The sequence below is a fragment of the Botrimarina colliarenosi genome, from assembly GCF_007859955.1.
Lineage (GTDB): Bacteria > Planctomycetota > Planctomycetia > Pirellulales > Lacipirellulaceae > Botrimarina > Botrimarina colliarenosi.
Window position 1 is genome coordinate 1 of the sequence record NZ_SJPR01000002.1, and the last position, 48,252, is coordinate 48,252.

Sequence of the window (48,252 nt, forward strand, 5' to 3'; positions counted from 1 at the left end):
GTCTCCCTCGGCAACACGACCGGCCATGACGACGCTCCGCGGTGGGGGGACGGAATCACCCCACTCTACCGACGCCCCCTTCTTCGCGCAAGCTGCTTGGGAACGAATTTCTAACTCAGGACACTAGCCGCGGGCTTTTTCTTTTCGCCTGGCGATTGGGGGTGGCGTCCATCGGAGAAGCCTGACCGACCCGATCTGCGTTCCGTGAAGGCGTCGCGGTGGGGGCGACCCGTTCCCTTCCTTCTAAACGCCGTCCCCTTCTAAACTCCATGGAGAGAAGGGATGGCGGAGCGCCCGCAGAGCTGAACCCGTCACTGGCACTCAAGATCACTGGCGCTCAAGCCGAGGCGTCGCCGGTCCGCGTCTTCAGAAGAGTCCGACCGCTGCCCAGCAGCGCGACGACGAAGATCGCGAAGGTGCTTGGCTCTGGAACGCTTGCCAGGGGCGCGGTGGCCGAGACGAATTGCGACTCCCAGACGCTGAGGTCGTGGCGGTTGACGCTGCCGTTGCCGTTGGCGTCGCCGTTGCTCGGGGTCGCGGCGTCGACCAGGCCGTAGCCCTTCTGCCACGACAAGAAGTCGGCGCCGTCGACGTCGCCATCGGAATCGAAGTCCGCCGAGAGCGAGAGGGCGGGCGCCGCATCGACATACGTGTAGAAGGGTTGATAGTCGACGCCACCGATCGCGTCCCCGTAGTGCTGTTCGATGCTAGTCGCCATGGCGTCGAACGCCGCGAAATCCGCGAACGTCTTCCCGGGGCCGATCTCCGCCGCGTTCAGTCCAACCCGGACCTCGATTGGCAGATTCTGAATCTCCCAATCGACCCCCGAGACGATGCTCGAGAGCGTCTTCCGTTCGAACGCCATCATCGAGATTCCCTCGAGCGACTCGGCGATGCCGGCGAACCAGCTGTCGCGCTCGGCGGCGTCGTCCCAGCCGATCGAGGTCGAGCTGTCGTACCAGACCGGCAGGTCGGCAAAGATCGGAATGTCCGACGCGTTCTGCGAGTCGAGGTGCTGTCTCACCACGGCGTAGGTGTCGCTGAGCAGGTAGAGCATCTCCTTCCGGTCGGCCGGTGTCCCGGCGCTCCAAGCGCTCAGCCCATGGGGCTCGATGTCCAGATGCACGCCATGGATCCGCTCACGGGGGTCTTCGCGCGTCAGGTTGAAGTTGACCAGTCGGCTTTGGACGATCGCCAGCAGAGCCGTCCGGTTCTGGGGATAGATCCAAGTGTTTTCGCCGAGCAGCAGCTGCGTAGTGACGCCGTCGTTGGCGAGCGACTTGTTCCAGTTGGCGACGGCCTCCGCATTGGAGAGCGGAAGCGTGCCGTAGCTAACGTACGCGCGGTCGAAGCCCCAGGCGTCGATCCGCGCCAGCACGTCTTCCTCGCGCTGCGGGTCGCCGATGATGTTCGCCGACCCGTAGTTGTTCGCGGGCTGACTCCACATCCAGCCCGAGCGCGACCCCGCCGCATGGCACGGCGACGCCGTCACGCCGATCGACGTAACGAGCAGTCCCAGGTTGCAGGCGGCGTGGCGCCAACGCTTCTTGTGCATCGGATTTACCTGTTCGGCCCCTTAGAAACCATTTCGAGTTGGATCTCGTTCGACTGATCGGCTTTGACATCGAACGTAAATCCCGACGTAGCGCTGTTGGCGTAGCGGTCGGGGACCAGCGATTTTATCGGCTTGGAGGGGGGCCGCTCGAAGTGCTCGCTGGGGTCGTCCTCGGTCATCGAGACGACGGCGATCTGATGCTCGCCCACGATGGCCCCGTCCCCCGGTTCGTAGGTCTTGAGCGTAAACCGTCCCTCGCTGTCGAGTTCGCCGTGGGCGGGCCATCCTTGCTCGGGCGTAAAGATAACCGCGCCGTGTGTGACGGGCTTGCCGTCCAGTGTAACCACGCCACTTACGGGCGCCGTCTCGAACCGCCCGTCGCCGCAGCCTGCCGCACCGGCGGCGGTCAGCAGCGCGACGCCAACGAGGGCGGCGCTGGCTCTCGGCCGTGACCTCACCCGCGACGCTGCGGACTTCACCAGGGCCTGCTTCGATCGGCACATCGCTCGCTCCGATTGCATAACGCTCGCCATCAGGGTGACATTCAAAAAAGGGGCAAGGCCAACGTGACCGCGACGGGACTCGTCTAGTGAGCGGCTTGGACGACGTCCGCGGCGTCAGGATGAGGAGGCGTCGGCCGCGAACCCGCTCACGGGCTGGCGACCGTCTCCCCGGCGCCACGGCTGGCGGTCGCCTTGTAGACATCCTTATCGACCGACTCGGACACAAAACGTCCCGAGCCATCGGCGAAAGCGAAATGGCAGCCGCCCGGGTGGAAGCTGTTGAAGCTCAGGTCGTTCTCACGAATCCGCAGGGCGGGCTCGGCCTTGGCCCGGTCGCGCGTCGCGTAGTTGATGGGCCAGTCGACGTTCTTGCCGGAGTAGATCCAACCACTGCCGTCGGTCGGGTCGGCGACGCCCGCCATCCAGGTGCGGGCGTGCCCGAGGTCGCCGGCCAACTCGCCGACTAGGAAGGTCTTACTCGTTCCGTCGGTAATGTTTCGATAGCTTGTTTCGCTCTTGATGTAGATGATTCCGCCGGTCGCCGAGCCTCCTGTCGAGCAGCCGAGCACCGGATCGACCGGGCAGATCTCATCGTTGGCGGACGAACCCGAGCAACCGTTCACGTGCTTACAACCCAGAACGGCGCCGTAGTGGCCACGGAGGGCGGTCTCCTGGATATCTTGGGCGCCAGAAGTCCCCATGTTGGTCGGTTCCGACTCCGGGTTGGACGGGCATTTGAACGCCGGAATTGGCGTCAGATACGCGGCGCGGATGTTGGCGTCATTCGCGTTATCCCAGGGAGCCTTGACCGCCCCGCTCAGATCGGGGTCGAAGTCAAGCAGCCCACTCAGGGCCAGCTCCTCGTGGTAGGGGAGGATCTGGGCGAGGTGGCTGTAGCCGAACTCGTCCGCTGCGGAGGGGAAGTGACCCTTCGTGTCGGCAAACAGCTGGCACGCGAATCCGACTTGGCGGATTTGGCTCAGGCACTGGGTCCGCCGCGCCGCCTCCCGCGCGGCCTGCACCGCCGGCAGCAGCAGGGCGACGAGGATCCCAATAATCGCGATCACCACCAACAGCTCAACAAGCGTGAACCCCGTCCGCGAGCCTGCTTCTGATCGATACGACACGGCCGTTTCTCCTGTGACCTTCGTTGCGAATCCAGTCGGCCAGCCTCGCAGAGGCCCCACAACGTTCAGAGCGTAAACCGGCTCTGTCCGGGCGAGCCCCGTGAGGCAACCGACGCGACCCCCGCAGGCGCAGCGGTCGATTCGACCGACGGCCCAAAGTGGATGCAGATTTTATAGTGCGTGCGAACAGCCGGGTCAATGATCCGGCGCCCGATTTAGATATGCCGCCGCAACCGACAAGGGCTCACGGTCGACCTGACGCTACCGGCCGCCGGAAGCCCGGGCTCCAGGCAGCCTGGCGGTCTTTGGGCGGGGGGGGCCCGGTGGCCCCGAAGCGAAAAATTGGGTCATTTTTCTCAAGGATGGCGACAGTTTCCAGCGCCGGCTCAAGTGCCGCCGCCGAACCGTCGGGGGGTCCTCAACCTCCCAATCCCGATTCTTGCCGCCCAGAAACCCGCCTTGAGGAGCGACCCGCGACAATCTTGCTCGACGACTCAGAGGACGTGCATTAGAGTGGAATGAGTACGGCGTCCATGATGGATCCAGGGCGTTCCTTCCTCTCACGCAGACGTCCGTCGGCTCGGCGTCAGGATCGTTTTCGACTATGGCAGTGGCTGCCGCGAGTATTCCCGAGGCGTTCCGCCCGCAGCGTTACCCTGCGGTGCGAGCGATTTTTTCTGAGGACGGCGACGCGAATCTCTCGCTCGCGGACAAGGCCGGCGACCTGATTCTGAAGCTGATCATCTCGGGAGAGATCTCGGCGGGGACGCGGCTCAAGTCGACCGAGCTGAGCGAGTTGCTCGGCATGAGTCGGACGCCCGTCACCAAGGCGATGGCGAAACTCTCCTCGGAGGGGATCCTCAGCCAGCCGAACAATCTGCAGGCGATCGTCACCCCCGAGGCGTGCGATTGGCTCGTCCAGACGCACGAGCTTCGGCAGCTGCTCGAGCCAGAGGCCGCCGCCCGGGCGGCCGGCAAGGTTCCCGCCGACGTCATCGACGATCTCCGCGTGCTGTCTCGGGATGTCAAGACAAACCGTGGCCGACTCTGGGACGAGGCCGCCAAGTACTTCGACTTTGCGTTGCATCTGACGCTCGCCGAGTACTGCGGCAATGTCCCGATGAATGTCTCGATCCGTCGCTGCTGGAAGTACAAGGCGTTGTCCTACGACCTCTCGGACGGGTGTCGCTCGATGCTTAAGTCGGAATACGAGCAGCACCTTGAGATCTTGTCGGCTGTCGCAGAAGGGGACGCGGATCGCGCTCGGGCGGAGATGGCGTCGCATCTTCAGACAGCCTCGGTCTCTCGCTTCTCGCCGCAGGTCGTTTGACCTCGCGTCTTAGGAAGTCCCCCCTGGCGGAGCCCGCCGCATCGGCGCCCTTGAAGGCGTCCTAGGCGACCCGGACCTATCGATATTCGCGCACCGCAGAAGCTTGGCATGATTGTCGGGCGGTCAGGATCATTGGGCGGGGAAGGCGAATTCGCCAGCCAGCGCGAAGAAGGCGCCCAGTAGGCCCCCACCGGGCAAGCGACGTCGGGGCGCCCAGTTGACACAAGTGAGTGCCGTTTTTATTCTGCACGCACTACGCTGCGGCCCCCCCATTGGTTGGATCGAGCCAGTGGTCGGAACGAAGAGGTCGTTCGGCCCGGCTGAACCATCGCGGTTCGCCGGCTGCACTACCGGCCACAGCGTGGCGCCTGAATTCCGTAGTGCGTTGAAGAACGTGCGAGGCGGTTGCCGTGTACTCCGACGCTAAGGTCTTTGGTCGCGCCGATGACAAGTCTGGACTACGCCGTTGTCGGCATCTATTTCGCACTGGTGACGGCCCTGGGGCTGTCGGTGTCGAGCCGCGTGCGCTCGCCCGACGACTACTTCCTCGGCGGTCGCGGCTTCGGCAAGTTGCTGCAGACGTTCGCGGCGTTCGGCGCCGGCACAGGTTCGGGCGATCCCGTGAACGCGGCGCGGACGGTCTACACGGGCGGCGCGAGCGGCATGTGGAGCGTCATGTACTGGCTCTTCATGACGCCGTTCTATTGGATCACCGCCGTGTGGTACCGGCGGATGCGGCATGTCACGCTCGGCGACTGGTTCGTTGAGCGCTACGAATCGCCGCGCCTCGGCGCCGCCTACGCGACCTTCGGGGTCATCTACTTCGTCGTCTACGCGTCGATGCTGCTCTCGGCGATCGGCAAGGTGGCGGCGCCGCTGATTGGCGCCACGCTGTTCGAGATCGGCGGCCTCAGCATTCCGATTGAGTACCTGCTCGTCCCGGCGATTGGCGCCGTGGTGCTGGTGTACGGTTTGGCCGGCGGACTGCACGCCGCCTACCTGACGGACCTCGCGCAGGGGATTTGCATTATCTTGCTGTCGGTCTTGCTCGTGCCGTTTGGGCTGATGGAAATGGTGCGCGTCTTCGGCGGGCCCGAGAGCCAATCCTCGCTGCTCGACGGCTTTACGCTGATGCACGAGCAACTTGACCCCAGCGATTTCCAGCTGTTCGGCGGGGCGGACTCTCAATTCACGGTGGCCTACCTCACGGTGGTCGTCCTCCTCAACCTGGCGGGGGTGGTCATTCAACCCCACTTCATCGCCACCGGCGGTGGTTCGGCGAAGTCGGAGTACGACGCCCGGGTCGGGCTCGTCGTGGGCAACCTCCTGAAGCGGCTGTGCACCATCGGTTGGGTGCTCGTCGGACTCATCGCGCTTTCGCTGTTCGGCGACGACCCGCTCTTGATCGACGATCCCGACAAGACCTGGGGGATCGCCTCGGCGCGGCTGCTCGGGCCGGGGCTGACGGGGCTCATGCTGTCCTGCTTGCTCGCCGCGCTGATGAGCTCGGTTGACGCGTACATGATTACCGGGTCCGCCCTGATAGTTCGGAACCTGTACACCACGTTCATAGACCCGGACGCGTCGGAGCGACGCTGCCTGCTGGTCGCGAAAATCACCGGCGCCGCGATCGTGCTTGGCGCGGTCGCGGTCTCGCTGACGACGATGGACGTGTTCGCGCAGTTGCAGCTGACGTGGGTGATCCCGGTGCTCTTCGCCGCGCCGTTCTGGGTGGGGATGTACTGGCGCGGCGCGACAACGGCCGGCGTCTGGGCGACGATTGCATTCGGCGCGATCGCCTTCTTTATCCTGCCCGCCTTAGGGCAAGAGGTCTCGCTCGTCGGCTTGGTCGGAGTCGACCTTTCCGGGTGGACCGCCAACTCCCAGGAGACTGTCCAATTGGCGGAGACGGTGGTGGCGCCATTCGTTGTGATGATCGTCGCCAGCTTGCTCACTCCGAAGAACAGCCCGACGACCCTCGATCGCTACTACACCAAGATGCGGACGCCGGTCGATCCTGACCCGCAGACCGACAAGGCGAAGCTCGAGGCGACGATCGCCGGTGAGCAGGTGTGCGATATTCAGAAGCTGTTCCCCAACACACCGCTCGAGTTCAATCGGCCGACGCGCACCGACGCCGTCGGTTTTGTCGTCCTCTGCGTTACGTGCGGGCTGGTTATCGGACTGGCGAAGCTTGTCTTTAGTCTCGGTAGCTAACCATGACCGGTTCGTTCTCAGCACATCACCAAGCGACTCGTCCTATGAACGCCGGCCTACCGAACGCGTCGAAACCCGTCTCAGCGCTATGGTCGGTGTCTTACCGGCTTGCTGGAGTACTCCTGCTGGCGTGGATCGCAGCCCCTGCCGTATCGGCCGAGACCTCCGCCGTGTCGGCCGAGGCCAAGCCGCTTCCGATTCGGGCGGTCCACATCGACAACCGGATCCAGGTGCTGCCCGTCGCCGAGCTCAAGCGGCTCGCCACCGATCTGAGCGAGCGGGACATCAACACCCTGATCATGGAGTGGGAGGCGAGCTTCCCGTTCGATAAGCACCACATCATCTCCAATCGATACGCGTACACGCGGGAAGAGATCGCGGAGTTTATCGAGCACTGCAAGTCGGTCGGGATCGACGTCGTCCCGCTCCAGCAGTGCATCGGCCATCTGGAGTACGTCTTGCGGTACGAACGCTACGCCGAGCTCCGCGAAGACGATAAAGACATCTCGCAGGTATGCCCGAGCAAGAAAGAGCTCACCGTCGATCTCTACGACGATCTGCTGACCGAGCTCGTGGCGTCGCACCCCTCGAAGTATGTCCATATCGGGGCCGACGAGACCGCGCTGCTTGGGCACTGCGAAACCTGTCGCCGCGTAGTCGAGCGAGACGGAAAGTCGGCGCTCTTCATGGACCACATCGCCTCGATCGCCGAGTGCGTCCAACGCCACGGCAAAACGCCTGTGCTGTGGGCCGACATCGTGATGCGATACCCCGAGGCGATCGACAAGCTGCCACGCGGATGTGTGCTGGTGAACTGGAACTACGGCTGGGACGTCGACTACTTCGGCGACCACGACACGTTGACGGAGAGCGGCCTTGAGCTGTGGGGAGCGCCGGCGATGCGGAGCCACCCGGACAACTTTTACCGGTTCGCGTGGGACACCCATTTCAAGAACTTCGAGGACTTCATCCCGTTCATGCGTGAGCAGGGTTACCGGGGCGTCGTGCTCACCTCCTGGTCGACATCGGGGGTCTACACGGCCTCGCGGGAGCCAAAGACCCACGTGATCGGCATGACGCCGAGCCGTCGCGTCTATCCGATGCGTGGTTTCCCGCTGCTGATCGACGCCTTTGCCGAGGCCATCGCGCGAGACCGCTTCAACGCCCACGACTATGTGGTCGCCTACTGCCGCGACAACTACGGACTGAGTGAGAGCAACGCGGAGGCATTCTGGGGCCACCTCAACGAGTCTTCCAATTTGCCGACCGGCGACGCCTCGACGCGGGGCGAGGTCTTGTCAGCGCGGGACCGAGCCGAAGCGTTCAGCGACTTTCTCTCGGCGGTGACCTTTCGATCGGAGCAAGAGCACCTCGAGCACTATCGACTGATGAACGACATCCGGCGGTTCTTTATCGACGTTCAGCTCGCGCGCCTGGACGCCGAGTACAGCACCTCGGACCCGGCCGCTATCGACGCCCTGACCGAACGCTTCGATAGGTTGCGAGGCGTCGCCGACGAGATTGGGGTTCGCTTCGCCGAACTGCATCAAGAGAATCTCTACCCGGCAGCCATCGAGGCGGAGGCGAAGGCGCGGACGCAGGAACTCGAGACGCTGTCGAGCCGGATTGGCAAACGGCGTCGGCTTCGGCGGTGAGTGGGCGCCGTTGCGCCGCACGGCGCATTGCGCTCCCAGCGAGCATGACTGAGCAGGTGACCCGCGGCGCGATCGCGTCTTGGCTCAAAAAAGGGCACTGAAACCGCGAAGCATCGGCAGGACAGAAGGGGGGCGGCGAATAGACTAAGGGCTCCGGTTGCCGACTCGTGCGGCAATCGACCTCGTTCCCTTGTCAATCGCTTCCCCTTCTCGTCACCGAGATGTCGGCAACGGCATCGTCGATCCCCCGTATGCCCCGTCGCTCGACGTCTCTTGTCCGAAACAGTCTGAAGAAACGCAAGGGCGGCCGCCGCCTGCGATGCGAAGCGCTCGAAGGGCGCCTCGTGATGGCGGTCGTCATCAGCGAGTTCTTGGCGGAGAATGACTCGGGGATCGAAGACGCCGCCGGGCGCCGGCACGATTGGATCGAGCTGACAAACACCGGAGCAAGCGTCGCGGACGTGTCGGGTTGGAGCCTGACGGACGACGCCGGGAACCTCGCCAAGTGGCAGATTCCCGTGACGGCCGAGACCACCAGCCTAGCGCCGGGCGAGAAGTTGCTGGTGTTCGCCTCGGGTTCGAGCGGCGAGGTGGGCGTTGTTGGGACTGAGTTGCACGCCAACTTCCAGCTCTCCCAGGAGCCGGGGTACTTGGGGCTTGTGAGGCCGGACGGCGTCACGGTCGAGAGCGAGTTCAATCTCTACCCTCAGCAGACGCCCGACATCTCCTTCGGGCTGGGGGTGGGGGTCAATTCTTCTTCAACGGTGACCTTCTTGAGCGCCGGCACGTCGGCGGCCGGCGATGGTTCCCCCGCCCAGTTCAGGCCCTACACGGGCATTGACGCCGATGTCGACGACCATTGGAGGGAGATCGGTTACGTGGCGGGCGCCGGCGATGGCTGGGTCAATGCGACCAACGGCCTCGGCTTTGGCTACGGCAGCCCCTGGCAAGACAGCACGGTCAACCTCAACAACGAACTCGCCGGGTACACCCGGATGCCCTTCGTTGTGACTGACGCGGCGCAGCTCCTGTCGCTGAGCCTCGAACTACGGGTCGACAACGGGTACATCGTCTACCTCAACGGTCGAGAGGTGCAGCGTGAGCGGATCGCAACAACGTTCCAAATCGGCCATGACTGGACCGACAACAAACAGAACGGCGGGCTCAACGCTCGGCAGAATCTCGACAACGGGACGATTATGGGTTCCCCAGCCGTGATCGATCTCACGCCGTGGCTCGACACGATTGAGGAAGGCGACAACGTGCTCGCCATCTATGCCGCCAATCACACGAGCGACACGGGCGACTACCTCGTTCACGCGAATCTGACCGCCGAGCGGGCGGCCGGCCCGGTCGCCGAGACCTTCATGGTCACTCCAACGCCAGGTGAAGAGAACGGGGCAGGTTACTTAGGAATCCTTGAGGACACCGTTTTCTCCCATGATCGCGGGTTCTATGACGCCCCGTTCGATTTGACCATCGCCGCGGTGGGACCTGGCGCGGTCCCTGAGCCAGGAACGACCATCCGCTATACGACCGACGGGACCCGGCCAACGCTGACCAATGGCCTCACCTACACGGGACCGATCACCGTTTCCACGGATGGCGTGGCGAGTCTGAGCTACGCCGACGCCGGCGTGGTGACGGTGCGCGCCGCCGCGTTCAAGCCGGGTTACTTCTCCACGAACGTCGACACCCAGTCCTATGTCTTCTTGGACGACGTGCTGACCCAGGACGGCGTCGGCCTGCCCACCTACAGCTCGTGGGGCAACTCGGGACCCGATTGGGACGTTGATCCCGCGATCGTCAGCTCGGTTGGCGCCACGAACCTGAAAGAGGACCTCAAGTCGATCCCGACGATTTCACTGGTGATGGACTGGGAAGAGTTGTTCGGTGACGGCACGACCGGCGACGGTCACGGGATCTACACGCAGATCGACGACTGGCGTGAGAAGAGCGACGAGCGCTACGCGTCGCTCGAGTATTTCACCGACGGGCTCACCGAAGAGTTTCAGATCGACGCGGTCGTCGAGATCCAGGGCCACTCCAGCACGATCCGCCAGGACGGCAACTGGCGGAGCGACAAGATGTCGTTCGATATCAAGTTCAAGCAGCCGTACGACACCAAGCTGGAGTCGGACACCCTGTTTGGCAACGCCGTGAATGCGTCCCAGAACGTGGCCAACCGCTTCGATTCGATTGTTCTCGACGCGCAGTACAACTACACGTTCGCGGTCAACAACACGACGGTTCAAGGCCCGTACGCGACTTACGTTCACGACCAAGTGGTCGCCGACCTCGCCAACATGGCGGGCGTCGAGTCACCCAACGGCCGGTGGGTGCATCTCTATATCAATGGCCTCTACTGGGGGATCTACAACGCGCACGAGCGCCCCTCCGACGCGTTTGCCGAGGAGTACTTCGGCGGCGACAAGGACGATTACTTCGTCGTGAAAGGGTTTGAGGGCCAGAATCTGTTGCACGGCGGCACGCAGGGCAAGTACCAGCAGGCCGACGGCGGGATCGCTTCGCAGGAGGCCTATCAAAACCTGATTGATACGGTGCGCGGCAACCTAGCGAACCTCGCGGGGTATCAGGACGTGGCCGACCTCCTCGATATCGACGCGTTCATCGACTACGTGGTCGTGCTCATCTATGCGGGCAACTACGACTGGGGCGAGTTGAACTGGTTCGCCTCGTTCAACAGCGTCGATCCCGACGGCAAATGGCGGTTCCACTCTTGGGATCAGGAGCACGCGTTCCCTAATGACCAGAACGACGCGGCAGGCGGCGGAACCAATTTCAATCAGGCGTACGATCACTTTTCGCAGCTCGTCATCAATGACTTCGGCGAGCACGAGTATGGCCCCACCGGCATCCACCTCATGCTGATGGAGAGCGACGAGTACCGGCTCCGGTTCTCCGACCGCGTGGAGAAGCTTTTGCGTCACGATGGCGTGCTCACGCCCGCCAACGCCCAGGCCGTTTGGCAGGCCCGCGTCGACGAGATCGCCGACGCCATCAATGGCGAGGCGGCCCGGTGGGGCGACAACCGCAGTCCCGACAAGACGGGCGGCGACTGGGCGACTAACGCCCAGTACACGTCGGACCATTTTTTCTTCGCCAACGGGCCGTACCAGAGCCGCACCGACACCGTCATCGACATTTTCAATAGCACGAGCTCTTCGGGAGTCGGCAAGGGCGATTGGCTTGTGAATCTCGACGCGCCCACGTTCAGCCAGTACGGAGGCGAGTTTGCCGCGCCGTTCAATCTGACGATGACCAATCCCAACGGTGGCGGCGTCATCTACTACACGTTGGATGGCACAGACCCCCGCACGCCAGGAGGCGGAATCAGCCCGACGGCGTTGAGCGGCGGTTCGATTGTCTTGACCGAGGCGACCCGGGTGCGGGCGCGAGTGTTCGACGCGGGGCAGGCCGGGGCGGCGGACGACTGGAGCGCTGAGGTCGATAAGGCGTTTGTCAGCGCCGACCCCCTGTCGCTTCGCATCGTTGAGCTCATGTACAACCCGGCCGCGTCGGGCGACCTGGAGTACATCGAGCTACTCAATACAGGCTCGACGCCGATCGACCTGGCCGGTGTGCGCCTTGCAGACTTTTCGACCGAGGGCTACGTCTTCGCCAGCCAGACGCTCGGCGCCGGCGAGCGGATCGTTGTTCCGCAGAGCGTCGCGGCCTTCCAGGCCCATTATCCCTCGGTGACGAACGTCACCTCGACGGCTTTCAGCGGTTCGCTAAGCAACGGGGGCGAGACGGTTACGCTCGTCGACGCCTTGGGGAACACGCTACAGTCGTTCGCCTACGATGACGACGGGACGGCCGGTTGGCCGACGACCCCCGACGGTGGCGGCCCCTCGCTGGAGTACGTCGGCCCGCTGAACGCCGGCGAGAACCCGCTTGATGGGACACCGCTGGACCCGTTCGACGACCCCGTCAACTGGGTCGCCAGTGCTGTGGAGGGCGGCACGCCCGGCGCCGACGGCCAACTGCCGGGCGATTACGACCGAAACGGTACGGTGGAGCAGGCGGACCACGCCGTTTGGGCGTCGGCTTACGGGCAATCGGTTGCTGTGGGGTTGGGGGCCGACGGCAACGGCGATGGCGTCGTCAACGCGGCGGACTACACCGTCTGGCGAGACCATCTCGGCATGTCGTTGCAGCCGGCGTTCGTGGCGTCGACCGTCGCCCTGGCGGTCGAGGCTTCCGCTGTCGATCCGATCAGCGCGCCACTTGCCGACGCCACCGGGTCCGAGGCGACTGCCGTTGGTTTGGCGCGTAGCGCCTACCGACCTTCGCTGCGTTCCGCCGCCCCGTCGGTGGCGCTGCGCGATTCGATCGGGTTGGTTAGGGCCACCCCGCCATCGACAACCATCGAGGACGCCTTGCTGCTGATCGCCCCGACCTCGACGAAGACGCTCGACGCCGCCGAGTTCGACAGCGTCCTGCGGCAAGGCGAAGAAGGCGCCGACGACAACGCGGTCGAAGCGGTTTTCGCCGCCATGGGCGCCGAGGCATTCGGCGGAGAGGGGCGCGGGCTGGAAAGGCGGTTTGACGGCTAGCCTTTGGTGTTCCTCTTGCAAGGCGGGCGTCTCCTTACGGCCGGGTAACGAATGAAGCAGGTTGGTCTTGATCGCAATGACGGCGCCGGTTTTACGCTGGTCGAACTCCTCGTCGTGATTGCGATCATCGGGGTGCTGTTGGCGCTGCTGCTGCCCGCGGTCCAATCGGCTCGCGAGAGCAGTCGGCGGTCGGTCTGCCAGAACAATCTGCGACAGATCGGTCTGGCGCTGGCCAACCACGAATCGGCGCACGGCAAGTACCCGCCGGGGAAGCGTTGGTCGGCGGAACGCTCCGACCCCCTAGCGTTCGACTACGCCTGGTCCAGCATTGTGCTGGGCTATCTCGACGAGGAAGCGTTGCGAGTGCAGATCGACTTCAGTACGCCGTTAACGTCCGCCAAGAACCTGCCGTTCACCAGCAGTGTGGTCTCGATCTACCTCTGTCCGAGCGCCGCGACTCTCGCGCCGAACCGCAGCCCCGAAGGCCGACTCTTCGGGCTCGCAGGACAGTCGGGCGAGGGGCTCGCCTGTATCGATTACATGGGGGTGTCCGGGCCCGACAAAGACAAGACCAACACGGCGGCTGGCGAGAAATACGGGCCGCAACGCGGCGTGCTGCTCGGCACGAAAGGGCTGCCGAGGGGCGACACGCTGATGGAGCCCCCGGCCGTCACGGTGGCGAGAATCACCGACGGACTTTCCCACACCGTCGCCGTCGTCGAGTGCACGGGTAGGGGGGTCGAGCTGAGCAAGAAGGGCGCGGTGAAGAATCTCAACGGCGCGTGGGCGTCCGGGAGCAACATCAGCCACCTCAAGAAGGGGATTAACGAGACGCCGCCGCCCGAGGCGTGGGACGACGAGCGAGTCTTCTCAGAGCACCCTGCGGGCGCGAACTCGCTGGCCTGCGACGGGGCGGTTCACTTCTTGACGGACGACACCGACGAAGGGGTCCTTCGTTCTCTCTGCTCACGCGACGGCGGCGAGTCGATCGACGGCTTTCCGGGGGACTAGTTTGATTCATCACGAACCCTCCGCCCGAGACGATCCGGACGCCGAGTCGCTCGCCTCCCAGCTCTCGCCGATCTCGCTCGAAGAGACCGACGGCGTGCGGTTGATGAATCGCGTCGATACGAAGTACGCCGTGGCGCGTTCGCTCGTCCCACGTCTGCTGGCCGAAATCGGGAAGGAGTACCGCGTGCTGGAAGTCGGCGGTCTTCGCCTGACGCCGTACTCGACGCTCTACTTCGACACGATCGGCAGAGGCTGCTACCACGACCACCACAACGGCAAGGCGCGGCGGTTGAAATACCGGATGCGGCGGTACGGCCAGTCGGGCCCGTCGTTCTTTGAAGTGAAGCAGAAGACAAACAAGGGCCGCACGGTCAAGCAACGCGTGCCGATCGCAGCGGTCGGCGCTACGATCGAAGGCGCAGCGGCGGCGCTCGCCGAAGAAGTCGCCGGTATGCGGCTCGATCTGACGCCTCAAATCTGGACGAACTTTTCCCGGATGACGCTGGTCGGACGCGGTCATCCCGAACGGGTCACGATCGACATCGCTCTCGAGTTCAACGATGAGTTCGGCCGACGCGCCCTACTAAACGACGTGGCGATCATCGAGGTCAAGCAGCAGCGATCGAACCCGCTGTCGCCCGCCCGTAAGCAACTCCGGGCCCTGGGGCAGCGGCCGCTCCGCGTTAGCAAGTACTGCACCGGGAGTCTGCTGCTTGACCCAGCGTTGAAGAAAAACCGATTCAAGCACGCCCTGTTGGCGCTAAACGACTTATCCGAGTGAGAACGCTTCGCTGATGGAAATCTTCGAGACGCCGCTGTACGACGACGATCTGATCAAGATGCTGGGGCGTTTCTCGCTGAACGTCCTTGCGTTGACGATCATTGTCAAACAAGTCTACTACCAGAGGTCGAGGAGTAAGGATTACCTCTTCACTTTCTATGTGATCAATGTCATCACCTTCTTCATCTGCTTCACGATGAAGAAGCTCGAGCTCGAGTTAGGGATGGCGTTGGGGTTGTTCGCCATCTTTGGCGTGCTGCGGTACCGCACCGACCCCATCCCGGTCCGAGAGATGTCGTATCTTTTCATCGTCATCGGCCTTGGGACGATCAATGCTCTATCCAACCGTAAGGTAAGTTGGATCGAACTCGGCTGCGTCAACGGCATTATCGTCGGTCTGCCGGCGATTCTCGAAAGCCTGCCGCTGCTGCAGCAGGAGTCGCGGGAAGAGGTCCTCTACGAGCGTATCGAGATGATCCGGCCGGAGAACCACGCCGGCCTTGTTGCTGACCTCGAGGAACGCACCGGGTTGAAGCTGTCTCGCATCGAACTTGGGAAAGTCGATCTGCTTCGCGACACGGTGACCGTGACGGTCTTCTTCTTTCCCCACGAGCAGAGGTCCCCCTCTGTCGGCGACGTCGAGATTACCCGGCGCGTCCACCGTCAATGAGTCGAGCCGAAGTAGGGCGATTTGGATTTGATTGTCGAGCGGGTCGATTGCCCAGCGGATGGCGGGTCGGTGGCTGGTGTCGAAACAGGGATGTCGACCGGCCCGATGTCGAGAAAAGGGGCCGTCGGCGCCGAAACGGCGGCCATCAGCAGGAGCCGCTCACAAGAGAACCCCCCCCTCCGGCCAACGGAGTCGCCGCCCGACTTGCCTTGCTTTCGGGCGGCGGGAGCCGCGTCAACACGGTCCGGTTCTTCCGAGGGGGCGAGCAACGTTTTGAACGATCTGGTGGCGATGCATGCGGGTCGATGCAACGAGTCGGCGTAGTTTTGCAACTGCAGTCGTTGTTGAGCGTGGGCCAATCGGTTTCAATGCCGGTTCTGGTTACTCTTATCCCAACTTATCAACTCAGCTATTCAAACTCTGCGATTCAACCTTGCCGCCCGCGACTTGGACGACTGCTTCCAGTGAGCCCGGCCTCTCGAAGCCAAATCGGCTGCCTGATTGGCGCCGAAGTTCGCCGTCGTTGACGCTCGGGGCCCTAAGAATGGTCAGCGAGGCTCACCTGCCGGGTTCGTTGGGGCTGGCGTTCGCGGTGTTTTGACAAATTACAGCGGGCTGGACGAAATACGGCGGGCTGCTAGTCGACGCAGTTGAACTGCGGCGATGTCCCTTTGATGTTCCTGCATGACTGACCCCGTTGGGGCGGAGACTGATTCGATGAGATATGCATCGGCGCCATTATCATTGCTTGCGGCCTTTGTGGTGCTAACGTCGTCTGCGCGAAGCGAGATACTCGCGTATGAGGGGTTTGACTACGCCGCGGGTTCGCTCAGCGGCGCAAACGGCGGCTACGGATGGGAGAACGCTTGGAGCGTTTCGAACGACGCCGTCGTCGTCCCCGGCAGCCTTGCCTACAACGACGGCGTCAACAATCTTCCCACCACGGGGGGGCATGTCGTTGTCGGCGGCGCCGCGGGTACCGCCACGGCGGTGCGGACGTTGGTCTCCAACCTCACCTTGTCGCCCGGCGACTACTGGATGAGCTTTGTCGGGCGCCGCGACCTCCCGCACCCCGACACGCCGAACAACTACGCCCGCGCCGCGGCGTTCCAGACGCAGTACCTCGGGTCGTCGTCGGTCGAGCAGTTCAGCGTCGGCAAGGTGACGACCAGTATTGCGGGGTCGGTCACGCAGACCTGGGACTTGTTCTCGATCCAGGCCAACCCCCAGAGCATCACCAGCACCGGCGTTGATCAGTCAACCCAGGTGATGGCGCTGATGCAGGTGACCATCGTCGGAGGCGACGACGAGGCGAACGACGACACCGTGAATCTCTGGATCAACCCGAGCCTCGACGAGAACGTCCCGCTAGGAACCCCTGACGCCATCAACACCGGCTTTGACGACTACCTCTTCGACAGCCTCCGGCTGTTTGCCGGCGGGTCGACAGCGGACGGTCTCTACGCCCAGGTGGCGATCGACGAGATCCGCCTCGGAACGACGCTCAAAGACGCCCTCACCGGCCAGATTCTGGCCGGCGACACCAACGGCGATGGCGCGGTCACGGCCGCCGACCTGACACCGATCCGCACGAACTATCGGCAGTCGGTGTCGTTCCGCAGCGAAGGCGACCTGAATGGCGACGGCGTCGTCAGCTTCGCCGACTTCCGGCAGTTCAAAGACGCCCTCCTCGGCGCCGGCGCGTCGCTGGAAGGACTCAACCTAACGTTCTTGAGTGTTCCCGAGCCGAACGCTGCCGTACTCGGCGGCCTCGCTCTAGGCTTCGCAGCGATGTTCCGCCGACGCCGCGTCGCGGCCGTCGTGGCCGTCGCCCTCCTGGCGACGATGACTCCCTCGACCGCTTCGGCCGCCATCACGGCCGTTGGTGACTCGGAGGATGGCTACGGGGTGTCGCCGGCTGTGTTTACGGTGGACCCCTTTGCCGCCGCCGCGAACGCCAACCGCGGCATCGCCAACACACGCAAGCTCCGCCAAACCTTCCAGAACCCGGCCGACATCAATGTCGGCGAGATCGTTCTCTCGTTTGATGTCACCGGAGGCAGTACGGTCGGCGGGTCGGGCGACACGGGCCTGGCGATCAGGATCTTCGAGGTCGCTGACACGCTCGCCTCGAGTTGGTTGCCGTTGGGGCTGCCGATCAAGGAGTTCGTCCTCCCTCCTGGCGAAATGCCTGGCTCCAATCAGACGCTCAGCTTCACGTTGACGGACGGCGATATCTTCTTGCTTCCCGCCCGCTCGATAGGCGCCGAAGGGTACGGACTTGAGATTTCTACTCCGCTGGCCCTCAGTTCTGACGGCAACCCGGGCGTGCTGTACTTCTCTAACGATTCGATGACCGATAGTTACCCCGCCGGTCGTTATTACACGGAGGGCGGCTCCGCCAGCAGCAGCTATCGCGACATCGGCTTGTCGCTGATCGGCACCGACGCCGAGGTCTGTATCCCCGGTGACGTTAATTGCGACGGCACGGTCGATGTCGATAACGACTTGTCCGTCATTGCCGGTAACTTCCGCCAGGCGGTGTCGGGGCGCGAGTTCGGCGACCTCACTTCCAACGGGGTCGTCGACTTCGACGATTTTGACCAGTGGAAGACGAACTACACCGGCTCGCTCGCGAACGTCAACCTTGCGTTCTTGAGCGTCCCCGAACCAGCCGCTCTTGGGCTGGTGATGTTGGCGACGACCGTGGTCGTTGCTCGCCGTCGTCGTTAAGGCGTCGGCATTGATTCGCACCGGTAAGTAAGCCTCATCATCTCGCGGTTATCATCTCCCGACGGCAGCTCCCGATGAAAGTCATGGTCCGCACAAAGAGCTTCCGGCCTCAGCCCCCCGTGGCGTTGGCCGTTCCTTTCGCCGCGATTCTGCTCGCCCTTACGGGCGTCGCTAACGCGCAGGTGAACTACGAATTCCAGCCACAGCCCACCGACCCCGAGTCGTCGCGGCTTTGGCAGGAGAACGCCAACTGGTTCGACGCGAACCTCGGGAACAGTTTTGTCCCGAACGTCTTCTTCAACGAGAGAGCACTGATCAACAACGGCGCTACGGCCGTGTTGACGGTCAACAGCCCGAACGACCCGAACTCGGACACCTCGGTGGTCACGCCAGGCGCCGTTTCGATCGGCAGCGGCGGGCTCGACATCCGCAGTGGTGGTGGCTTATTCGTCACAGCCGGCAATGGGGCGCCAGGATCGTTCACTCTCGGCGGCGGCGGGACCGGCACGCTCTTAGTCAACCCGGGTGGTGAGCTTTCGGTCGCCTCGTCGTTGAACGTCGCCGGCAACTCGGCGAACACCATCACGGTGGGCGGTCCGACCGGCGCCACCGCCACGCTCTCCGCCAACTCGGCGGTGTTGTCAGGAACCACGCACCTCTACCCGAACGCCGATGTCAACATCGGCGCCGGGGTGCAGTTCGTCAATTCGTCGGTCTACCAAGTCGAAATCGGCGGACCCGCATCGTATGGTTCGATTGCTGCTGGCGGCCCCGTCACAACGGCGGGATCGCTCCAGCTGAACTTCTCCGGGTTCACCCCGACGACGGGTCAGTCGTGGGTCGTCCTTGAAGGGTCGTCCGTTTCCGGCAGCTTCGCCAACGTGTCGAGCAACGCCTCGCTTGACTACAACGAGACGGTCGTCGTCTCGGAGGCCAACCTCGGCGCCGGGCGTTTCGGCGTCCGCGCCTCGATCGAAGAAGTGCTGGTTCTCGAAGTGAACCGCAACACCGGCGTCGCGACCGTCACGCACCCGGGCAGCTCGTCGATCGCGCTCGACGGTTACTACGTCGGGTCGTCGCTCGGTTCACTCCGCTCCGACGACGGGTCTTGGAACAGCCTCAACGAGAGCGGCCAGCTCGGCAACGATTGGATCGAGACCGCACAAACCGTCAACAACGTCGGCGAACTGAAAGTCGGCGCCGACGCCACGTTTGGGGCCTCGGTCAACCTGGGGCCGATCTACAACGCCCTCGCCGGGAGCTTTGGCGAGTCGGGCGAGGACCTTGAGTTCGTCTACCGTCGGTCGTCCGATGGCGTGCAGTTCCCCGGCGTGGTCCGCTACACCGGCGACCTCGTGAACTCGCTCGTTCTCCAGGTCGACCCGAGTGGTTCGGGCGACGCCTACCTCCGCAACACGTCGGGAACGACGGTTGAGATCGACGCCTACGAGGTGCTCTCCTCCGCCGGGCGCCTCAGCACGTCGGGCTGGAGCAGTTTTGACGACCAGAACGGAACGGGTAACGCCTGGCTCGAGGCGGGCGATGTCGGGCCGAGTCTACTCGCTGAGTTCGATTCAGAAGGTTACACGACCATCGCCGCCGGCGCCTCGCTGAACCTCGGATCGCTCTACTCCGGTGGCGCTCAGGATCTCGAGTTCAACTTCCTTCTGCGGGGGGATGAGTCGAGCACCACCGGCGTCGTGATCTACGACCAGTACGTCGCGGGGCCGGCCGTCCCGGGTGACTTCAATAATGACGGCTTCGTCAACGCGGCCGACTACACCGATTACCGCGACAACGTCGGGGCCTCGAGTCTGCCGAACGACAACGGCCTCGGCGTCGTCGGACCCGCCCATTACCAGCTGTGGCGTGACAATTACGGGGCGACAAGCCCGGCGGCGGCTCAGGCATCGGTTCCCGAACCGGCGGCCGGAGTGCTCATCGCGATCGCCGCCCTCGCGGCCGGCCGACGCCGTTCGGCTTGATCTCACACGTCGCAAGCCGTAGCCGTCAGATACTTCGGAGGAACGAGAGAACGATGGAATTGAATCAGCCCAGCCCGAATCGGCCCAAGCGTGGCTTCACCTTGGTTGAGTTGCTGGTGGTCATCGCCATCATCGGCATCCTCGTGGCGCTGCTACTCCCCGCGGTGCAGGCGGCCCGTGAGTCGGCTCGCCGCTCGAGCTGCTTGAACAAGCTCAAGCAACTCGGCTTGGCGTGTCACATGTACCACGACGCTTCCAAAGAGCTGCCCCCCAGCCGGATGTGGGACGGCGGCTTTACCTGGGCCGGCGTCTTGCTTCCCTATATCGAGGAAGCGTCTATCCGCGACAGCGCCGACTTCACCAAGTCTTTTGACAGCCAACCCGACGTGGTCAAACTCACTCCGGTGACGACTTTCCTCTGCCCTTCACGCAATCAGGACCAGCCCACCAACTACCTGCGTTCGGAGGTGATCCCGGACATTGTCACCTCGACGGGTGGGACCGTTAAAGGCGGCGCTACGGTCCGCGGCATCCGCGGCGATTACGCTTGTATCTCAAGCACATTTCGTTCGGGTAGCGGTGGTTTCGACCATGTCTTTGACGGCGCGATCGTCTTGCCAAAGCTCGAGGCAGGCAATCGTTTCAAGTCGCGAACGACCCTCGCAAAGATCTCCGATGGCACGTCCAAGACGTTGATGATCGGCGAGAACTCGTACTGGATGGCGGTCCGCGCCTCGATCTACGACGGCGGGGACAACCCAGGAGCGATTCTCGGCCTAGGAAGTCTTGAGCGTATCAAGGCCCAGTTCTCGAGTGACGGTCGTGGTGTGAACTTTACCAGTCGTGAGGGGGGTAGCGTCGCTCAGTCAGAGCGGGACTATCCCGGCAGCGGCTGCGACTCTGGCGCAGGGTGCAATGTCTGGTTTGGCGGGCCCCATGTCGGTGTCATTAACGTCACTCTCGCCGATGGCAGCAGCCGCGCCGTCAAGAAGGATATCTCGTTGGCTGTCGTGGAAGACTTCGTCACTCGGGCCGGCGAAGAAGTGGCTAGTCTCGACAACCTTTGATGCGTTCCCGGCGGCATGCGGATCGATGACGAGCCGCTGCGAATGAGAGACTGATCTCTCAATCTCTCACCTTGCTGACACCACATGAAGATGCAACTCCGTCTGCGCCTGGTCGGTTCGGTCGCTGTACTTTCGATCGCTTGGGTCCTCGCTCCGGCTCAGGCGCAGGTCGCGCCGCCGATCCTGCCGGGGATTTCGGTCGAGATCGCCGACATCCTGCAGATGCCGGACACCCGCGGGCAGGGCTCCGAAGACAGCCGCGTCTCGGCGAATGTCGCGCGGATCAACTTCCTCCGCGAGATTCCGGGCAGTCCCGGCGAATGGATCGTCAACGACCTTCGTGGCCAGGTGTATCGCGTCGATCCCGCGACTCAGCAGGCCACGACGTTCTTGAACGTCGGGGACGAGTTTTCTCGATTCATTATCGGGCCGGGGGGGCTTTCGACCGGGCTGATTACGGTGGAGCTGCACCCCGAGTTCCTCTCGAACGGCAAGTTCTACACGATCCATGAAGAGTCGGCCTCCGGCAATCCCGGCACGCCCGACTTCCAAGCGGTCGGCAACGCCGGCAACCTCGCCAGCGGACAGCACGGCGTTGTGATCGAGTGGACCGCCAACGACCCGACAGCCGCGACCTTCTCGGGGACGCATCGCGAGCTCATGCGGATCGCCCAGCCGTCGGGCAATCTCCACAACCTGGGCGACATCGGCTTCAATCCCCTTGCGCAACCGGGCGACGCCGACTACGGCATGATGTACCTGGCAGGTGGCGACGCCGGTTACGACTCGGAGGGGAAAGGCTCGAAGCAGGCCCGCGTCACGAGCTCAATTTTCGGCAAGTTGCTGCGGATCGACCCGTTGGGATCGAACAGCGCCAACGGCCAGTACGGGATCCCCGCCGACAACCCGTACGCCGGTGATGGTGACAGCGGCACGCTGGACGAGATCTACGCGATGGGGTTCCGCAACCTGCACCGCATTGGCTGGGACCTCGAGACCGGGCTTTTTATCGGGACCGATATCGGGCAGAGCCATGTCGAAGAGGTCAATCTGCTCCGTAACGGCGGCGACTACGGGTGGGACTTCACCGAGGGGACCTTTGGACGGGGCGGCGCCACCCTGCCACGCGACACGGAGGGCGTCACCTTCCCCGCCGCACAGTACGACCACGCCGACGGTTCGGCGATCGCGGGGGGCTTCGTCTATCGCGGCGCGATGATCCCGGAACTCGTTGGCAAGTTCGTATACGGCGACATCGTTAACGGCCGGCTGTTCTACAGCGACGTCGACGAGATGATCGCCGCCGAGGGCGATTCGAGCATCACGACCACGGCGACGGTCTACGAGTTGTTCCTCACCCAAGACGGCGCCGCGACCACCCTGAATGACCTCGTGCTGGACAAGTTGGGGATCCCAACCCTGCCGAGGAACCGCCACGACTTGCGTTTCGGCCAGACCTCCGACGGCGAGCTCTACGTCATCACGAAACAAGACGGCATGATCCGTCAGCTTGTCGGCGACGGTTTGGTCGGCGACTACAACGGCGACGGCCTCGTGGACGCCGCCGACTACACGGTTTGGCGTGACACCAGCGGCCAAACGGGGGCGGGCCTCGCGGCGGACGGCGACGGCGACGGCGAAGTCGATAGCGACGACTACGGCGTCTGGGCTTCGGCCTACGGCAGTGGCGGGTCGACGAGCCGATCGGAGTCGGTCCCCGAGCCGGCGGGCGTTTTGGCCGCCCTCCTCGCCTCGGCCGCGACCTTGATGCGCCGACGGGCGTCCCGCTAAACCTCGCCGAGAAGGACGACGATGCCGGTTCACAGGAAGCTCGCCATGACCCTGGCGGGGGCGCTCTGCGCCGCCGCGGCGACGGCTCAAAACATCAAGTCGTTCCCCCAGGCCGAAGGCTTTGGCGCCGAAGCGACGGGCGGACGGGGCGGGGTGGTCTACCACGTCACCAGCCTCGGCGATTCCAACACACCCGGCACGCTGCGCTACGGGATCGAGTCGCTGAACCCGAGCGTTCCGGTGACGATCGTTTTCGACGTCGGGGGTTGGATCAACCTCAACGAGAACCTCGGGGTCGTCCGCAGCAATGTGACGATCGCCGGCCAAACCGCCCCGGGCGACGGCATCGGCGTGAGGAACCGCAAGTTCTCGATCGGCGGCGACGACATCGTTGTTCGTCACGTCCACTTCGCCTACGGCAGGACCGCGGCCGCTTCAAACGACACGGTCAACGTCAATAACAATTCGACCGACGTGATCTTTGACCACGTCGCTGCCGTGATGTCGCGAGACGAGGCGTTTTCCGCCCAATCGACCAACCTGACGCTGCAGTGGTCGACCATATCCTACGGGCTCCAGACGCACTCGGCCGGTTCGCTGCTCGAACAGCCGACGAACCTGAGCTTCCATCACAACCTTTGGGCGCACAATCACACACGCAATCCCAAGGCGCGGGTGCAGGGCGCCTTCGACTACATCAACAACGTTGTCTACGACTACGACATCGGGTTCATCGCCGGCGACTCGGGCACGACGGACTACTTCTGGCCCAACAACTTCGACGGCAATGTCTTTATCACCGGCCCCAACGACTCGGGCAACGATATGATCCGAGACGGTCACGCCGAGAATACGGGCCTCTATTTCGGAACGAACTATTACGACGGCGACGGCGACGCGGTACACGACCCAGAGGTCTACACCGGCTCAAGCCGCAACCTGGGGAACGTCGTCAGCGGATCCTATACCCGGGTGACGACGCCGTACCCCGTCGCCGACCCGATCTGGCAAGAGGCGACACCCGAGTTGGCGTACCAACGCGTCCTCGCCGAGTTCGGGCCGAACCCGACAAATCGCAACGACCTCAACGCGTTGCTCGCCTCGAATGTCGCGGACCGCACGGGCTACCAGATCAGCAACCAGTCGCAGCTGCCAATCAGCGGCGACGGTTGGGGTGACATCCTCGGCGGCGCGGCGCCAACCGACACCGACCGCGACGGCATGCCCGACGCCTGGGAAGCGAAGCACGGACTCTCGACGACCGTCGCCAACAACAACGGCGACTTCGACGCCGACGGTTTCACCGACCTCGAAGAGTACCTCAATGATCTGGCGGCGTTCGCCGCGACGGGCCCCCTCGAGTTCTCAGGCAACGGGCGGTACGCCGAATGGGGCAACTGGACGAGGCGCTGGGAGCCATCGCGGGTTGATGATGTGAGGATCGAGACGGGCGTCGCGACGGTCGACGCCGTCGGACAACGGGCGGGCGACCTGCGCATCGGCGGCGACCCGGGGTCGAACGGAGGTCTCGCCGTGACCGACGGCTGGATCGAGGTCACCGATGACCTGACCGTCGGCGGCGCAGGAGTCGGCGGCGTCGAACAGACGGGCGGGGTGGTCCGGGTCCTGAACGGCGGCGTCGCGATTGAGACGGGGCAGTACCGACTGGCCGGGGGGGTCCTCCAGGCTCCCGAACTATCGAAAGGCCCCGGCGGCGTCTTTCTGCTCGAGGGGGGCGAACTCCAGGTGGGAGAGGTCGGGTTCGATCTCTTGAACGAAGGCGGCGTAATCGCGCCTGGCGCTGGGATTGGCGAGACGCACGTCTCGGGAGACCTGACGCTCAGCACCGGGGTCGTTCGTATCGAAGTGGCGTCGCCTACCGAGGCCGACTTGTTGAGCGTCGATGGCGTCGCCGTGCTTGGCGGGACGCTTGAAGTCCAATTCGTCGACGGGTTCGCACCGACCGCAGGAGAGTGGCGGATTATAAACGCCAGCTCATTCGCGGGTCAGTTCGACGCCTTGCCGAATGGCTTCACCCTGCGCGAGTCGGGCGCCGACATGCTGCTTGTGCTCGGCGCCTCGCTAAGCGGCGACTACAACGGCGACGGCCTCGTCGACGCCGCCGACTACACGGTCTGGCGCGACGGGTTCGGACTGTCAGTGACGCCCGGCAGCGGCGCCGACGGCAATGGCGACGGCGAAGTCAATCAAGTGGACTACCACGTTTGGCGGAGCCACTACGGCGAGTCGTTGGGCGCCGCTCAGCCGACGCCTGAGCCAACCGGAATCGCCGCGGCGACCGTCGCCTTCGTGTCGTCGTTGGGCCTCAAATTCCGCGAGCAGCGGCGTTAATTGGCGCCGTTGGGGGACGCCTTGCTTCCCGCGATGCACGGCGGCGACCGTGTCCAATCGGAGTTGTCAGCAACAAGAGGGCGGCGAGACCGAGGGCGGTTGGCTCCGGGGTCGAGGTCACCTCGGCGCGTGCGGATCGCGCGGGGCTGGCGCCCGACCAGTGGTTGGCCCAGACCGCGTAGTCACCGTCATCAACTACACGGCTGAAATCGCCGTCGGCGCGAAGGTCTTCGGTCGATCCCTTCGTGTCACGCCACAACGTGTAATCGGCCGCGTCAACGAATCCGTCGTGGTTGTAATCTCCCGCGGGCGAGCTGATCGCGCGGTAGAGGTCAAACATCTCCCGGGGCGACAGCGCCTTGTCGAACGCCATCAGCTCGTCGGTGCGGCCGTTGAATGGGTTTTGTTCGGCCAGGTTGTTGGGGAAGCTCCCCCCGATCTTGATCCCCCCGGAGTTGGTCGCCGACGTGCGGTCCGGTCCGTCGGTGAGCTGCCAGGCGTTCACGTTCGGGTCGCCGGCGTCCAGAAGCACGCCGTTCTTGAAGAGAAGGATGTCGCCCGTATCGAAGTCGAAGGTCGCCGCCAAATGGGTCCAAGTCTCGGGGGGCATTACGTCGTCCCAAGACTCGACAGACGCGCGCCGTCCCGACGCCGATTGGCTATCGAGCCGTCGACCGAGCGCCGTCACCTTGCCGTCGATGACTTCAATGAGCGCGCGGACGGTGTGGCCGTCGATATTGGCGCCGCCGTCGTCCCCGTTGAGGAACCCGAAGAGGCCGAAGGCGTTGTAGCGGTCGGTCGGATTGCCGGTGTTGGTGTTGGGACTCGGGTTATCGGTGGCGTCGCCTAGCGGCTTGAACCAGCCCGCGAGCGTGACGGCCGCCACGCCGTTAAGTCCGGTCAGCGTCGAAGCGCTCGACGACCCGAACTGAACGCCGGCCTTCCAATCGTCGTTAGGACCGGTGTCTCGCTGGCCGGTCTGGAGCGAGTACTGGCTTCCCCCCCACGCGCCATCGGCGACGCGCGGAGCGCCGTTGAGGAGTTCAAGGTTCGTCGCGTCCGAGCCGAGATCGACTTCAACCAGAGAAGTCACCGATCCTCCCAACGGCTCGTCGAACGAGTAGTGGTTGATCAGGTGCGGAAGCAGCGGTGCAGGTACGCCGGCTAGCGTGGCTTGAGTCGTGGCGGAGACCGCGAAGGCGCCGACCGTAAAGGCAGCGTTGAGGGCGAAGGCGCGCTGCGGACGGGTCATGGTCGCCAAAAGAAGAGGAAAAGAGTCACGACATCGTAATCGCAGGAGAGTTAGAGGCCAACACGGCGTGACGGCGTGTTGATTGAGGGACGTCGTCTGCCACCTTTCTGCAGCAGGAAGGGCCGTCGGGGTCCCCTCAAAGCCACAGGGGAAAGCCGGATCGAGGTCGACGGATCGAAGACCAACGGCGGATGTCATCGCCCGTTGGTAGGCAGGCGACTCATCCGGCGGTCTTTAAGAAGACAAAATTATCCACTTGACTGCTAAGGCTTGCTAGCCGATATTGATACTAAGTGGAGTCGCAAGTCCACAAATGGCAAGCCGGGTGATTGCCTTTCGATGTAAGTTCCTAGAGAGTAACTGTTTATGTCGGTATCGCAGACAGCCGAATACGCTCTGCGGTCGGTCGTTTGGCTCGCCCAGAATCCCGGCGAGCCTCAAACAACCCAGCAGTTGGCGGACGGGACCCGCGTGTCGGTGAGCTACCTCCCGAAGGTGCTCCAACCGCTCGGCAGGGCCGCGATCCTCCGCAGCCAGCGGGGGATTAACGGCGGGTACTCCCTCGACCGTGACCCCGAGGAACTCACGGTTCTTGAGATCATCAACTGCGTTGACCCGATCCAACGCATTCGTCGCTGCCCCCTGAGCTTGGTGACTCACAACGGCGGCCTCTGCCCGCTCCATCGGATGCTCGACAACGCCATCGCCGACACCGAGAGGCGATTCGCGTCGATGACGATTGCGGCGCTGCTCCGCGAGGACACCGGGTTGAAGCCGTTGTGCGAAGAGACCGCTGAGGTGATTTCGCTAACGATCCCTTCAAGAGCGTCGCCCGGAAAGAGCTAGCCGATTCACTCGCTGCCTCTCCGAAGTTTCTAGACGCCTCGAGCAACCGTCCGTACCGAAGGTCCCGTTTGACCATGAGTGAAGTAGCCGTTGTCGCCAGCCCCCCGCAAGGCGGCCGAACTCTCGAACGCTTTAGCTACGACGACGCCATCGTGCGGATGTTTGTGGCCGCAACTTTGATTTGGGGTCTGGTCGGCTTCTCAGTCGGCATGCTCCTCGCCTTGCAGCTCCCGTTCCCAACGCTCAACGGCGGGATCGAGTGGATCACGTTCGGCCGATTGCGGCCGCTGCACACCAACGCCGTGATCTTTGCGTTCGCCGGCAACGGCATCTTCGCGGCGATCTATTACTCGACCCAGCGCTTGTGTAAAGCGCGGATGTTCAACGACACGCTCAGCCGGCTGCACTTCTGGGGCTGGCAAGCGATCATCGTCTCGGCGGCGCTGACGCTGCCCTTCGGCATCACGCAGAGCAAAGAGTACGCCGAACTCGAGTGGCCGATCGATATCGCGATCGCGGTCGTCTGGGCCGGGTTCTTTGGCGTCAACTTTTTTATGACGCTCGTTAAGCGCCGCGAACGGCATATGTACGTGGCCCTTTGGTTCTACATCGCGACGATCATAACGGTGGCGGTGCTGCACATCTTCAACAACCTGTGGGTGCCGATCCTCTCGCCGACGTTGATCAAGAGTTACCCGATCTACGCGGGCGTGCAGGACGCGATGATGCAGTGGTGGTACGGCCACAACGCGGTCGCGTTCTTCTTGACGACGCCGTTCCTTGGCCTGATGTACTACTTCCTGCCGAAGGCGGCCGAGCGGCCGGTCTTTAGCTACCGGCTATCGATCATCCACTTCTGGTCGCTGGTCTTCATCTACATCTGGGCGGGCCCGCACCACCTGCACTACTCGGCCGTGCCGGAGTGGGCGCAGACGCTGGGCATGGTCTTCTCGCTGATGCTGTGGATGCCCAGCTGGGGCGGCATGATCAACGGACTGCTGACGCTGCGGGGCGCCTGGCACAAGGTCACGACCGACCCGGTGCTGAAGTTCTTCGTCGTCGGCATCACGTTCTATGGCATGAGCACTTTCGAGGGACCCTTGCTCTCGATCAAGGCCGTCAACGCGTTGAGCCACTACACCGACTGGACCATCGCGCACGTCCATGCCGGCGCCTTGGGCTGGAACGGCTTTATGGTCTTTGGCATGTGCTACTGGCTGGCCCCTCGGATCTTCCAGACGAAGCTCTACAGCACGGCCCTGGCGGAGACGCACTTCTGGATCGCCACGATCGGCATCCTCGTCTACGTGGTGCCGCTCTACGTCGCGGGGATCCTGCAGGGACTGATGTGGGGCACGATGACGCCCACCGGACAGCTCGCGTACCCCGATTTCGTCGAAACGACCCAAGCGATCATCCCGATGTACTACCTCCGCGCTATCGGCGGGAGCCTTTACATCGTCGCCGCCATGATCGGTTGCTTCAACTTCTACAAGACCTGGCAGTCGCGCCCGGCTGTCTACGACGTGCCGGTCTACGAGGCGCCCGCTCTGAAGGACGTGGCGATCGTCGAGGAGTCGGCGCCAGAATCGACACTGACCGGGGTCACCGACACGGGCATGGCGCTCGACGTCTTCTCGAAGATGTGGTGGCACCGGGCGTGGGAGCGGATGCCAATCAAGTTCACCGTGCTGACGACGATCGCCGTTGCGAGCGCGTCGCTGCTGGAGTTGGTGCCGACCTTCGTGATCCGCTCGAACGTCTCGACGATCTCTACGGTGACGCCCTACACACCCCTCGAACTGGCCGGACGTGACCTGTTCGTCAGCGAGGGGTGCTACAACTGCCACTCGCAGATGATCCGCCCGACCGTCGCCGAGACCAAGCGGTACGGCGAGTTCAGCAAGGCGGGTGAGAGCGTCTACGACCACCCGTTCCAGTGGGGGTCGCGGCGGATCGGTCCGGACTTGGCGCGCGAGGGGGGCAAACAGAGCCATCAGTGGCACGTCCTCCACTTCCGCAATCCGAGCGACCTCAACCAGGGCTCGATCATGCCCGCCTACCCGTGGCTGATGCGGAAGGAGCTCGACTTCGAGTCGGTGCCGCTCCGGATCGCCGCGATGCAGACGCTCGGCGTCCCGTACCCGCAGTACGAGGGCCTCGCCCGCGATCAAGCGAAGGCCGACGCCGAGAAGCAAGCGGCCGAGATCGCCGCGGCCTTTGTCGAGCAGAACGGCGGGCAGCCTTATGTCGACTTGAAGGGCCGGCAATACGACCTCGCCGACAAGCAGGTGGTCGCCCTCGTGGCGTTCCTGCAACGGGTCGGCACGGACCTCTTTAAGAACCCCGACGCCTCGGTCGAAGAGGGGGCCGACCCCGCAGCGGCGCCACCAGTGGACATCGTGACCCCCCATCCCGAGACCGAAGCCGATGTCGCTCCCGAGCGGACGGCGATGGCTCCTACCGGAGACCAATCATGATCAAGCAAGCGATATCGGCCGCGGGCCTCGAAGTGCTGGCCGTCGGCGGATTGCTGATGTTCGTCGCCGTCTTCGCCGGCGTGACGTGGTGGGTGCTGAGCCGCAGCCGGAAGGAGATCGATAAGTGGTCGTCGCTGCCGTTGGCGGAGGGAGTCGACCCGGTCGATCCGCGGCTGCCAGTTGTTGAGAAGCCGAGCAATCCGAGCGTCGACGCCTTGCCCGTTGTCGGTCCGCCAGACGAAGTCTCTCACCGGCACGGCGAGGGGGGCTGCGGCAAGTGCGAGAATTGCCAGTGCGGCGCCGATTCGCCGACGTCGGTCACCACGCCGACATCGATCACCACGTTGGCCGTCAACTGAAATCCAAGCCAACCGGCTACGTTCAAGAATACACGCCGACCCGCTTCAAAAAACGCTTCCGAGAACCCGATGTCCGAGCAATCGAATCCCCCCGCTGAAGGCGACGAACCGACGACGCTCCACAGTTATGACGGCATCCAGGAATACGACAACCCCACGCCGAGGTGGTGGGACCTGATCTTCGTCGCGACCATCGTCTTCGCGCCGGTTTACGTGATCTACTTTCACGCCCCGAATCAGGGCCGCACCCTCGCGGGGCAGTACGAGGCCGACCTCGCCGAAAACATGCGGTTGCAGTTCGGCGAGATCGGCGACCTGACGCCCGACGAGCCGACGATCCTCAAGTACATGGGTGAGGAGCAATGGCTGAAGGTTGGCGAGTCGACCTTCAAGGCGAACTGTGTCTCGTGCCACGGACGCGACGCCGAGGGGGTCAGCGGGCCGAACCTGACCGACGACTACTACATCAATGTTAAGCAGATCGCCGACATCGCCAAGGTCGTTAGCGGCGGCGCCAAGAACGGCGCGATGCCCGCGTGGGCGAACCGCTTGCACCCCAACGAGATCGTTCTGGTGTCGGCCTACGTGGCCTCACTCCGCGGGGAGAACCTGCCGAGCAAGTACGCCGGTGACAAGGGCAAGGAGATCGCTCCCTGGCCTTCAGTCCCGTCTCAGGGCGAGCAGACGGACGGCAGCCCCGCTGCTCAATAGGCGGCCTACGTCGCCTTACGGCGTCACCAAATAATGGACGATTCGAATCAACTCCCGGTGCTCCAAGCCGAAGGACGCGTGCTCTCGACCTTGGAGAGTGACGGTCGGCGGCGTTGGCTCTACCCCAAGCTTTCGACGGGGCGGTTCTGGTCCCGCCGCCGGGTGGTCGCCTACAGCTTGATCGCCGTCTACACGTTGCTGCCGTTCATCAAGATCGGCGGGCGTCCCGCGATCCAGCTCGACATTTGGAACGGCCGGTTCTCGCTGCTCGGCTTGCAATTCCGCCCGACCGATCTCGAGCTCCTCGCCGTCTTCGGGCTGATGGTGGGACTGACGATCTTCTTCTTGACCGCCATCTTGGGTCGCGTCTGGTGCGGTTGGGCGTGCCCGCAGACGGTCTATCTGGAGTTTGTTTTCCGCCCGATCGAGCGGCTCTTCATGGGGACCGCCGGCAAAGGGGGCAAGCCAAAGCAGCAGGTCGCCGGCTGGCGCACCGCCGCGATGTACTTGGCGTTCTTCCTGATCTGCCTGCACTTGGCGAACACGTTCTTGTCGTACTTCGTCGGCGTCGCGGCGATGAACGAGTGGATCTGGTCCCAACCCCCCTGGCGCCATCCCGGCGCGTTCTTGCTGGTGATGCTGGTGACGGGGTTGATGCTATTCGACTTCTGCTACTGGCGCGAGCAGCTCTGTATTATTGGGTGTCCGTACGGCCGTTTCCAATCGGTGTTGCTCGACCGGTCGAGCCTCGTTGTCGGCTACGACAAGAACCGAGGAGAGCCGCGCGGCCACGGCCGTGACCGCGCGGAGAAGGGCCTCGGCTCCTGCGTCGATTGCGGCATGTGCGTCGATGTCTGCCCGACCGGCATCGACATCCGCGACGGCCTGCAGCTGGAGTGCGTCAACTGCACTCAGTGTATCGACGCCTGTGACAGCGTCATGGACCGTATCAAACAGCCACGCGGACTGATCCGTTACAGCTCGCAGTTGGCGTTGGAGGGCAAGCCGACACGCATCGTCCGGCCGCGGGTGCTGATCTACTCGGGAGTTATCGTGCTGTTGGCCGGGGTCTTCGTCGCCTTGCTAGTGGGCCGGAAAGGATTCGACGTGACGCTGCTCCGCGGGATGGGCCGGCCGTTCGTCGTCACCGCGTCGGGCGACGTCGAGAATATTGTCCGCGTCAAGCTCGTCAACCGTGTCGACGAGGAGCGGACCTATCGGATCGAGGCGGTCGCTCCCGCATCGCTCCGTCTCGACGGTGGCGCTGAGCTTCGGATCGCGTCGGGTGAAACGGTCACCGAGCCGGTCCACCTCTTGGCGCCTCCCGAGGCCTTCGTCCATCGCGGCGGCACGTTCGAAGCGACGCTCCGCTTCACCGACAGCGGCGGAGAAACCATCGAACGCTCTTACAACCTGTTCGGCCCGGCGACGTCGGTGACGAAGCCCTTGGAGGCTGTCCAATGATCGATCCTTCGCAATCATCGGTTTCCAGCACAGGTACGGCGTGGTGGCGACGGTTGACGTGGCCAGCGGTTGTGGTCGTGCTCCTCAGCGGGCACGTCGTGATCATGATGGGAGCTTTGCTGCTCTCCTCAACGCGGCTCCCCGGTGGATCGACGGCGCCATCGGGTTACGCCGCGGCGCTCGCGTGGGACGATTTGCAGGCTCTGCGCCGTGCGAGTGATCGGCTTGGCTGGTCGCTTGAGCTGACGCCGACCGATCGAACCGAACTGAACGGCGATCGCCACGTCGAGTTCACGCTGCGAGACGCCGAGGGTAATCCCGTCGACGGCGCCGACCTCTCGGTCACGCTCTATCACCTCAGCCGGCCGAGCGAGCCGATCGAGGCCACGCTCGCGGCTTCGGCCGCGGAGCCGGGTCGCTACGAAGCCGTGATGCGGCTGCGTCGTGAGGGGGTGTGGCGCGTGCAGGCCGTTGCGACGCGCGGCGTCGAGCGCTTCCTCGTCGACGCCGACCTCTGGGTTCGCCCGTCGAAGGGGGGGTCGTCGTGACCGCGATTTTGGTAGCCGTCTTGTCGGCGAGCTTGCTCGGATCGTTGCACTGCGCCGGCATGTGCGGCCCGTTCTGCGGCGTCGCCGTCAGGGGAGGGCGTTCGCGCGGCGAGGCGATGGCATTGCACGCGGCTTACCACGGCGGTCGTCTGACGACCTATGTACTGGTGGGCGCCGCTGCCGGGGCGGCGGGGGCGATGCTCGACCTCGCTTCCCGGCTGGCCGGCCTTCAGCCGATCGCTCTGGCGTTGGCGGGAGGGGTCATGGTCCTCTTCGGCCTCTCCGAACTCGCCAGGCAGCGGCGCTGGACAGGACGTTTCGCCCGCTTCGGCCATTGGCGATTGCCAGCGGCTTGGACACGCCTTATGCAGCGAGGCCAGCGCTTCGCCGCCCGCCAGAGCGCGCTGCCCCGCGCGCTGACCATCGGGCTCCTTACCACCCTGCTGCCGTGCGGATGGCTCTACGCCTTCGTCGTCACCGCCGCCGGCTCGGGCAGCGCCGCAAGCGGCGCCGCGGTGATGGCCGCGTTCTGGGTCGGGACGTTGCCCGTGATGCTCTCGCTGGGCGTGGGGGTTCAGCGGCTGACGGGCGTGTTGGGCGACCGTTTGCCGATGGCGACAGCGGTCGCCCTGATCGGTGTCGGTCTCTTCACTCTCTCCGGTCGGTTGTCCCTGTCGGCCGAATCGCTGGCCCAGCAGGTCGTCTCTGAGGCCGACGCCCGCCCTGACGCGACGCCCGACCCGACCACGCTGCCACCCTGTTGCCGGCCGCCGGCGGGGGCGACGCCGTGATGTCCGCCGTCTCAACTCCGCTGAGAGTAGGCACTGTGGTCCGTTGCGATCACTGCGGTCTGCCCGTACCCGCCGCCCTGCAGAATCTAGCGGGGGCGCACCAATTCTGTTGCGGCGGGTGCGAGGTCGCTTTCGAAACGATCCGTGGGTGTGGTTTAGAAAACTACTACGCCGTCCGCGATCGCGTGGCGACCGAGCGACACTCCGCCAAGGGCGCCGGCAAGCCCTACGCCGCCTACGACACCGACGCCTTCCTTAGTCGTCACACGACCGTCACCGACGGCGGTTACCAAGCAATTAACTTCCGCTTAGAAGGGGTGCATTGCGCCGCGTGTGTCTGGCTGGTCGAACGCCTCCCCTCGATCACCGGCGGGGTTGTTGACGCTAGGCTGTCGCTCGGCAACTCACGGGCGCGGATCGTCTGGGACCCCGAACAGACAACCCTCTCGGCGATTGCGACAACGCTCGACCGGCTCGGCTACGCTCCTCACCCGGCCCGCGACGCGTCTGCCCACCAAGCCCGCAACCGCACCGAACGGAGCCGGCTTACCAACATGGCGATCGCCGGCGCCCTGGCCGGCAACAATATGTTGATCGCCGTCGCGTTGTACGCGGGCGCCTTTGAAGGGATCGAGCCGCAATTCGCCCAACTGTTCCGTTGGCTCAGCCTGCTCATCGGATGTTTGTCGCTCGCCTGGCCCGGCAGGACGTTCTTCCGCTCGGCGTGGACCGCCTGCCGGAGCGGCGCCGCGAGCCTCGACCAGCCGATCGCGCTTGCCCTCGGCATCGGCGCGCTCGCGGGCTCGGTCAACGTCGTTCTCAAGCGGGGCGAGATCTATTTCGACTCATTGAGCGTCCTCGTCTTCCTCCTGCTCGTCGGGCGCTTCCTGCAGTCGCGCCAACAGCGGTGGGCCGAGGAAGCTGTCGGGCTAACGCTGTCGATGACGCCCGACACCTGCCGGGTGCTGCGTGAAGGTTCGCTCTGCGAGGAGTCGACCGAGAGCCTCGTCGTCGGCGACGAAGTCGAAGTCCGTCCCGGCGAGCTCCTTCCCGCCGACGGGACCGTCACCGCGGGCCAATCGTCGGTCGATCAAGGATTGCTCACCGGCGAGTCACGCCCGCTGCGTATCGGCGAAGGCACGGCGGTCTTTGCGGGTTCGCAGAACTTGTCGGCGACGCTTCGCGTGACGGTCAACGCCGTCGGTGATGCGACCCGAGTCGGCAAGCTCATCCGCTTGGTGGAGGACGGGCTCGCCGACAAGCCGCCGATTGTGCGCTTCGCCGACCAGGTAGGCGGCGTTTTTGTTGTTGTCGTCGCTCTGCTAGCCGCGGCGAACTTGGCGTGGTGGTCGATCACCACCGACTTGGGAGGGGCGATCGAGTCGACCGTCGCCCTGCTGATTGTCGCCTGCCCGTGCGCGTTGGGACTGGCGACGCCGCTGACAATGGCCGTCGCGATCGGCCGGGGTTCGCGGCGTGGCATACTCATCAAGAGCGCTGCGGTTCTCGAGAAGCTCGCCTCGGTCGACACCTCGCGGCCCGGCACGGCGTTCCTCGATAAGACCGGCACGCTCACCAACGGCAGGCACCGTGTCGAGGCCTACTTCGGCAGGACGGACCTCAAGGCATGGATCGCCGTCGTAGAGAGCCAATCGATCCACCCGATCGGGAAGGCCTTGCTGAGTGCGTTCGGCCCGATCGAACCGACCGACGCCTTGCTCGTTCGCGAACGCGTCGAACAGCATGGGTATGGCGTGCTCGGTGTGACCCCCGACGGCGACTTGCTGGTTGGCTCGCCGCGGTTCGCCAACGAACGCGGGGCGTTTGTCGATCGAGAAATGTCAGACGCCATCCGACGTGGTGGTGAGCGGGGCCACACGGTGGTGGTCGCCGCTTTGAACCAACGCGTTGTCACCGTGATTTGGTTGAGCGACGAGCTCCAGCCAGACGCCAAGGCCCATCTCGACCGCCTCCGCCGCGACGGGTGGAACGCCGAGATCCTCTCGGGCGATAGTCGCGACGCGGTCCAGGCGGTCGCCGCACGCTTGGGCTTCGGGTCGGCCGCGATCGACTCGATGGCGCCCGAGCAAAAGCTCGCCAAGGTCCGTGCGGCTGTCGCCGCGGGCGGCGCGAGCGTCATGATGGTCGGCGATGGCATCAACGACGCCGCCGCTCTGGCGGCCGCCGACGTGGGCGTCGCGGTCCACGGCGGCGCCGAAGCCTCGCTCGCCGCTGCCGACGTCTACCTGACAGAGCCGGGCATCGGCAAGCTCGTCGACCTCGTCGAGTTGGCTCGCAGCACGATGCGGGTGACGCGTCGCAACCTAGTAATCTCGCTCGGCTACAACACCATCGCGGTTGTGTTAGCGGCCGCGGGTTGGATCACTCCCCTTGCCGCGGCGCTACTCATGCCGCTGAGCTCGCTCACGGTCTTAACGTCGGCGGTCGTGTTTGAGAGCGGCAACCGTGAGCCCCTCCAACCGCCACGGCGGGAGGCATAGATGTCCGTTGTCTTTGTCATGGCGCCGGTCGCACTGCTGCTCGCCGCCACCGCGGTCGCGGCGTTCATCTGGGCGACCCGCGACGGACAGTTCGACGACACCGAAACGCCGGCCCATCGGATGCTATTCGACGAAGTCGACAAGCAAGGGCAACCCCCAAAGCCTTAATTCAAAAGGCCGGCCAGCGCCCCCCGCAGGGGGCGCCGACTAGTCGACGTAAGTCTCGTCCCAGAATGGAGAAAGCCCTTCGACCCGGATCTCCTCGAAGAGAGAAAACGAGACGCCGAAGGGCTTTTTCCTGAGCCGATCGACTTTTTCCCCCCAGTCGGGTTTCTGAAGATAGTCGAAGCGACTGGACGCGAGTTGAACGGTTCTACTCCGCTATATGCCGCAACCTAAAGGGATTGCTGGCAGCGTGCCAGCAGGATGGAGCCTAGTTCGGCCCTCCATAGAAAGTTTGCGGGAGGACGTAGGAGAGAATGGCAAAGCAGGGCGGCATGTCACCCGGCGTTCAGCTGCGTAGATCGATGTGCCCTCCGCAGGTTTGGAGACACCGGGTCATTGGCCTCGTAGCGCGGGCGTCTGTCAACTGAATCCTTTCGGATGGGCTACAGCGACGCTAGCTGCGACGTAACTTCGCTGCGGCTGCCAACGCACCGACGGAGTTGGTGACATCGAACCGACCACGCAGACCTGCGTTGAGTCTTCGGCAGTCTAAACACGGGTTCTCGTAGGGACGGTGCCGGTTGGCTAACACAAGTGCAAGATCCGCATCGCGTTGCACTGCTTCTACGCGAGTCCTTTTTTCTCTCGCGGCGCTTGCTGCCCTAACTTAGTGGATAACGAAGCTAACTTCGGCTTTCTCCTAGTTGCCCTTGCCAAGACGCAGGCGGAATTGGGAGCGTTGGCCACGCAACGTCTCGAACTCCATTTTCTAGTGGTTCTGCCCCAAAATCGGCCCAGGACGCTGTCCAAACCGTGTCGGCCAAGAGGAGACGGCTCTCTCTCTTTCCATTATACTTAGCGTTCTCGCTGGATCGCCCTCTGCCGCCTCAAGGGGGACGGGAGGCAGCGTGGTTGACCAAGCCGTCTGTGGCCTCTGCTTCACTGAGCAACGTCGATGAAATCTTACGAAGCGCGTGAAAGCCAAAAGAGAGGATTGTTCCCGAAGAAGGGGAGTTCCCGACACCGGTCGATTGGGCGGGCAGGCCATCGTAGGAAACCTCTCTTCGAACTCTTGGAGGATCGACGACTGCTGGCCGCCGATTTTGGGGACGCCGGGTACTCCTACCCCACCGCCCTAGTTGACAACGGGGCCCGGCACACCGACCACGGCCCGGGATCATTGCGACTCGGCTTAGAAATCACTGCCGAGCCGAATGGGCAAGCCTCTTGGAACGCAGACACGGATGCGGGTGACGACGGCGTTGTCTTCGGCGAGCTCTACGTTGGCCAACTCGGCGCCGAAGTGTCCGTGACGGTGTCTAACGCCCCGGCCGGCGCGAAGCTCGACGCCTGGATCGACTTCAACAGCGACCGCTCTTGGAGCGACGACGAGCACGTGTTCGCAAGCGTCCCTGTGGTCGAAGGGCTCAACACGCTGACGCTCAACGTGCCGACTTGGGCGACGTGGGGCAAGACTTACTCTCGATTTCGGCTGAGCACGGCTGGCGATCTCGACGTGACCGGGCTCGCCGAAGATGGTGAGGTCGAGGACTACTACACGCTAATAACACTGCCCACGGACCGGACCGCCGCGTTTGCCGACAGCGAGATTGTTGCAACAACTTTGGGCCGCGTCGAAACCTTCGGTTCGGCGGACATCGATAGCGATGGCGACGTCGATCTGATTGTTAGTGAAAGCGTCTACAATGGGACCTATTTTGAGAACCGGCTGAACTGGTACTACGGAAATGGTCCCTCGTATGCTGTTCGGTTGATTGCCAGAACTTCAGACCAAGTCCGGATGATCGAGGTCGCCGATATTGACGCCGATGGCGATATGGATCTCCTCGTTGCATTCGATCGAGCGAACTCAACCGCCGGCGGTGTCTCTTGGTACGAAAACGATGGCAATCAGAACTTTTCAAGGCATACGATCCAGAGCGGACCGCGCGCCTACGACGCGTCGCTCGCTGATATCGATGGCGATGGCGATTTAGACGTTCTAACGTCGCTGATGACTTGGTACGAGCACGATGGCGAGGGGAATTTCACTTCAGCCGGATCGATTCCCAGCACTCTTGAGTACGCGCTCAGTGTGGACGCCTCGGACCTCGATCGTGACGGCGACCTCGACATCCTTGTCGCCACCTCGGATGGGCGTATCGCTTGGTTCGAATTCAATGGTGTCCACCTCTACACCCAGAAACAAGTCGCCTCTGGCTTGGGAACTTATGGACTTGAGGTCCGGCCTATCGACATGGACGGCGATGGCTATCTAGACATCTTTCCAGAGTACACTTCAAAGGGGGGCGTTGGATGGTATAGGAATGACGGCCTTGGCGGTTTCGATTGGATCTCGGTATCTGGTTCCTCCGACACCCTGAAGTCTCACCGAGCCGCCGATTTCGATGGGGATGGTGATATTGACATAGTTTCTTCGCATTCTGGCGGCGAGACGGTTTGGTACGAGCGAAACGACGCGCAAAGCTATACCGAGAGGTTGGCGGGAGAATTGACTTACGACATCCGTGTGTCCGACTTTGACACCGATGGCGACGTCGATATCATCGCGATCCGTCCATCTCGCAATGTTATCCGATATACCGATGATCTACTTTGGCTTGAAAACAAGCCGGCGGTGCATCTCAGCTTGCCCGTCAATCCCGCCTCGGAGGAGGTTGGCCCCTCGTTGGCGTTCGACTTCTTCATCGATGCGCCCCGGTTAACGCCCCTTGTGCTGTCGTTCAGCATCGAAGGGACTGCGAATGTGGGAAGAGACTTTACGCTTTCTGGCTACGACAGCTTCGATGGCATAGTGGGGTCGATCACCATCCCGGCGGGCGAGACGTCGGCGGTGATGGTAGCGACTCCAGTCGATGACGCATCGGCAGAGGTCGATGAATCGATTGTCGTGACGCTGCTACCAACTGCCGACTACCAACCGAGCGAGGCGGCCCCATCCATCGGCTGGCTCGTCGGAGAGGAGAGTGGGGAAGATTTTGGTGATGCACCCGCCCCCTACCCATCGCTGTCAACGGAGGACGGAGCCAGGCACAGCAACGTTGGTGTTGGAGAACTCCGCCTTGGTTCCGACGCCACCTATGAGGCCGAGGGGCAGCACACAGAGTCGGCTGACTCCGATCTCGGCGACGATGGCATTGCTTTTGGCCCTATCCATGTCGGACAAGGTGACGCCTCAATCGAGGTGACGGTGTCGAACGCTCTAGTCGGCGCGAAAATTGACGGGTGGATCGACTTCAACGGCGACGGTTCCTGGGGAGGCGCCAACGAAAGGATCTTCGCAAGCCGACCGGTCACCGACGGTGTCAACTATCTGACGTTTGAAGTGCCCGCCTGGGCAACGCCGGGCAGCACCTATGCAAGATTCCGTCTCAGCACTGCGGGGGGACTCGGCGTTACAGGTTTTGCAGAGGATGGCGAAGTGGAGGATTACATGGTTGTGATTGATCCCGCGTCCGCCCAGCCGATAGCGTTTGATCTGGGTGTAACGATCGACGGAGACACTTATAGCCTTGATAGCATTTTCACGATCGATGTGGACGGAGATGGAGACCTCGACATCCTCTCGGCAGCGTCGGGCTCCAACCGTGTTGCGTGGCACGAGAACGACGGCGCCGGGAACTTCGTACGACACACTCTTGACGGCGCCGCGAATGATGCGCATGCAATCATCGCAACCGATCTCGACAGCGACGGCGATATCGATGTCGTAGTAACGGAAGACGGGACTAGTGACGAGGTAAACTGGTACGAGAATATCGGAGGCCAGACGTTCACTCGAAGGTCAATCGCGACCGGACTCCAAGATGTCAGGGATGTGACGGCAGCCGATATCGATGGCGACGACGACATCGACCTTCTCGTAGCGTCGCCATCCCGCATTTGGTGGTTGGAAAACGATGGGGCGAATGATTTCACGCCCCGAGACATTGCCGACCCGGCTGACGGAGCTAGCAGCGTCCAAGCTGCTGATTTCGACCGGGATGGCGACATCGACGTCATTTCGACGTCACTTTTGGACGACAAGGTCGTTTGGTACGAGAACAAGGGGACGCTGAGTTTCACACGTCATACGATTTCCTCAGCGGCAGATTTTGCTTCGAAAGCCCTTACCGCCGATGTTGATCGCGACGGTGATTTGGATGTCATCACCGTTTCGTATAGCAACTCTTCCATCGCTTGGTATCAGAACGACGGTGAGCAGAACTTCACGAAGCGGATTGTCTCCGACACGATTAAGTACGTGTCGAGCCTGTTTATCGCCGATGTGACTGGCGACGGATGGGTCGATATCGTGACGGGCAATGTGCAATTTGAAGGAGTACCGAACGCCGTCGTCTTGTTCGTTAATCAGCAAGACGGAGAGTTTGTCGAGCAGATCGTTGCGGATAACCCGAGGTCGGTACGGGATGTTGTTGTCGCCGACATCAACGGAGACGGCGACCTCGACATCGTCGCGAGTCTTTACTTCAGGTCAGATCTCCCAGCACGGATTGAGTGGTACGAGAACATTTACAACGCCACCTTGACTTCGGGGGGTGATCCACTGGTCGAAGGAAGTGAGCCTTGGGCACTGGAGTTTCAGATACCCGAGGTGAGAGATCAACCAACCGAACTTGCGTTCTCAGTCTCGGGGGCTGCGACTTCTGGTGCGGACTACGAACTTACCGGCGCAGCGTCATTCGATGGAGTGCGCGGAACCGTCGTCATCCCTGCCGGCGCGTTAATGGCGGGCGTGAGTTTAACGCCACTTGATGACGGCCTCTTCGAGTTGAATGAAGTCGTCACCGTCTCGCTACTCAAGGGTCCCGGCGACAATGCAGGGTCACTTGTCACTCAAACGAATGTAATCTGTAGCACTGACGTAGGCGCAAGTTTTGGAGACGCGCCAGCGCCCTATCCGACACTCTTGGCCGACAACGGGGCGCGGCATGCTCACGTGGGAGACGAAACTCTGCGTTTGGGCGAATTAGAACTTGCATCCCCCGACGGAACCCCCTCGTCAGGGGCCGACCAAGACGCCGGCGACGACGGTGTTGTCTTTGGTGAGATACGCGTTGGACAACTCGACGCCCAGGTCACGGTGACGGTGTCCAACGCCCCGGCCGGTGCCCGCCTCGACGCCTGGATCGACTTCAATGGTGACGGCAACTGGTCCGGTGGGGACGAACGCGTCTTCACAAGCGTGCCGGTGGTCGAAGGCGTGAACCTGCTGACGTTTGATGTCCCGGTCGAGATCGCCTCGAGCGTCGCGACTTTCGCGAGGTTCCGGCTCAGTACCGCTGGAGACCTCGGTCCGACCGGGCTAGCTGATGATGGCGAGGTCGAGGACTACGCAGTCTCGATCCTCCCGCCTGCGCTGACCAATGGCGCCTTCGGTGAACCGGCGCAGCTACTACCACCGTCGCAATACTTGAACGGAGCAACATTACAACCGATTGATTTCGATGGTGACGGAGATCTCGACATCGTCGGATTGGCGAACTCCATTCGGACTCTCTTCTGGTACGAAAACGAAGCCGGTGTTTTCTCTGACGAGAAAATTATCAGTAGCTACACGACCCATTTCAGTGTTGTCGACTTCGACGGCGACGGCGATCTCGACATCGTCAAGTCTGACTACAACGGATTCGATAGCAACGTCAGTTGGCTTGAGAATGCGGGTGACCAGACTTTTGAGGAACACTTTCTCGCAAAGGGTTCTGTCTTCGCTGTAGCCGATGTAAACAAAGATGGGCGGCTTGATGTTGTTACGTACGCGATCGACAGCGTTCAGTATTTTCCTGACTTCGCCGTCCTAACGTGGTATATCAACGATGGCGCAGGGGGGTATGAGACTAGTGAGGTATTCCGCTCCTCTTCTTTCGTGTCAAGAATCGGGGCGAATGACCTGCAAACCGCTGATCTCAATGGCGATGGCTTACTCGATGTCGTCGTTGCAGGAAGTAATTCCCCGTTCGGAGAGCTCGTCGCATTTTTTGGTGTTAGCGATGGGCAATATAGCGTAACCACACTTGATGGTAGTCGGGCCTTTTCCGCCACTCCCATCGACATGGACCAGGACGGGGATATAGACCTGGTCGTCCAGTTTGAAAGAGGTGCGGGGTGGCTGGAGAATGACGGGGCGGGCGAGTTCACCTCTCGTAGTATCGGAGGGGGCCCGAATAACTCCAACGACATCGCCATCGCTGACTTTGATGGGGATGGCGATATTGATGTCGTTAATGCCAGCCATCGGGCGACATTTACTCCGAGTCGCTTTACACTCTTCGCGAACGATGGCTCGCAACGGTTCGTCGGCGCCACGATCGAGCCGGATGGAACCGAGCCCTACCATTCTCTTTTTGTCGCCGACATGGACGGCAACGGAACCCTCGATCTAGTGGCGGCCGGGCCGAACCAGGGGATGCGGCTCTACTCACAAACCTTGCGGCCGATCCTCACGTCCGAAGCTCCGACCGTGGTCCCGGAAAACGGCAACGACTTCGTCGTGGGTGTCGAGCTTCAGGCTGCCCCACCCGAGGCGATCTCCGTCCCCTTTACGGTTTCTGGCGACGCGGTCCTCGGCGTGGACTACCTCCTAACGGGGGCCGATTCGATGGAGGGTTCTTCGGGCGTGTTGACGATCCCTGCCGGCGTGCGGCGGGTCGATCTCACCGTTGTGGTGCTCACGGACGCCGAGCCCGAGTTGTTTGAATCGATCATCATCTCCATCGGTGACGAGCCGCGAGATCGACTGATCCGCTGGATTGCCGCGGACGGTGACGCCGGCGATTTCGGCGACGCGCCAGAACCTTTCCCGATTGAAGTCGAGCAATTGGGCGCCGCTCACGTCGCCGTCGGACCCCGACTCGGCGATACCCGCACGACCGAGCCCCAAGGGGCGGCAACGGCCCACGCCGATGGCGATTCAGGGGATGACGGCGTTACCTTTGGTCCAGTTGTCGTCGGCTCGTCCTTGTCATCGATGACGGTCGATGTGCAGAACGCTCCCACAGGCGCCTTCGTCGATGTTTGGATCGACTTCAATGGCGACGGCGTCTGGTCGGGAGAGCTTGAGCAGGTCTTTGCGAGTCGCCCGGTCGTCGAAGGCGCGAATACTCTCCAGTTCGAGGTCCCAAGTTGGGCGACGAATGGAACGACCTACGCTCGGGTCAGGTTGAGTTCAACGGGCGGCCTTGGCGTCAGGGGCAACGCCCTCGACGGTGAGGTCGAGGATTATCAGCTGACCATTGCGTCGCCGCTTGGCGGCTTGGTCGATTATGAGATAGCAGGTGTAGGCGTCGCCGACACTCCCTACGCCGCTGTCAAGACGATTGACTTCGACCGCGACGGCCGCACCGACCTGATTGCGGCGGGGAGCGGGAGCGACCCGAACGTCTACTGGCTGCGCAACGAGGGAGGCGGCGAGTTCTCCACCCACCTGCTGGCGGTTGTTGACTACGGGATGAGGGACCTCGCGATCGACGATGTCGACGGCGACGGGGATTGGGACGTCGTTGTCGCCTCTCAGCCTTCGACTATCGGGAGCCGGCTTGTGCTTCTGCAGAATGACGGCGCCAACAACTTCAATCTCAGCGTGATTGCTTCGAATGTTGAAGGTTCTAGGAGCGTGATGCTGGTCGATCTGGACGGCGACGGAACAAAGGACCTCGTCGCGGGTGGGTATCGTGGCAATCAGTTGTCGACATCGATCCAGGCCGGAGAGATTGCCTGGTACAAGAACGATGGCTCTGGAAACTTCAGCTCCTCGGTGATCGATCGGCAGCTGGGCCCCGTCGTCAACGTCGGCGTCGCCGACCTCGACGGCGACGGGGACCTCGATCTTTATACGTCTGCGATGAACGTCGGCACCCTGCTGATGTATCGAAACAACGGAGACTCTACCTTCACCAAAGAACTGATTGTAGAAACGCAGCAGTTCGGTTCGCAGCTTTACGTTGGCGGTCGGGTCCGAGCGGCCGATTTCGACGGTGATGGCGACCTCGATCTCGCCATGGCATCCTCGACGTTTCGCCCGCTGCGGGTGGTGTGGTACGAGAACGACGGCGCCGGCGCCTTCGTCGAACGCGTGGTCGACGCCGGCCAGCACTACTACAATGACATCCTGCCCGCCGACCTCGATGGCGACGGCGACCTCGACCTCGTGTTGGCGTTCGTGCCCGGCGCGCCGGGCGACAGGCCGACGTGGATCGAGGCCCGCATCGCCGGCGACGCCAATAACGACGGCGTTGTCGATTTAGACGATCAAGCGTTTTGGCGAGCAAGCTACGGCGCGACATCCGGCCCCGGCCTCGTCGCGGACTTAACCGGCGACGGCGCCGTCAACGCGGCGGACTATACCGTGTGGCGTGACGCGTATGAAAGTGGCGTCGCTTCGATCGTTTACCTGCCCCGATTTGCCTCGTGGACTTTCGACGCGACGTCTCTCGGCGCGGCTGATTTCGATGGCGACCGCGACCTCGATCTCATCGCCGTGACTTCGACGGGGATCGTCTTGGCGAGTAACTCGTCGTTTCAGCCCATTCCGCCAGCGATCTCCGAACCTCCTTCGGAATCAACCTCTGCCTTCAGCGCCGCAGCAATAAATTGGTCCGTAATTGCCAAGTCGCCGCCGTCCGACAGAGCGACGCCGCGCCGGCGATATACGGCGCCGCCGAGGCCGTCCGACTACGACCGTTCGATTGCGTTGCTTAGTGGACCTGCCCATCAGCAGAAAGACCCCATGGCCCTACAAGCTATCGACAAGGCGTTCGCCGACGCCACCGAGCCGGCAATGCATGACGGGCATTTCGGCCTCACCGTGTCGGAGGAGACGCCATTCGAAGGCGAGATGCGCCCTTGGGGATTAGGCCCGAGTCGATAGGTCGCAAAAGACGGTTGCATTCACTTCTCTGTTAGCCCGGAAATAGCGACGCTCACTTCTGTTAGTTGTTATGCGCTAACCTGCGTCGAACCGACGCGCCGACCGTTATTTCCGCCACGGCCAATGCAGCCAAGGCGTGAAGCCTCTCCGCAGCCCCACCCAGACGGCTTGCAATAAGTCCCGCGAGCCCTTCCGCCTTCGCCGTCGCATCCGCCCTGCGCCAACCGCTGAGGGCCGATGCGACGGCGATGGTGGGAGGGGCGGCCCCCCTTCTGTCGAGCCCGAGCGGAGGTTCTGGGGGCCTAGAGGTTTCGCACTAGTCGACGAACCCAGAGGAAGTTTTGCCGTAAGGGATGCAAGCGTCTCATCCCTTCCAAGGAATCCAGCATGCGTAAGGACACGCAACGACTAGCCGCCTGGGCTGACGGAAAGCCCCTCGGCGTCACCCTCCCGGCGATCCTCGCCGCTTCGTCGACCGAGGAAATCCGGCAGTTCCTCCACCAGCGCCGCACCCATTCGGGCATCTTTGCTAGCCGACCTGCTATCGACGAACCGTTGCGGCTGCGGTTCTACCGCTCCTCCAAGGCGTTGCAGCGCCGGTTGCTAATCGAGCTGGGCGTCCCCGAAGACGCGGCCCTCGGCGACATCTACGGCGCCCTCCAGAACCCCAACCGCGCCGAGCCGTGGGCGGTCAGTTGCGCCTTCGTGGCCATCGTCTCCGCCTTCTTCGAGCCCGATCCGGAACACCATGCTGAGCTGATCGAAGACTCGCTAGCGTACGCGGAGCAAGACGACGGCCCCCTCGATCTGGAGCAACCGGCGACGGCGTTCTACTTCTGGGTCTATCTGCCGTGCTGGCTCGTCTATGGCGTTACGCCGACGGAACTGCTGCGTCGAGTCAGTAAAGGGGGCAAGGCAGCGGAGCAGGCCGCACGACAACTGGTGCGTCTCGATCCCACCGCCATGCGAACTCCACAAGTCCAGCGGTGGGCTCACAGCGACGGCGCGCGAGGCGGGTATCGCTTCAAGAGGCTCCGCAAGTGGGCAGCTCAAGCGCCCTTCGACAAAGAGAAGGCGCCAAGCCAAGCCTTGAAAATTGTCGCCGCGCGTCTCTCATACCTCTCGGAGCTGCTCGACCAACGCCTAAAAATTCCCGACCTTCGCGCTCTCTTCGCGGGGTGCCAGCAACCGGCTGACTCGCAGGCGTATCTGACTAACTCCACCGACGACGATTTCGGCCGGGCCACCCGGCGAAGACGTCAGCAATTCGGCAAGCTGCCGAAACCGGACAGATCCGCGTACGCAACTGTCCGGGAGCTACTGGGATAGGGCTTCTAGGGTTGGGGCATGAACCTTGACCCCCCCAACAACGACCCGGCGCCCGCCGAGGAGCGCCGCCGACCACAAGGCGCCGCACCGCAGGCGGGCGACGGCGCAAGTGATCTCAGTAACACACCCCCCTCTATCCCCAAAATCCCGTCTTGCGATCTTCAGACGGGCGGTGAGGACTGGCTGGATTTCTCGCTGTACGTAAACCACTCCCGGTTCAAGCAGCTATCGGAGCGCTTCGACCAGGCCCAGCGGCTGGCAAAGCAGCATGTCGCGCTCGAGCCCATCGAGTTTGGCGGCCACGCCTGGACCCTTAGCGCCGGCGCCGCGTCTGCTGGGACAGGCAAGAAGCGGGTCTTCTACCGCTGGCGGCTTCAGTCGAACAACGGCCTCGTTCTGTTGTTGATGAATCGGGAGAAACGGCATCGGACGATGCCGAATGCTCTCGCATCAGCCCATTCAACTTTGCTGATGTCTGAAGGAGCCGGTTCAGTTTGGCGACAATTGCAAAGCGCCTTCCGAGACCTGGGCGCTAGGCTGGTCGAAAGCAAGCTCTCTCGGGTCGATCCCTGTATCGATTGTCCCTACGTGAAAGTCGACGCCTTCACGCAGCCGTATATGGACCAGCACTTCGTTACCCGTGCTCGAATCGATGCGGCGTACGATCACGAGGAGCAGTTCGTTGACCGGAGTGGCGGAACCTATCGGTTCGGGAGCCGGCTGACGGGTTATACGATGGGGTCCGGCGATGTGCGGCTGAGGGTCTACGACAAGGCCCACGAGGTACGGTTTAAGCCGGAGAAGCAAAGGCTGTTATACCAGAGGCGATGTGGAGATCTGTTTATCGACGCCACCCGGGTTGAGTTTCAGCTTCGTCGTGAGTGGCTGAAGAAGCAGGGCGTCCAAACCCTCGAAGATTGGTTCGCCAAACGCGGCGCAGTGCTGGAATACCTAACGCAAAAGTGGTTCCGGCTCACCGACGGCCCCTACGACCGCAAGCACCCCGATCGGACGCCCACGCTTCCCATCTGGCAGGTCGTGCAAGAGAAAGCACAGCAGTGGGCCGGGCAGAGCGCGGGAGAGGTCCTGGCTCCGATCGTCGGCGAACCACCGCGACTCGACCAGCTGGTGCTGCAAGCCGTCGGCGTCATGGTGACGGCGATGGCCCGAGAGAACATCAAGGTCAACAGCAACGCCTTCTTCCTGGATGAACTGATTGAACGGATCGACGAGGCTATCGAGACGCGAGATATGGCGGAGGAGGTCTACCGTCGCGCGATCGAGCTGGGGGTGTACAAGCCATGAACGGCCCACCCGGCACTTCAGTGGAGAAAACCCCTCCGTGGATTTCTCCGGAGCTGGTCCAGGAGACGCTCGATGTCTGGCGGCCGTATTACGGATTCTCTTTGACGGAGCGGGACGCCATCGAGATACTCCTAGCAGTCCGTTGATTTCTGTTGGCTGATCGTTCGGATGAGCCAGTCGAGGGCGGCGGTGAGTAGTTGGGCGAGTTGATCGAGGAGGCCCGCCAGGGCCTTGGGCTTGCCGGCCCCCAGGAGGCT

General features: G+C 63.0%; 28 protein-coding genes. 24 read left to right on the forward strand and 4 right to left on the reverse strand.

Annotation, left to right across the window (positions count from 1 at the left end; all coding sequences use genetic code 11):
- Window positions 1-337: 337 nt before the first annotated feature.
- The 3 genes from Pla108_RS08260 to Pla108_RS08270 form a co-directional block, all read right to left on the reverse strand.
- A complete protein-coding gene (locus tag Pla108_RS08260) occupies window positions 338-1,555 on the reverse strand; it encodes a hypothetical protein (protein ID WP_146444472.1) in 1,218 nt (405 codons plus the stop codon).
- Window positions 1,556-1,560: 5 nt separating this feature from the next.
- Entirely contained in the window at window positions 1,561-2,058 is a 498-nt protein-coding gene (locus Pla108_RS08265) for a hypothetical protein (RefSeq protein ID WP_146444473.1), read from the reverse strand.
- 146 nt (window positions 2,059-2,204) lie between these two features.
- On the reverse strand, window positions 2,205-3,185 hold the full coding sequence (locus Pla108_RS08270; protein WP_197526494.1) for a DUF1559 domain-containing protein: 981 nt from the start codon (window positions 3,183-3,185) through the stop codon (window positions 2,205-2,207).
- A gap of 604 nt (window positions 3,186-3,789) precedes the next feature.
- Between Pla108_RS08270 and Pla108_RS08275 the strand changes: the two genes are divergently transcribed.
- The 12 genes from Pla108_RS08275 to Pla108_RS08330 all read left to right on the forward strand — a co-directional run bounded on the left by Pla108_RS08275 (window position 3,790) and on the right by Pla108_RS08330 (window position 25,357).
- Complete coding sequence (locus Pla108_RS08275; protein ID WP_146444475.1) at window positions 3,790-4,515, forward strand: GntR family transcriptional regulator; 726 nt, start codon at window positions 3,790-3,792, stop codon at window positions 4,513-4,515.
- Window positions 4,516-4,959: 444 nt separating this feature from the next.
- Complete coding sequence (locus Pla108_RS08280) at window positions 4,960-6,732, forward strand: sodium:solute symporter family protein (RefSeq protein WP_146444476.1); 1,773 nt, start codon at window positions 4,960-4,962, stop codon at window positions 6,730-6,732.
- Between the two features lie 44 nt (window positions 6,733-6,776).
- On the forward strand, window positions 6,777-8,387 hold the full coding sequence (locus tag Pla108_RS08285) for a family 20 glycosylhydrolase (protein ID WP_197526385.1): 1,611 nt from the start codon (window positions 6,777-6,779) through the stop codon (window positions 8,385-8,387).
- Between the two features lie 251 nt (window positions 8,388-8,638).
- The gene (locus Pla108_RS08290) at window positions 8,639-12,967 is read left to right on the forward strand and encodes a CotH kinase family protein (RefSeq protein WP_197526386.1); all 4,329 of its coding nucleotides are present in this window, start codon (window positions 8,639-8,641) and stop codon (window positions 12,965-12,967) included.
- Window positions 12,968-13,018: 51 nt separating this feature from the next.
- Window positions 13,019-13,978 (forward strand): DUF1559 domain-containing protein, encoded by a 960-nt coding sequence (locus Pla108_RS08295; protein WP_146445075.1) that lies wholly within the window; start codon window positions 13,019-13,021, stop codon window positions 13,976-13,978.
- A 1-nt stretch (window position 13,979) separates the two neighbouring features.
- Complete coding sequence (locus tag Pla108_RS08300) at window positions 13,980-14,759, forward strand: polyphosphate polymerase domain-containing protein (RefSeq protein ID WP_146444479.1); 780 nt, start codon at window positions 13,980-13,982, stop codon at window positions 14,757-14,759.
- A gap of 13 nt (window positions 14,760-14,772) precedes the next feature.
- On the forward strand, window positions 14,773-15,429 hold the full coding sequence (locus tag Pla108_RS08305; RefSeq protein WP_146444480.1) for a DUF4956 domain-containing protein: 657 nt from the start codon (window positions 14,773-14,775) through the stop codon (window positions 15,427-15,429).
- A gap of 717 nt (window positions 15,430-16,146) precedes the next feature.
- Window positions 16,147-18,162 (forward strand): dockerin type I domain-containing protein, encoded by a 2,016-nt coding sequence (locus Pla108_RS08310; RefSeq protein WP_197526387.1) that lies wholly within the window; start codon window positions 16,147-16,149, stop codon window positions 18,160-18,162.
- 83 nt (window positions 18,163-18,245) lie between these two features.
- Entirely contained in the window at window positions 18,246-20,147 is a 1,902-nt protein-coding gene (locus Pla108_RS08315; protein ID WP_197526388.1) for a hypothetical protein, read from the forward strand.
- Between the two features lie 53 nt (window positions 20,148-20,200).
- Window positions 20,201-21,214, forward strand: coding sequence for a DUF1559 domain-containing protein (locus Pla108_RS08320; RefSeq protein ID WP_146444483.1), 1,014 nt, complete (start codon window positions 20,201-20,203; stop codon window positions 21,212-21,214).
- An 84-nt stretch (window positions 21,215-21,298) separates the two neighbouring features.
- Window positions 21,299-23,005, forward strand: coding sequence for a PQQ-dependent sugar dehydrogenase (locus Pla108_RS08325; RefSeq protein ID WP_146444484.1), 1,707 nt, complete (start codon window positions 21,299-21,301; stop codon window positions 23,003-23,005).
- A 21-nt stretch (window positions 23,006-23,026) separates the two neighbouring features.
- Complete coding sequence (locus tag Pla108_RS08330) at window positions 23,027-25,357, forward strand: dockerin type I domain-containing protein (RefSeq protein WP_146444485.1); 2,331 nt, start codon at window positions 23,027-23,029, stop codon at window positions 25,355-25,357.
- Here the strand turns inward: Pla108_RS08330 and Pla108_RS08335 are convergent.
- Window positions 25,332-26,609 (reverse strand): LamG-like jellyroll fold domain-containing protein, encoded by a 1,278-nt coding sequence (locus tag Pla108_RS08335; RefSeq protein WP_197526389.1) that lies wholly within the window; start codon window positions 26,607-26,609, stop codon window positions 25,332-25,334. The two genes, Pla108_RS08330 and Pla108_RS08335, sit on opposite strands and share 26 nt — an antisense overlap.
- Before the next feature lie 366 nt (window positions 26,610-26,975).
- Between Pla108_RS08335 and Pla108_RS08340 the strand changes: the two genes are divergently transcribed.
- From Pla108_RS08340 to Pla108_RS08395, 12 genes are all read left to right on the forward strand, one after another.
- A complete protein-coding gene (locus Pla108_RS08340; RefSeq protein ID WP_146444487.1) occupies window positions 26,976-27,455 on the forward strand; it encodes an Rrf2 family transcriptional regulator in 480 nt (159 codons plus the stop codon).
- A gap of 74 nt (window positions 27,456-27,529) precedes the next feature.
- Entirely contained in the window at window positions 27,530-29,935 is a 2,406-nt protein-coding gene (gene ccoN, locus Pla108_RS08345; protein ID WP_146444488.1) for a cytochrome-c oxidase, cbb3-type subunit I, read from the forward strand.
- A complete protein-coding gene (locus Pla108_RS08350) occupies window positions 29,932-30,294 on the forward strand; it encodes a cbb3-type cytochrome oxidase subunit 3 (RefSeq protein WP_146444489.1) in 363 nt (120 codons plus the stop codon). Before ccoN ends, Pla108_RS08350 begins: the two co-directional genes overlap by 4 nt.
- 69 nt (window positions 30,295-30,363) lie before the next feature.
- Window positions 30,364-31,005, forward strand: a complete 642-nt coding sequence (locus tag Pla108_RS08355; protein WP_146444490.1) for a cbb3-type cytochrome c oxidase N-terminal domain-containing protein — start codon at window positions 30,364-30,366, stop codon at window positions 31,003-31,005.
- 33 nt (window positions 31,006-31,038) lie between these two features.
- Window positions 31,039-32,469: a cytochrome c oxidase accessory protein CcoG gene (gene ccoG / locus Pla108_RS08360; RefSeq protein WP_146444491.1), complete on the forward strand. Its 1,431-nt coding sequence runs from the start codon at window positions 31,039-31,041 to the stop codon at window positions 32,467-32,469.
- Window positions 32,466-33,017: a FixH family protein gene (locus tag Pla108_RS08365; protein WP_146444492.1), complete on the forward strand. Its 552-nt coding sequence runs from the start codon at window positions 32,466-32,468 to the stop codon at window positions 33,015-33,017. Before ccoG ends, Pla108_RS08365 begins: the two co-directional genes overlap by 4 nt.
- The gene (locus tag Pla108_RS08370; RefSeq protein ID WP_146444493.1) at window positions 33,014-33,808 is read left to right on the forward strand and encodes a sulfite exporter TauE/SafE family protein; all 795 of its coding nucleotides are present in this window, start codon (window positions 33,014-33,016) and stop codon (window positions 33,806-33,808) included. Before Pla108_RS08365 ends, Pla108_RS08370 begins: the two co-directional genes overlap by 4 nt.
- A complete protein-coding gene (locus Pla108_RS08375; RefSeq protein ID WP_146444494.1) occupies window positions 33,808-36,309 on the forward strand; it encodes a heavy metal translocating P-type ATPase in 2,502 nt (833 codons plus the stop codon). Before Pla108_RS08370 ends, Pla108_RS08375 begins: the two co-directional genes overlap by 1 nt.
- On the forward strand, window positions 36,310-36,477 hold the full coding sequence (ccoS, locus tag Pla108_RS08380; protein ID WP_146444495.1) for a cbb3-type cytochrome oxidase assembly protein CcoS: 168 nt from the start codon (window positions 36,310-36,312) through the stop codon (window positions 36,475-36,477). It abuts the gene before it with no gap.
- A gap of 952 nt (window positions 36,478-37,429) precedes the next feature.
- Complete coding sequence (locus Pla108_RS08385; protein ID WP_146444496.1) at window positions 37,430-45,361, forward strand: FG-GAP-like repeat-containing protein; 7,932 nt, start codon at window positions 37,430-37,432, stop codon at window positions 45,359-45,361.
- A gap of 387 nt (window positions 45,362-45,748) precedes the next feature.
- Window positions 45,749-46,690, forward strand: coding sequence for a hypothetical protein (locus Pla108_RS08390; RefSeq protein ID WP_146444497.1), 942 nt, complete (start codon window positions 45,749-45,751; stop codon window positions 46,688-46,690).
- A gap of 18 nt (window positions 46,691-46,708) precedes the next feature.
- Window positions 46,709-47,995 carry a hypothetical protein gene (locus Pla108_RS08395; RefSeq protein WP_146444498.1) on the forward strand — a complete coding sequence of 429 codons (1,287 nt, stop codon included), beginning with the start codon at window positions 46,709-46,711 and terminating at the stop codon, window positions 47,993-47,995.
- Window positions 47,996-48,252 lie beyond the last annotated feature (257 nt).

Coding starts and splice junctions, on each gene's coding strand:
- Pla108_RS08285 (WP_197526385.1), top strand. CDS start 6,777: ATGAACGCCGGCCTACCGAACGCGTCGAAACCCGTCTCAGCGCTATGG.
- Pla108_RS08325 (WP_146444484.1), top strand. CDS start 21,299: ATGAAGATGCAACTCCGTCTGCGCCTGGTCGGTTCGGTCGCTGTACTT.
- Pla108_RS08280 (WP_146444476.1), top strand. CDS start 4,960: ATGACAAGTCTGGACTACGCCGTTGTCGGCATCTATTTCGCACTGGTG.
- Pla108_RS08355 (WP_146444490.1), top strand. CDS start 30,364: ATGTCCGAGCAATCGAATCCCCCCGCTGAAGGCGACGAACCGACGACG.
- Pla108_RS08275 (WP_146444475.1), top strand. CDS start 3,790: ATGGCAGTGGCTGCCGCGAGTATTCCCGAGGCGTTCCGCCCGCAGCGT.
- Pla108_RS08305 (WP_146444480.1), top strand. CDS start 14,773: ATGGAAATCTTCGAGACGCCGCTGTACGACGACGATCTGATCAAGATG.
- Pla108_RS08375 (WP_146444494.1), top strand. CDS start 33,808: ATGTCCGCCGTCTCAACTCCGCTGAGAGTAGGCACTGTGGTCCGTTGC.
- ccoN (WP_146444488.1), top strand. CDS start 27,530: ATGAGTGAAGTAGCCGTTGTCGCCAGCCCCCCGCAAGGCGGCCGAACT.
- Pla108_RS08315 (WP_197526388.1), top strand. CDS start 18,246: ATGGTCCGCACAAAGAGCTTCCGGCCTCAGCCCCCCGTGGCGTTGGCC.
- ccoG (WP_146444491.1), top strand. CDS start 31,039: ATGGACGATTCGAATCAACTCCCGGTGCTCCAAGCCGAAGGACGCGTG.
- Pla108_RS08335 (WP_197526389.1), bottom strand. CDS start 26,609: ATGACCCGTCCGCAGCGCGCCTTCGCCCTCAACGCTGCCTTTACGGTC.
- Pla108_RS08330 (WP_146444485.1), top strand. CDS start 23,027: ATGCCGGTTCACAGGAAGCTCGCCATGACCCTGGCGGGGGCGCTCTGC.
- ccoS (WP_146444495.1), top strand. CDS start 36,310: ATGTCCGTTGTCTTTGTCATGGCGCCGGTCGCACTGCTGCTCGCCGCC.
- Pla108_RS08260 (WP_146444472.1), bottom strand. CDS start 1,555: ATGCACAAGAAGCGTTGGCGCCACGCCGCCTGCAACCTGGGACTGCTC.
- Pla108_RS08310 (WP_197526387.1), top strand. CDS start 16,147: ATGAGATATGCATCGGCGCCATTATCATTGCTTGCGGCCTTTGTGGTG.
- Pla108_RS08320 (WP_146444483.1), top strand. CDS start 20,201: ATGGAATTGAATCAGCCCAGCCCGAATCGGCCCAAGCGTGGCTTCACC.
- Pla108_RS08395 (WP_146444498.1), top strand. CDS start 46,709: ATGAACCTTGACCCCCCCAACAACGACCCGGCGCCCGCCGAGGAGCGC.
- Pla108_RS08365 (WP_146444492.1), top strand. CDS start 32,466: ATGATCGATCCTTCGCAATCATCGGTTTCCAGCACAGGTACGGCGTGG.
- Pla108_RS08265 (WP_146444473.1), bottom strand. CDS start 2,058: ATGTGCCGATCGAAGCAGGCCCTGGTGAAGTCCGCAGCGTCGCGGGTG.
- Pla108_RS08290 (WP_197526386.1), top strand. CDS start 8,639: ATGCCCCGTCGCTCGACGTCTCTTGTCCGAAACAGTCTGAAGAAACGC.
- Pla108_RS08295 (WP_146445075.1), top strand. CDS start 13,019: ATGAAGCAGGTTGGTCTTGATCGCAATGACGGCGCCGGTTTTACGCTG.
- Pla108_RS08350 (WP_146444489.1), top strand. CDS start 29,932: ATGATCAAGCAAGCGATATCGGCCGCGGGCCTCGAAGTGCTGGCCGTC.
- Pla108_RS08340 (WP_146444487.1), top strand. CDS start 26,976: ATGTCGGTATCGCAGACAGCCGAATACGCTCTGCGGTCGGTCGTTTGG.
- Pla108_RS08390 (WP_146444497.1), top strand. CDS start 45,749: ATGCGTAAGGACACGCAACGACTAGCCGCCTGGGCTGACGGAAAGCCC.
- Pla108_RS08385 (WP_146444496.1), top strand. CDS start 37,430: ATGAAATCTTACGAAGCGCGTGAAAGCCAAAAGAGAGGATTGTTCCCG.